This window comes from Natronomonas gomsonensis (assembly GCF_013391635.1).
Lineage (GTDB): Archaea > Halobacteriota > Halobacteria > Halobacteriales > Haloarculaceae > Natronomonas > Natronomonas gomsonensis_A.
The window spans coordinates 995,472-1,050,802 of record NZ_JACAWU010000001.1 but is presented as its reverse complement, the minus strand read 5'-3'; the positions used below and the strand labels follow the sequence as shown (position 1 = coordinate 1,050,802).

Annotated in this window: 56 protein-coding genes and 2 pseudogenes (2 of these 58 cut by a window edge); 37 read left to right on the top strand and 21 right to left on the bottom strand. The window is 64.0% G+C overall.

Annotated elements, in window-relative coordinates; genetic code table 11:
• Together HWX69_RS05470 and HWX69_RS05465 are read left to right on the top strand one after the other, a co-directional pair.
• Positions 1-1,014, top strand: the 3' portion of a protein-coding gene (locus tag HWX69_RS05470; protein ID WP_178916080.1) for a TIGR00341 family protein. It extends 288 nt beyond the left edge of the window; the window shows 1,014 of its 1,302 coding nt (coding positions 289-1,302); its start codon lies off the left edge, out of view; the stop codon is at positions 1,012-1,014.
• Positions 1,015-1,075: 61 nt separating this feature from the next.
• A complete protein-coding gene (locus tag HWX69_RS05465) occupies positions 1,076-1,927 on the top strand; it encodes a universal stress protein (protein ID WP_178916079.1) in 852 nt (283 codons plus the stop codon).
• Between the two features lie 53 nt (positions 1,928-1,980).
• On the opposite strand, the gene HWX69_RS05460 is transcribed toward HWX69_RS05465, so the two are convergent.
• Positions 1,981-3,987 (bottom strand): SLC13 family permease, encoded by a 2,007-nt coding sequence (locus HWX69_RS05460; RefSeq protein ID WP_178916078.1) that lies wholly within the window; start codon positions 3,985-3,987, stop codon positions 1,981-1,983.
• Between the two features lie 192 nt (positions 3,988-4,179).
• Positions 4,180-4,749, bottom strand: a complete 570-nt coding sequence (locus tag HWX69_RS05455; RefSeq protein WP_348642980.1) for a ferredoxin--NADP reductase — start codon at positions 4,747-4,749, stop codon at positions 4,180-4,182.
• 260 nt (positions 4,750-5,009) lie between these two features.
• Here HWX69_RS05455 and HWX69_RS05450 point away from each other — a divergent pair, with 260 nt between their 5' ends.
• The 3 genes and pseudogenes from HWX69_RS05450 (at position 5,010) to HWX69_RS05440 (ending at position 8,091) form a co-directional block, all read left to right on the top strand.
• Positions 5,010-6,338 carry a hemolysin family protein gene (locus HWX69_RS05450; protein ID WP_178916077.1) on the top strand — a complete coding sequence of 443 codons (1,329 nt, stop codon included), beginning with the start codon at positions 5,010-5,012 and terminating at the stop codon, positions 6,336-6,338.
• 131 nt (positions 6,339-6,469) lie between these two features.
• A complete protein-coding gene (gene tnpA, locus HWX69_RS05445; protein WP_178916076.1) occupies positions 6,470-6,859 on the top strand; it encodes an IS200/IS605 family transposase in 390 nt (129 codons plus the stop codon).
• Positions 6,856-8,091 (top strand): annotated as a pseudogene (locus tag HWX69_RS05440) (RNA-guided endonuclease TnpB family protein). Before tnpA ends, HWX69_RS05440 begins: the two are co-directional and overlap by 4 nt.
• Positions 8,092-8,329: 238 nt before the next feature.
• On the opposite strand, the gene HWX69_RS05435 reads toward HWX69_RS05440, so the two are convergent.
• Positions 8,330-9,199 (bottom strand): universal stress protein, encoded by an 870-nt coding sequence (locus tag HWX69_RS05435; protein WP_178916075.1) that lies wholly within the window; start codon positions 9,197-9,199, stop codon positions 8,330-8,332.
• Positions 9,200-9,261: 62 nt separating this feature from the next.
• On the bottom strand, positions 9,262-9,390 hold the full coding sequence (locus HWX69_RS05430) for a universal stress protein (RefSeq protein WP_394353425.1): 129 nt from the start codon (positions 9,388-9,390) through the stop codon (positions 9,262-9,264).
• 439 nt (positions 9,391-9,829) lie between these two features.
• On the opposite strand from HWX69_RS05430, the gene HWX69_RS05425 reads away from it, so the two are divergent.
• The 3 genes from HWX69_RS05425 to HWX69_RS05415 are packed head-to-tail and all read left to right on the top strand — an operon-like array spanning position 9,830 to position 11,840.
• The gene (locus tag HWX69_RS05425) at positions 9,830-10,072 is read left to right on the top strand and encodes a sulfurtransferase TusA family protein (RefSeq protein WP_156708337.1); all 243 of its coding nucleotides are present in this window, start codon (positions 9,830-9,832) and stop codon (positions 10,070-10,072) included.
• Positions 10,069-11,211 carry an NAD(P)/FAD-dependent oxidoreductase gene (locus tag HWX69_RS05420; protein WP_178916074.1) on the top strand — a complete coding sequence of 381 codons (1,143 nt, stop codon included), beginning with the start codon at positions 10,069-10,071 and terminating at the stop codon, positions 11,209-11,211. The genes HWX69_RS05425 and HWX69_RS05420 overlap by 4 nt, the downstream gene beginning before the upstream one ends.
• A gap of 2 nt (positions 11,212-11,213) precedes the next feature.
• Positions 11,214-11,840: a helical membrane plugin domain-containing protein gene (locus HWX69_RS05415; RefSeq protein ID WP_178916073.1), complete on the top strand. Its 627-nt coding sequence runs from the start codon at positions 11,214-11,216 to the stop codon at positions 11,838-11,840.
• Between the two features lie 8 nt (positions 11,841-11,848).
• On the opposite strand, the gene HWX69_RS05410 is transcribed toward HWX69_RS05415, so the two are convergent.
• From HWX69_RS05410 to HWX69_RS05400, 4 genes and pseudogenes are all read right to left on the bottom strand, one after another.
• Positions 11,849-12,292, bottom strand: coding sequence for a pyridoxamine 5'-phosphate oxidase family protein (locus HWX69_RS05410; protein WP_178916072.1), 444 nt, complete (start codon positions 12,290-12,292; stop codon positions 11,849-11,851).
• A 214-nt stretch (positions 12,293-12,506) separates the two neighbouring features.
• Positions 12,507-12,755 (bottom strand): annotated as a pseudogene (locus tag HWX69_RS18130) (transposase family protein); the annotation flags it as partial.
• Between the two features lie 91 nt (positions 12,756-12,846).
• On the bottom strand, positions 12,847-13,134 hold the full coding sequence (locus HWX69_RS05405; protein ID WP_178916071.1) for an amphi-Trp domain-containing protein: 288 nt from the start codon (positions 13,132-13,134) through the stop codon (positions 12,847-12,849).
• A gap of 305 nt (positions 13,135-13,439) precedes the next feature.
• Positions 13,440-13,889: a DUF2267 domain-containing protein gene (locus HWX69_RS05400; RefSeq protein WP_178916070.1), complete on the bottom strand. Its 450-nt coding sequence runs from the start codon at positions 13,887-13,889 to the stop codon at positions 13,440-13,442.
• Between the two features lie 179 nt (positions 13,890-14,068).
• Here HWX69_RS05400 and HWX69_RS05395 point away from each other — a divergent pair, with 179 nt between their 5' ends.
• From HWX69_RS05395 to HWX69_RS05385, 3 genes are all read left to right on the top strand, one after another.
• Positions 14,069-14,533 carry a CBS domain-containing protein gene (locus HWX69_RS05395; protein ID WP_178916069.1) on the top strand — a complete coding sequence of 155 codons (465 nt, stop codon included), beginning with the start codon at positions 14,069-14,071 and terminating at the stop codon, positions 14,531-14,533.
• A gap of 81 nt (positions 14,534-14,614) precedes the next feature.
• Entirely contained in the window at positions 14,615-15,265 is a 651-nt protein-coding gene (locus HWX69_RS05390; protein WP_178916068.1) for a phosphoribosyltransferase, read from the top strand.
• A 152-nt stretch (positions 15,266-15,417) separates the two neighbouring features.
• On the top strand, positions 15,418-16,638 hold the full coding sequence (locus HWX69_RS05385; RefSeq protein WP_178916067.1) for a CBS domain-containing protein: 1,221 nt from the start codon (positions 15,418-15,420) through the stop codon (positions 16,636-16,638).
• 33 nt (positions 16,639-16,671) lie between these two features.
• Here the strand turns inward: HWX69_RS05385 and HWX69_RS05380 are convergent, their stop codons facing one another.
• Positions 16,672-17,640, bottom strand: coding sequence for a calcium/sodium antiporter (locus tag HWX69_RS05380; protein WP_178916066.1), 969 nt, complete (start codon positions 17,638-17,640; stop codon positions 16,672-16,674).
• Positions 17,641-17,898: 258 nt separating this feature from the next.
• Here HWX69_RS05380 and HWX69_RS05375 point away from each other — a divergent pair, with 258 nt between their 5' ends.
• Positions 17,899-18,921 carry a transcription initiation factor IIB gene (locus HWX69_RS05375; protein ID WP_178916065.1) on the top strand — a complete coding sequence of 341 codons (1,023 nt, stop codon included), beginning with the start codon at positions 17,899-17,901 and terminating at the stop codon, positions 18,919-18,921.
• Positions 18,922-19,078: 157 nt separating this feature from the next.
• Here the strand turns inward: HWX69_RS05375 and HWX69_RS05370 are convergent, their stop codons facing one another.
• Positions 19,079-19,831, bottom strand: a complete 753-nt coding sequence (locus HWX69_RS05370; RefSeq protein WP_348642979.1) for a proteasome assembly chaperone family protein — start codon at positions 19,829-19,831, stop codon at positions 19,079-19,081.
• Between the two features lie 155 nt (positions 19,832-19,986).
• Between HWX69_RS05370 and HWX69_RS05365 the strand changes: the two genes are divergently transcribed.
• Positions 19,987-20,526, top strand: a complete 540-nt coding sequence (locus tag HWX69_RS05365; RefSeq protein ID WP_178916063.1) for a DUF1684 domain-containing protein — start codon at positions 19,987-19,989, stop codon at positions 20,524-20,526.
• Positions 20,527-20,712: 186 nt separating this feature from the next.
• On the opposite strand, the gene HWX69_RS05360 is transcribed toward HWX69_RS05365, so the two are convergent.
• The gene (locus tag HWX69_RS05360; protein ID WP_178916062.1) at positions 20,713-21,507 is read right to left on the bottom strand and encodes a YihY/virulence factor BrkB family protein; all 795 of its coding nucleotides are present in this window, start codon (positions 21,505-21,507) and stop codon (positions 20,713-20,715) included.
• Positions 21,508-21,656: 149 nt separating this feature from the next.
• Here HWX69_RS05360 and HWX69_RS05355 point away from each other — a divergent pair, with 149 nt between their 5' ends.
• The 5 genes from HWX69_RS05355 to HWX69_RS05335 all read left to right on the top strand — a co-directional run bounded on the left by HWX69_RS05355 (position 21,657) and on the right by HWX69_RS05335 (position 27,706).
• On the top strand, positions 21,657-24,206 hold the full coding sequence (locus tag HWX69_RS05355) for a calcium-translocating P-type ATPase, PMCA-type (RefSeq protein WP_178916061.1): 2,550 nt from the start codon (positions 21,657-21,659) through the stop codon (positions 24,204-24,206).
• A gap of 67 nt (positions 24,207-24,273) precedes the next feature.
• The gene (locus tag HWX69_RS05350; protein ID WP_178916060.1) at positions 24,274-24,564 is read left to right on the top strand and encodes a DUF211 domain-containing protein; all 291 of its coding nucleotides are present in this window, start codon (positions 24,274-24,276) and stop codon (positions 24,562-24,564) included.
• Entirely contained in the window at positions 24,561-25,151 is a 591-nt protein-coding gene (locus HWX69_RS05345) for a VIT1/CCC1 transporter family protein (protein ID WP_218644738.1), read from the top strand. The genes HWX69_RS05350 and HWX69_RS05345 overlap by 4 nt, the downstream gene beginning before the upstream one ends.
• Before the next feature lie 74 nt (positions 25,152-25,225).
• Positions 25,226-26,548: an amino acid permease gene (locus tag HWX69_RS05340; protein ID WP_178916058.1), complete on the top strand. Its 1,323-nt coding sequence runs from the start codon at positions 25,226-25,228 to the stop codon at positions 26,546-26,548.
• A gap of 54 nt (positions 26,549-26,602) precedes the next feature.
• A complete protein-coding gene (locus HWX69_RS05335) occupies positions 26,603-27,706 on the top strand; it encodes a 3-hydroxyacyl-CoA dehydrogenase (protein ID WP_178916057.1) in 1,104 nt (367 codons plus the stop codon).
• Positions 27,707-27,730: 24 nt separating this feature from the next.
• On the opposite strand, the gene HWX69_RS05330 is transcribed toward HWX69_RS05335, so the two are convergent.
• Positions 27,731-28,243, bottom strand: coding sequence for a TspO/MBR family protein (locus HWX69_RS05330; RefSeq protein WP_178916056.1), 513 nt, complete (start codon positions 28,241-28,243; stop codon positions 27,731-27,733).
• A gap of 162 nt (positions 28,244-28,405) precedes the next feature.
• Between HWX69_RS05330 and HWX69_RS05325 the strand changes: the two genes are divergently transcribed.
• Positions 28,406-29,203 carry a DUF7537 family lipoprotein gene (locus tag HWX69_RS05325; protein ID WP_178916055.1) on the top strand — a complete coding sequence of 266 codons (798 nt, stop codon included), beginning with the start codon at positions 28,406-28,408 and terminating at the stop codon, positions 29,201-29,203.
• 14 nt (positions 29,204-29,217) lie between these two features.
• Here HWX69_RS05325 and HWX69_RS05320 read toward each other — a convergent pair whose 3' ends face one another.
• The 4 genes from HWX69_RS05320 to HWX69_RS05305 all read right to left on the bottom strand — a co-directional run bounded on the left by HWX69_RS05320 (position 29,218) and on the right by HWX69_RS05305 (position 32,890).
• Positions 29,218-30,867 carry a thiamine pyrophosphate-binding protein gene (locus HWX69_RS05320; protein WP_178916054.1) on the bottom strand — a complete coding sequence of 550 codons (1,650 nt, stop codon included), beginning with the start codon at positions 30,865-30,867 and terminating at the stop codon, positions 29,218-29,220.
• 104 nt (positions 30,868-30,971) lie between these two features.
• On the bottom strand, positions 30,972-31,847 hold the full coding sequence (locus HWX69_RS05315; RefSeq protein WP_178916053.1) for an SDR family oxidoreductase: 876 nt from the start codon (positions 31,845-31,847) through the stop codon (positions 30,972-30,974).
• A 214-nt stretch (positions 31,848-32,061) separates the two neighbouring features.
• On the bottom strand, positions 32,062-32,643 hold the full coding sequence (locus HWX69_RS05310; protein ID WP_178916052.1) for a DsrE/DsrF/DrsH-like family protein: 582 nt from the start codon (positions 32,641-32,643) through the stop codon (positions 32,062-32,064).
• Between the two features lies 1 nt (position 32,644).
• The gene (locus HWX69_RS05305) at positions 32,645-32,890 is read right to left on the bottom strand and encodes a sulfurtransferase TusA family protein (protein WP_178916051.1); all 246 of its coding nucleotides are present in this window, start codon (positions 32,888-32,890) and stop codon (positions 32,645-32,647) included.
• Positions 32,891-33,144: 254 nt separating this feature from the next.
• On the opposite strand from HWX69_RS05305, the gene HWX69_RS05300 reads away from it, so the two are divergent.
• The 5 genes from HWX69_RS05300 to HWX69_RS05280 all read left to right on the top strand — a co-directional run bounded on the left by HWX69_RS05300 (position 33,145) and on the right by HWX69_RS05280 (position 37,058).
• Complete coding sequence (locus tag HWX69_RS05300; RefSeq protein ID WP_178916615.1) at positions 33,145-34,338, top strand: MBL fold metallo-hydrolase; 1,194 nt, start codon at positions 33,145-33,147, stop codon at positions 34,336-34,338.
• 8 nt (positions 34,339-34,346) lie between these two features.
• Entirely contained in the window at positions 34,347-34,904 is a 558-nt protein-coding gene (locus HWX69_RS05295; RefSeq protein ID WP_178916050.1) for a YeeE/YedE family protein, read from the top strand.
• Positions 34,904-35,362 (top strand): DUF6691 family protein, encoded by a 459-nt coding sequence (locus HWX69_RS05290; protein WP_178916049.1) that lies wholly within the window; start codon positions 34,904-34,906, stop codon positions 35,360-35,362. The genes HWX69_RS05295 and HWX69_RS05290 overlap by 1 nt, the downstream gene beginning before the upstream one ends.
• Positions 35,363-35,391: 29 nt before the next feature.
• The gene (locus HWX69_RS05285; RefSeq protein WP_178916048.1) at positions 35,392-36,576 is read left to right on the top strand and encodes an inorganic phosphate transporter; all 1,185 of its coding nucleotides are present in this window, start codon (positions 35,392-35,394) and stop codon (positions 36,574-36,576) included.
• A 77-nt stretch (positions 36,577-36,653) separates the two neighbouring features.
• The gene (locus tag HWX69_RS05280; protein WP_178916047.1) at positions 36,654-37,058 is read left to right on the top strand and encodes a helix-turn-helix domain-containing protein; all 405 of its coding nucleotides are present in this window, start codon (positions 36,654-36,656) and stop codon (positions 37,056-37,058) included.
• 50 nt (positions 37,059-37,108) lie between these two features.
• Here the strand turns inward: HWX69_RS05280 and HWX69_RS05275 are convergent, their stop codons facing one another.
• Complete coding sequence (locus HWX69_RS05275; RefSeq protein ID WP_178916046.1) at positions 37,109-37,312, bottom strand: hypothetical protein; 204 nt, start codon at positions 37,310-37,312, stop codon at positions 37,109-37,111.
• 100 nt (positions 37,313-37,412) lie between these two features.
• On the opposite strand from HWX69_RS05275, the gene trxA reads away from it, so the two are divergent.
• On the top strand, positions 37,413-37,769 hold the full coding sequence (trxA, locus tag HWX69_RS05270; RefSeq protein WP_178916045.1) for a thioredoxin: 357 nt from the start codon (positions 37,413-37,415) through the stop codon (positions 37,767-37,769).
• 43 nt (positions 37,770-37,812) lie between these two features.
• A complete protein-coding gene (gene pyk, locus HWX69_RS05265) occupies positions 37,813-39,570 on the top strand; it encodes a pyruvate kinase (protein ID WP_178916044.1) in 1,758 nt (585 codons plus the stop codon).
• A gap of 38 nt (positions 39,571-39,608) precedes the next feature.
• On the opposite strand, the gene HWX69_RS05260 is transcribed toward pyk, so the two are convergent.
• Positions 39,609-40,223 (bottom strand): hypothetical protein, encoded by a 615-nt coding sequence (locus HWX69_RS05260; RefSeq protein WP_178916043.1) that lies wholly within the window; start codon positions 40,221-40,223, stop codon positions 39,609-39,611.
• A 150-nt stretch (positions 40,224-40,373) separates the two neighbouring features.
• Positions 40,374-40,991: a class I SAM-dependent methyltransferase gene (locus HWX69_RS05255; protein WP_178916042.1), complete on the bottom strand. Its 618-nt coding sequence runs from the start codon at positions 40,989-40,991 to the stop codon at positions 40,374-40,376.
• A 101-nt stretch (positions 40,992-41,092) separates the two neighbouring features.
• Between HWX69_RS05255 and HWX69_RS05250 the strand changes: the two genes are divergently transcribed.
• The 10 genes from HWX69_RS05250 (at position 41,093) to HWX69_RS05205 (ending at position 51,038) form a co-directional block, all read left to right on the top strand.
• Positions 41,093-41,803: a helix-turn-helix domain-containing protein gene (locus HWX69_RS05250; protein WP_178916041.1), complete on the top strand. Its 711-nt coding sequence runs from the start codon at positions 41,093-41,095 to the stop codon at positions 41,801-41,803.
• Positions 41,804-41,941: 138 nt separating this feature from the next.
• The gene (locus tag HWX69_RS05245) at positions 41,942-42,898 is read left to right on the top strand and encodes an alpha/beta hydrolase (RefSeq protein WP_178916040.1); all 957 of its coding nucleotides are present in this window, start codon (positions 41,942-41,944) and stop codon (positions 42,896-42,898) included.
• 82 nt (positions 42,899-42,980) lie between these two features.
• Entirely contained in the window at positions 42,981-44,399 is a 1,419-nt protein-coding gene (locus HWX69_RS05240; protein ID WP_178916039.1) for an ABC transporter substrate-binding protein, read from the top strand.
• Between the two features lie 3 nt (positions 44,400-44,402).
• Complete coding sequence (locus HWX69_RS05235) at positions 44,403-45,221, top strand: ABC transporter ATP-binding protein (protein WP_178916038.1); 819 nt, start codon at positions 44,403-44,405, stop codon at positions 45,219-45,221.
• On the top strand, positions 45,218-45,916 hold the full coding sequence (locus HWX69_RS05230; protein ID WP_178916037.1) for an ATP-binding cassette domain-containing protein: 699 nt from the start codon (positions 45,218-45,220) through the stop codon (positions 45,914-45,916). Before HWX69_RS05235 ends, HWX69_RS05230 begins: the two co-directional genes overlap by 4 nt.
• Positions 45,913-46,905 (top strand): branched-chain amino acid ABC transporter permease, encoded by a 993-nt coding sequence (locus HWX69_RS05225; RefSeq protein WP_178916036.1) that lies wholly within the window; start codon positions 45,913-45,915, stop codon positions 46,903-46,905. Before HWX69_RS05230 ends, HWX69_RS05225 begins: the two co-directional genes overlap by 4 nt.
• 121 nt (positions 46,906-47,026) lie before the next feature.
• Positions 47,027-48,226: a branched-chain amino acid ABC transporter permease gene (locus HWX69_RS05220; protein WP_394353424.1), complete on the top strand. Its 1,200-nt coding sequence runs from the start codon at positions 47,027-47,029 to the stop codon at positions 48,224-48,226.
• A 107-nt stretch (positions 48,227-48,333) separates the two neighbouring features.
• The gene (locus tag HWX69_RS05215; protein ID WP_178916035.1) at positions 48,334-49,086 is read left to right on the top strand and encodes a bacteriorhodopsin; all 753 of its coding nucleotides are present in this window, start codon (positions 48,334-48,336) and stop codon (positions 49,084-49,086) included.
• A gap of 138 nt (positions 49,087-49,224) precedes the next feature.
• Complete coding sequence (locus tag HWX69_RS05210) at positions 49,225-50,019, top strand: lycopene cyclase domain-containing protein (RefSeq protein ID WP_178916034.1); 795 nt, start codon at positions 49,225-49,227, stop codon at positions 50,017-50,019.
• A complete protein-coding gene (locus tag HWX69_RS05205; protein WP_178916033.1) occupies positions 50,010-51,038 on the top strand; it encodes a Brp/Blh family beta-carotene 15,15'-dioxygenase in 1,029 nt (342 codons plus the stop codon). Before HWX69_RS05210 ends, HWX69_RS05205 begins: the two co-directional genes overlap by 10 nt.
• Before the next feature lie 2 nt (positions 51,039-51,040).
• Here the strand turns inward: HWX69_RS05205 and HWX69_RS05200 are convergent, their stop codons facing one another.
• Both HWX69_RS05200 and HWX69_RS05195 read right to left on the bottom strand, forming a co-directional pair.
• The gene (locus tag HWX69_RS05200) at positions 51,041-53,044 is read right to left on the bottom strand and encodes a bacterio-opsin activator domain-containing protein (protein WP_178916032.1); all 2,004 of its coding nucleotides are present in this window, start codon (positions 53,042-53,044) and stop codon (positions 51,041-51,043) included.
• A 73-nt stretch (positions 53,045-53,117) separates the two neighbouring features.
• On the bottom strand, positions 53,118-54,698 hold the full coding sequence (locus HWX69_RS05195; protein WP_178916031.1) for an alkaline phosphatase D family protein: 1,581 nt from the start codon (positions 54,696-54,698) through the stop codon (positions 53,118-53,120).
• 159 nt (positions 54,699-54,857) lie between these two features.
• Between HWX69_RS05195 and HWX69_RS05190 the strand changes: the two genes are divergently transcribed.
• Positions 54,858-55,331, top strand: the start of a protein-coding gene (locus tag HWX69_RS05190) for a beta-propeller domain-containing protein (protein WP_178916030.1). The gene runs 1,539 nt beyond the window's last position; 474 of the gene's 2,013 nt are visible here — the first part of the coding sequence; its start codon is at positions 54,858-54,860; its stop codon lies off the right edge, out of view.

Sequence of the window (55,331 nt, the reverse complement as noted above, 5' to 3'; positions counted from 1 at the left end):
CCAGAGCAGATTGCACGCGAAGAACTCCAAAGCGCTGCTGGCGATCTCGTCCCTACGTCCTTGCCGATATACGCTGCCATGACTATCGTGAGTGCGATTATTGCGACGGCAGGGCTGCTTCTGGATTCTGCTGCAGTCGTCGTCGGGTCTATGGTAATCGCACCGCTCATTGGCCCCGCAATGGCCGCAAGCGTCGGTACCGTGTTTCGGGATCGTGAGCTCTTTCGAGAAGGTGTCAAGCTGCAGATCATCGGGGCCACCCTCACGGTCGTGAGTGCGGCGCTGTTTGCGATGCTCATCAGAACTGGGAATCTCGTCCCACCAGGATTGGATATTCTGTCTATCTCGCAAATCCGGGAACGGTTTCGGCCAGATGTCCTGTCACTCGTGGTTGCCCTCGGATCCGGTGCCGCTGGTGTGATTAGCCTTGCTTCGGGGGTTTCATCAGCATTAGTTGGCGTCATGATCGCAGTGGCACTCGTCCCTCCCGCAGCGACAGTCGGTATCGCCATTGCGTGGGGGAATACGGCACTCGCCGTGGGATCCGGCGTGTTACTCCTCGTTAACCTTCTATCGATCAATCTCGCCGCACTCCTTGTGCTCTGGTATATGGGATACCGGCCTGAGAGATGGTTCCGTTTGGAGCAGACCAGAAAGACATTTGTCAAACGCGTTGGCATTCTCTTGATTAGCATTCTGATCCTTTCTGCATTCCTTGGAACTGTTACGTTCTCCTCGTATCAGACTGCCACTTCCGAGCAATCGATTCAAAATGATATCCAATCAATTCTTAATGACCCGGTTTATTCAGAGTTCGTTCTACTCGAGGTCCAGTTCGAATATTCGGAGAATCTCCTCGCCCAGCGTCCCGCCAAGGTAACCATCTTGATCGGTGCTCCTCAAGGAGAAGCCCCGCCAGAACTGGGAGACCGGTTGAACACCCGTGTCGATGAGATTGCAGGTCGCAACGTAGCTGTACAGGTTCGATACCTAACCGTTCAAGAACCGGGGTAGTGCTGAGGGTATGGTAACCGTTTATTTCAACAAAGTCCAATAGCCCAGTTAGATAACAGTCATGTTCCAACGTATTCTACTACCGACTGACGGCAGTGAAGCCTCGTCGATCGCAGCTGAGGCAGCTGTTTCACTCGCCGATCAGTTTGACGCGAAACTACACGTTATCCACGTCCTTGAACACGACCAAATTTCCACTGGTACTGGTGGCGACAATACCACCGCCCGATATGGCGAGGAAGCAGTACAAGCGGCTATCGAATTGGCTGCCTCTTCCGATGTCGAGGCTACGAGGGCGGTCATTGAAAAAACAAAGTCAATTCATCAAGAGATTCTCACCTACACTGATGAACATAGTATCGACTGTATTGTGATCGGAACCCGGGGTACTAGTGGCCTCAGCCGGATTCTCCTCGGGAGCGTTGCCGAACAGACCCTACGTGAGTCTCCCGTACCAGTTATGACGGTTCACGAGGAGACGGTTATCGATCCAGACATCGGCTCAATACTCGTTCCCACCGATGGCAGCGAGAGTGCACAGACTGCTGTTGATCAAGCGGGTAAACTGGCGAGGTCGGTCGACGGGACACTGCACGTCATCTACGTCGTCGAGACGGGGCAAGTAATCAACGGCGATAGAGTCCGAAGACTACAAGAAGCGCTTGAGGAAATCGGTGAGAAGGCGCTAGACCTCGCCCTCGAGCAGGTCCAATCGTCGACGTACTTGCCGACTGAAACTTCGATTCTAAATGGCCTGCCCTATCTTGAGATTGTCAGATATGCGGAGGAGCACGATGTTGATTGTATCGTAATGGGGACTCACGGCCAAAAGGGCATACGTCGGTTCCTCCTCGGTAGTACTACCGATCGTGTTATTCGCCGTGCTGATGTACCTGTTATCTCAGTAAAATAGGTTTGTCAACAAATACTCCCTAGGCCACAGGCATCCGAACGTTCGTTCTAAAGTCACAGGCCCCAGAAAAATTCGATGCCAACAGTCGTCACGACAGTTAGTATCAACTGTAACGGTGCGCCGACGCGTGCGAAATCCGTGAATTTGTAGCCGCCCGGCCCGTAGACCATCAGGTTCGTCTGGTAGCCGACAGGAGTCAGTAACGGTGTGCTGGCCGCGAAGGTTACGGCCATTACGAACGCGAAGGGATTGGCGCCGAGTTGGCCAGCAACTTCGACCCCGATTGGCAGCAGCAACACGACGCTGGCGGAGTTGCTGACCATCTCCGTGATCACCGCGGTCCCCAGGTAGAACAGACCCAGGACCACAATCGCAGGTAGGAGGACGCCTGCGGAGACGACGAGGTCGGCGATGACGTCTGCTGTACCAGAGGCCTCGACCGCGATGCCGAGCGGGATGACGCCCGCCACCATGAAGATCACTTCCCAGTCGATGGCTTCGTATGCGTCCTCGGGCGTGAGAATGCCCGTGAAGAACATCGCCGCGACGCCCGTTAGTGCACTTACCATGAGCGTGAGGACGTCGAGTGCCGCGAGGCCGAGGGAACCGGCGAGGATCCCCAGCGCGATGGGGATCTTCGACCGGTCGAAGTCCTCCCACCTGTCCTCGCCCGCGATGGCGACGTTCTTATCCCTCGCGATGCGATCGAGCACTTGGTCGGGCGCCTGGACTAGGATGACGTCGCCGGCCTGCAACCGTACCTCTCGGAGGCGCTGGCGAATCACTTCGTCGCCGCGCCGGATCGCCAGGACCGTCACGTCGTAGTCCTGCTCGAAGTCCGTGACACCGCTGCGCCGACTCGACCAGGGGCCGGGCAGTAGCACGACTTCGGTGAGTTCGATCTCCTCGTCGGGAGCCTCCTCGGCCGTTTCGTTGCCGTCTTCTTCCGTGTCTTCGCTAGAACCCTCGTCCTCGGCGAGAGAGTCGCTGGGCTCAGCGTCGGGCGGCTCCCAGCCGTGATGCCGTGGTGAGAAGCCGGGCGGGAGGGACGCATCGTCCTCCGTGGCCGCCTCCATAACTTCCGGTAACAGCTGCAGGTGGTCCTGCTCGAGGACCTCTTGGAGGGTTTCTTGGTCGGCTCTGACCGAGAGGACGTCGCCGGCCTGGATCCGTTCCGATCCGAGTCCGCGGGCGAGCGTCCGGTTGCCACGAACGATCTGGAACACGTCGAGGTCTAGATCCTCCTCGCTCAGTTCCCTGACCCGTGAACCAACGAGCGGCGAGTCTTCCATGACAACGACATCGGTGAGGTAGTCGGTCATGCCGAACGCGTCGGTGGGCGATTCCGCCGGCTTGATCCGTTCCGGAGTAAGGTACCGACCGAGGGTGAGCAGGTACACGATCCCCACAAGCAAGACGATGGCGCCCAAGTGTGTAAACTCGAACAGCGCGAACGGTTCCGCATCGGGACCACCGACCTGGACCCACACCTCACTCGCCAAGAGGTTCGTTATCGTCCCGACGACGGTGAGCATGCCACCGAGCATCGAGGCGAACGACAGCGGTATCAGGAGCTTCGAGGGCGACGTCTTCGTTTGCCGAGCGAGGTTCATTATCGCTGGTATCAATACAGCGACGACCGAGACGTTGCTAACGACCCCGCCCGGCGGCCCGGAGAGCGTGACCGTGGCGAGCAATTGCCGGAACTCGCTATCCCCGGCGAACGCGATTAGTTTCCGCGTGAGAATCTGGATGAAGCCGGTCCGTCGGACGCCTTCGCTCAGGACGAACATCGCCAGGACGGTGAGCGTCGCGGGGTTCGAGAACCCCGAGACTGCCTGCTCCGGCGACACACCGGTCCACTCGCCGAGGAGGGCGAGTGCGACGACGAGTGCGACCGCGGTGGCGTCGATCGGAACCGGCTGGGTGACGAAGAGGACGAAGACGACGGCGATGATCGCCAAGACGACGACCACGTCGAACGAGACCGGCAACTGCACGGGGAGTTGCTGTAGCGGCCAACCGGCGCTTAAAGAGAAGAAGAATGAGGTGGGACTCATTTATACGTTGTACCCGAAGATTGCTTGATGATTACATAGAAGTTGGGTTCCTCTCCCGGGTCCAGATGCTCGATTCTACTTTCCAGTCATCCGAACCCCTCGAACTGCGTGTGTTCAGGTGCGACGCCGAGCTGCTCGACTGCCTGTACGAGACTGTACACCATCGCAGTACGAGACTGTACACCATCGCATTTAGTCCACACGCGTAAACCCCCATCTTAGACGGATCGAGACGCGCGTCGATCGAGTACGTGGGTCGTCCATTACGATACTGCTCGAACTCCTCCGGGGGAGTCTGTCCACCGAGTGCGTCATCGTCAAGATACTTCGTGAGCGTGTATTGGACGTAAGCCGCCTCACCGTCCCAGTGTGGGATTCACGGCTCACCGTGGGCACGAAATGAAAGTTATCCCGCCGGTTCGCATACGATTCGAAGACTTCCCGGTACGGAAGCGTATCCCCCCAGGCTGCCCCGAGGAACAGCCAGATATCCCGTGGTCGTCCCTCGTATTGGTCTCGTTCTGTCTCGAAGAGATAGTCGATCATACTTTTGAGCGGAGCAACTCCCGTCCCGGTCGCGAGGAAGACGACATCTCGCGACGAAGGTTCCTCCAAGAGTAGTTCACCGTACGGGCCACGGAGCCTCACCGTTTCGCCGACTTCGAGATCGACCGCCAGTTCAGACGTCATCTGGCCGCCAGGGACACGTCGGACACAGAATTCGAGTTCGTCATGCGTCGGCGAGCTCGCAATCGAATACACCCGCGTTGTATCCTGGTAGCGAACGGAGAGTCTATTCAGCAGGACCCGATTCTAATTTGCCTACTGAATATCGAGGTTCTATATTCGCTGTCAGTTGGCGAAACGAGGCGGACAGTCTATGGCCAGGGGATCTACAGGACCAACTCACTACTGAGTGTAGTCGATCACCCGCAAATCCTGTAGATGGTTTTAGTAAACGGAACGAGATACATAGCTATGGACACACTACAATCGAACAGCAGTACGTTCTGGGGATACCGATGGTAAACGTCGCGCTCTCGGCAGCACAAATCGTTCTAGCGCTGTTTCTCGTGGTTCTCAACGGCTTTTTTGTCGCTGCAGAGTTCGCCTTCGTTCGGATTCGGGGGACATCGGTTGACCAGCTCGTCGAGGAGGGGCGCCCGGGTTCGGGGATACTCCAAGAAGTGATGACGAATCTCGATAACTACCTCGCCACGACGCAACTCGGCATCACCATCGCCTCGCTCGGGTTGGGGTGGGTCGGCGAACCAGCCGTGGCGGCGCTCCTCGAACCTGTACTGGAACCGATTCTCCCGGCGGGTCTCATCCATCTCGTCGCGTTCGCAATCGGCTTCAGTATCATCACGTTCCTCCACGTCGTCTTCGGTGAACTCGCGCCGAAGACGATCGCAATCGCCCAGACTGAGCGACTCTCGCTGTTTCTCGCCCCGCCAATGAAGTTCTTTTATTACATACTTTATCCGGGGATTGTGGTCTTCAACGGGGCAGCTAACGCGTTCACGCGGTCGCTCGGTGTGCCGCCCGCTTCCGAAACGGATGAGACACTCGGTGAACGAGAGCTCCTACGAGTACTAACACGATCGGGCGAAGGCGGGGACATCGACGTTTCGGAAGTGACGATGATCGAACGGGTCTTCGATCTCGACGACATCGTGGTACGGGAGGTCATGGTTCCACGACCGGACGTGGTGAGCGTTCCGGCGGATGCCGCGCTCTCCGACCTTCAGTCGATTATCCTCGAGGCTGGTCATACGCGCTATCCAGTTCTTGATGCCGACGACGGCGACCAGGTAATCGGATTCGTGGACGTCAAGGACGTGTTACGAGCTGAGGTGGAGGGCGGGGACGGTCAATTAGTCGGCGACGTCGCCCGGGAGATCGTCATCGCTCCCGAGACGATGGCACTGAGCGATCTCCTGAGACAGTTCAGGGAAGATCAACAGCAAATGGTCGCAGTTATCGACGAGTGGGGGGCATTTGAGGGGATTGCAACGGTCGAAGACGTTGTCGAGGCGCTCGTTGGAGACCTCCGAGATGAGTTCGATATGGACGAGCGAGAACCCTCGATTCGCCGGCGTGACGATGACGGGTACGACATCGACGGCGGCGTCCCACTGTCGAAAATCAACGATATGATTGAGGGAGAGTTCACTAGTGAAGAGGTCGAAACGATCGGTGGACTGGTACTCGAGCAACTCAACCGTGCGCCAGAACGTGGCGATCGCGTTGAGGTCGCCGGGTACGTCGTTGAGGTGACGAGCGTTGAGGGGACCCGAATTTCGACAGTCAGGGTCCACGAACGCAAAGAGGATGATACAGACCGATAGCGCATACCTCCGTCTTCAGGCGGAGGTCAAGCGGTAGGCATAGTGCGTCAATACACGATTCCCGCCATTACTGTATTTCCCAGGCTACACCGAAGAATTAAGACATCGACGGACCATAGTGTGCAACACGGATGAAGGCCACACGGCACGCGACATACAACCTCAACTACCACATAGTGTGGTTGCCGAAGTACCGCCACTCGGTACTCGAAGGCGAGGTCGCCGACCGTGTGCGAGACATCCTCCACGAAATCGCCGATGACAAGGGCATAGAAATAATCGACTTGACGGTTCAGCCCGATCACGTTCATCTGTTCGTCAGTAGCCCGCCGAAACACGCCCCCTCCCTTCTCGCCAACTGGTTCAAAGGCATCAGTTCGCGGAAATACAACCACCGTCACGCCGACCACGACGGCGAGAAAATCAAGTGGGCACGCGGCTACTACGCAGGAACAGCAGGCCACGTTTCGAGCGAGACTGTCGAGAAGTACATCCAGCGTCACGAGGGGGATGAGCAGTGACCGAACTCACTGAGACGCTGGAACTGAAGCTTGTGGAACCAAACGCCCACAAGCATCGGAAACTCTGTGAGACGAAACAGGCATACCAAGACGCGCTCGAAGCCGCGTTCAACGCCAACTGTACCACACAGTCAGCGGCCAACGACGTAGTAGTCAACTACAATCTGAGCGGGTACGCGAAGAACGCGCTCAAGAAGTATGTCCCGCAACTCTGTGGCGGGAGCTACGACGCAAAAGAGCTTCACGACGACCACCCGGTTCGGTTCACCCACGAAGGTCCGAAGCTCGACCACAAGCCACAGAACGCCATCAAGTGGTACGTCAAAATCCCGCACCACGACGATTACCACCTCTGGTTGCCCGCGTCACCGAATCCCGAACAACGGGAGTGGTTGGAAGCGTTGCACGCGGGGGACGCAAAGATGTGTGAGTGTCGGCTGTTCGACCGTGACGGCGAGTGATACTTCCACATCGTCGCTACGCGAGACGTGAAGGAACGAGAAACCAGTTCGGCGGAGACACCGGTTGGGGTAGACATCGGGGAAGCCTCTTTGGTAACGGTGTGTCACCGTGACGAGCGCGGCTCCCCGACTGCACCCAACCTCTGGAACGACGAAGGCAAAACGATTCGACAACTCCGTGAAACGTATTTCACGGCAACTCGACGCCTTCAGAAACGCGGAAGCGCACGTATCGCTGAATCCTACGGCGACGAGTTGTGGCGACACATCGACCACATCCTCCACAGAGTCACGTCGGAGGTCGTCGCCTACGCCGACCAATTTGAGAATCCCGTACTGGTTTTGGAAGACTTGACGCACATCCGCGAGAGCATGGACTACGGCACGTTCATGAACCGCCGACTCCACGGGTGGGGATTTGCGAAGATGCACGCGCAGATTCGCTACAAGGCGGCTGAGAAGGGGATTCGTGTGGAGACGGTGAATCCAACGTACACCTCGAAGACGTGCCACTGTTGCGGAGAACAGGGCTATCGTCCGAAGCAGGCGACGTTCAAGTGTTCCAACCCGGCGTGTTGGGTTTCGGAGTACCAAGCAGACGTTAACGCCGCGCTCAATATTGCAGACCGCTACCTCAGCGGAGAGAGCCATTCAAGAGAAGACACGGATGGCGATGACTCGGCTGAGGAAGGGGGACGTTTGACCGTCCCACAAGACAACCAAGCCGATGCTGACACCCAGCAAGAGACGCTTGGAACGTATGCGTCTTGAAACCTTAGGGCCGCAATCGGCCTGAAATCCCGTGGTGGGATTCCCGCGACTTTAGGCGCGGGAGGAGGTCAATGCTGGGTGACTTACTCGCAAATACACGGCTGAAGCTACACTCGACCCTGCTGTTTTCCTCGTTCGCAGGCGCGCACTGCGGTGCTCTGTGAGCACGAGGGCTCACGCCTGAAATCAGCTACGTACGCACAGGGATTCGATAGCCGCGAGCCATCTCACAGAACCGCTACTTCCCGCGTCCGACCGTGATGACGGGAACTGGTGCAGAGCGGACGGTCTTCTCGGCGATGCTCCCGAGAAGGATTCGATCGCTCCCGCGCCTCCCAGTCGTTCCCATCACGACGGCGTGGATATCGTTCGAGTCGATGGTCTCGAGTATCACCTCGATAGGGGACCCGTGTTCGACGTGCCGGACCGTGTTCGATACACCGCGTGTCTCTGCCTCGGACACGATGTTGTCCACGGCATCGGTCGCTGCCTGTTCACGTTCCCGTCCCGAAATCGTTGAGCGAACGTCCAGACCCAGGGGGTTATCGTCGACGACAGACAGCACGTGAACAGTCGCATCGAGCGCCGCAGCCAGGGAGAGGCCATGCTCGGCAGCATAGGCCGCACCGGCACTCCCGTCGGTCAGTAGGAGGATGGTCTCGTAGGGAAACACCAGTTGTTCGTCGGGCTGCATCCGTGCTGTGAGGACCGGAACTGACGACAGGCGGACGACCTTCTCCGTGACGCTTCCGATGAGGTATCGTGATACTCCCTCCCGACCGTGGGTCGGCATCACGATTACGTCGTACTCGTATCGCTCAGCGTACTCGACGATTGTCGGCGCTGGGTGCCCCTGTACGACATCAGAATCGTAGTCGACACCGAGTGTATCCAGTGTCTTTTCTGCTTCCTCGACGATGTCCTCGCCCTCCTGGACAAGAGCGTCAACGACCTGGGTTTCGACGACCGTGACACTATCGCGTCTCGTATCCGCGACGAACAGAACGTGGATCGTGGCGTCGGCCCAGTGTGCAATCTCGGCAGCGTGATGCAATGCCTCCGTAGCCCCATCGCTTCCATCGAACGGGAGCAGAATGTCCTCGTACATGTGCACTGCGAGTACCTACGTGCATCCCTCTCAAGTGGTTTGTCACCCAGCAGCAGCGGTGTCTACCCACCACTCGAGTCCGGCTCCCGAACCCACATCACCGGAACTGGCGACGTTCGGACGATTTTCGCACTTACCCCACCCATCATGTATCGGCTGAAATCAGTCTTACCGTGCGTGCCGATAATCAAGAGTTACTCGGCGAGTTCGCGGAGCTACGATGCAATTTCGGACCGCGTTTTCTCGGCTTCAGTTTCGAGTTCTCCCATACGTACAGGTGCGCGAGAAGTCACGATAAACGAGGGGGTACATTCCTTACCCGGAGGAATCGCTCACCGGTGCTAGATCATAGATACCCTGCACGAAACCGGTTGATGAGTCGATTCTGTTTTCTTACCACGTAACAGTCCCGACACGTATGTGTTAAGACGACCAGCCTCAACTGTTGTACTAAAGGACCCGAGATGGCTTAAGCGTATTTCAGAATTGCCTAGGCCGCCTCAGTGCTGTCGAAACCCATGTCCGCAGTATTCGATGTGGAATCGTCCACGCCGACCGGATACTATTCCCATATATTGGGACATCCACACAATATTAATATGAGTTCTCCGCCAACGTTCACCTGTACCCATGACAGAGACAGATATTCAGCCGACGGAGACGGTCGACGCTCGTGGGTCGGCCTGCCCCGGCCCGTTGATGGACCTTATCGGGAAGATTCGAGCGGTCGAACCGGGAGACGTGGTGCTGCTCTTGAGCGATAACGAGCAGTCGCTGACCGACGTCGAAGAGTGGACGAACGAGGCCGGAAACGAGCTGCTGGCGGTCGAGGAGGAAGACGACCACTACGCGTTCTACGTGGAGAAAGCATGACCGACCATATCGTCATCCTCGGTGGCGGGACCGGTGGGGCCGTGTTGGCGAACGACCTCGCCGACCGGTTGGACGCCGAACTCGAAGCCGACGAGGTCAGAGTCACGCTCGTCAACGACGGCCCCGACCACGTCTACAAGCCGGTGTGGCTGTACGTCCCGTTCGGTGAGCGCGAGCCGGCCGACGGCCGTCGGCCGCTGGACGAACTCATCGACGACCGAATCGACCTCCGTATCGACCGCGTCACGGACATCGACACGGACAGCCAGCGGCTCCGAATGCGCGACAACACCTCGCTCAGTTACGATTATCTCGTGCTCGCGACCGGGTCGACGCTCGCACCCGAGGAGATACCCGGCTTGGCCGAAGGCGGCCACAACTACTACAGCGAGTCCGGAGCCGAGACGCTGCGCGAGGAGTTGCTCTCGTTCACCGAGGGCCACCTCGTGTTGAGCGTCATCGGGACGCCGCACATGTGTCCGGCCGCACCGCTGGAGTTCGTGTTCATGGCCGACGACTGGTTCCGAAAGCGTGGCCTCCGGGAGGACGTCGAGATTACCTACACCTACCCGATTCAGCGCGTTCACGGCAATCCCCACATCGCCGAATGGGCGCGACCGATAATGGACGACCGCGACATCAACGTCGAGACGTTCTTCAACGCCGAGACGGTCGACCCCGAGGCGAACCGGATTACCTCGATGGAGGGGACCGACATCGACTACGACCTGTTGGTCGGCATCCCGCCGCACCGCGGTGTCGACCTCATCGAGGACGCGGGCCTCGGCGACGGCGGCTGGGTCGACGTCGACAAACACACCCTCGAAGCCGAAAACGCCGAGAACGTCTACGCCATCGGGGACACTGCCGAGACGGGCGTCCCGAACGCCGGCAGCGTGGCTCACTATCAGGCCGGCGTCGTCGGCCGCCGACTCGCCAGCGACATCCGCGACCGTCCGGCGACGGCGACCTACGAGGGAAAGACGCTGTGTTTCGTCGAGACAGGCATGGATTCGGCGTCGTTCGTGGAGTTCGACTACGAGAACCCGCCGTCGCCGGTGCCGCCCTCTGAGAAAATCCACTGGGCGAAGTTGGCGTACAACGAGTCCTACTGGCTCACCGCACGGGGGTTACTCTGAGAATGTCCGGTGAAGCAACCGAGGTGCCGTCGGAGTTGGAAGCGGCTATCGAGGAGAACCCGGAAGCGGTCGCGGAGTTCGTCCGCCGACTGGACGCCGTCAACGAACTGCTGGACGTGGTCGCACTCGGCGAAAGCGCGCTCACCGACGAGATGGCTCGCGACCTCGCCGACACGACCTCGACGCTCGCGGAGTCCGCCGACGGTCTCGCGACCGATGAGACGGTCGGCCTGGCCGAAAGCGTCGGCCAGAACGGCGCGGAACTCCAGGAAACGCTCGAAACCCTCGTCACCCTCCAGGAGACGGGCGCCTTAGACGAGTTAGTCGAACTGGCGAGCGTGGTGTCGCTGCTGACGGCGGCGCTCGACGACGACATGGTTCGGTCGCTGGCCGCGACCGGCTCTTCGCTCGGAGAACTCGCCCAGACGGCCGCCGACGAAGAGACCCACGACGGGCTGGAGACGGTCCTTCGGAGCGTCGGCGACGCCGAACAGCAACCCGACGAGCGCGTCGGCGCGCTCGGCCTGGTGAAAGCGGCACGGGACCCCGACGTCCAGTACGGCCTCGGCTACGTGCTCGCGATTGCGCGGGCCATCGGACAGAACAGACGCCCAGCGGACGACACCTGACTCGGAACTCAGGTCTCGGTCGGATTTTTTATCGGGTCGTCGAACACCCGCCCCGAGAGGGAGTCGACGACGAGTCGATAGAACGCCATCGAGAGGTCATCGACCGGCGTGTCGGGAATCACGTTCATCGTCGGGACGGTCGCGTTCTCGGCAATCGCGGCGGCCGCAGTGGCGTGTTCTGCCTCCGGAACGACTTCGATTCGCCCGCGCGCTTGGACGCTTTCGGCGGGGTCGGTGGTGAACACGGTGAACGTCGCAACATCGGTCGTCTCGAGGAAGGCCATCTTCCGACTATCGTCCTCGTGGGCGAACTGGAAGTACAGATGCGTCCCGTCGTACCCGAAAGATTCCGGGATTGCGTAGGTCTCGGCACCATCGGTCAGCGAGAGTACCCCGGCGCCCTCCGCTCTGAGCAGCTCGTCGATAGCCGACCGACTCATCTTTGTCGTCATTCAATTCCATTTTATGTGTATCGCGTTTATACTTCCCGAAGTCACCCGTGACTGTTGTCCCGAGTGTGGCGAACACTTCGACGCGTCGGTGGGCGTCAGCCCCTGACTCGTCGAGGAGGTCCCTGATCCGCAGCCCCCAGGATTGACCTCCTCCCGCGCCTGAAGACGCGGGAATCCCGCCACGGGATTTCAGGCCGGGCGTGGCCCTCTGGTTTCAAGACGCGTACGTTCCAAGCGTCTCTTGCTGAACTTCAGCATCGGCTTGGCTGTCTTGTGGGGCGGTCAAACGCCCCCCATCCTCAGCCGAGTCATCGCCATCCGTGTGTTCTCTTGAATGGCTCTCTCCACTGAGGTAGCGGTCTGCGATGTTTATCGCGCCGTTCACGTCCGCTTGGTACTCGCCAATCCAGCAAGCGTCGTTCGTACACGTGAACGTCGCCTGTCACGGGCGGTATCCTGTTTGTGTAGTAGCTATCCTACGACGACCGATTTGGCTTCGCGAATCGTTGCAGTGGAGATTGGCTGAATTAGCCCTCAGTAGGTGTGCCTATTGATTACTCGATTTCTAACTGGCTGTTCCCACCATCTCCCTCATTGCCGTTCTCGTTCCATTCGAGTTCGAACTCGATACTTAATTCACCGGGGCCGTCCGTTGGCCCCTCGCGTTCGGCTTTGACCTCAAACGTCGGGCGCGCTGGCGGTTCCATTGTCACGGATTCGGAACCGGATTTGAGTGTGACCGCATCTCCTTGGTCGAGCTTATCAGCGACGCTGCGGAGATACGATGCGATTTCTTCTCGGGTCTGAGTACTCTCTGATTTGAACAGGACTTCTTCAGGCATACTGAACGATACGCTCCCTGCACCGATAAATGAATCCCCTGTATTAGCAGATTGGCGGTGTCGAGGATAACAACTGTTCGGTGTTGCAACGGACCACTCGAGAAGCTACCGAGCCGCGTCGCCGCCCCGAATGTTTGTTATCGTCAGCGCCCACATGGCCTCACATTCCGCACATTTGAGTGACGTTGCCTTCGCGATATCCCCGTCTGCGACTCCGGAAACCCGGTTGCCACAGCCACATTCGAGGTTAACCTGCATGGTCGGTAATTAGCCAGACGACCCAAATACCTCGTCTCTAGACACTACTAGTCGCCGTTGCCGTCGGTCTGTGCGCCCCCGGTTTCCTGCCAGCCGCCCGAATCGACGATTTCGAAGAGCTTGCGCCAGTTCTCGTCGTCCTGGGCTTCGGGCAGCGCGTCCCGCAGTTGTCGGAAGTCGGATTCCGGAACCTGCGAGTGGACGAGGTCGATGACGACGCGGGCGTGATGGGCGGCATCCGCCCGGTCGGTCTTCTCGATGTCGCTGACGCGGTCCAGAAACTCCGACCAGCCGAAGCGCTGGCCGTGGTCCTGCACCGCGCCGGTCATGTACCACTTGACTTCCATCGGAAGCGATGCCGCGAGGTCGGCGGCGTTGCCCTCGGGGAGCCGCTGGCCCAGCGTCATCAGCGTCGCCCGAGTCGCCCGAACCGCCTCGCCGGTGCCGGGAAGTTCGAGTCGGTGCTGTATCTCGCCGGTGAATTCGTCGAAGTTCATACGTTTGGATATCATCACGCGACCATATCAAACTGGGTAACACATCCCATGAGATGAGAACGGACCTGCTGTTCGGCGCTTCGAGCGGGCCGGTCGACCGGTCGTCCCCCTCCATCGGTCTTCCGAGTGCCCTCACACTGGTCGGTGGGTTAATCGTGGTTCTCTACGACAATGCACGTATGGACATCACCGAGCTCATCCAAGAGGACATCGTGACGGTCAATCTCGACGATAGTCTCATCGACGTCGCCGAGGTGTTTCTCGAAGAGCGAGTCGGGAGTGCCGTCGTCGTGGATGCGAGCGACGAAGTCATCGGCATCGTCACCGACCGAGACCTGGTCATCTACGGACAGAATTTCATCGAAGCGCTCGACCGGACGGCAGTAAACGAGGTTCTGGCGATGTCGGTGTTTTCGGTCGAACCCACGGTGAGCGTGCTGGAGTTGACCGAACGGATGCGCGAGGCGGGCGTCCGGCGAGTGCCGGTCATGGAAGACGGCGAGCTACTGGGCATCGTGACTCTCGACGACATCATCGTCCACCTCGCAGACGAGTTGGAGAGCCCGGAACTGGAAAACCTCGCTGCAGTCATCGAGTCGGAGTCGCCCACACGCGACGCCGACGGCGCCTCAAGCGCCGACTGACACCACCCCGGAATCGGCGCTGTTCCTAATCGGTGGGAATCACCACAGAAGGGAGGTCGATACGGCACCTACGGAACGACGATGCCAGACCGTCGCCGATTCAAAAACCGCACCGAGGCCGGCGAACAACTCGGGGCCGCGCTCCGAGAGCGCGACATCGACGTGGAGTTGGTTCTCGCCATCCCGCGAGGTGGCCTGCCGCTCGGCCGCGCGGTCGCCGATACGCTCGGCGTCCCGCTCGACATCGCCGTCGCATCGAAAATCGGTGCGCCCGGCAATCCCGAGTACGCCATCGGCGCCGTCGCGAGCGACGGGACAGTCTGGCGCAACGAAACAGCCATCAGCAACACCCGCGCCGAGGAGACGTACTTCGAGCAGGAGCGCGAACGTGAGGCCGCAACCGCCCGCGAGAAGGCCGACCGCTACCGACGTGGTCGGCCCGCACACGACCCGGCCGGCAAGACCGTCGCCGTCGTCGACGACGGTTTGGCGACGGGAGCGACCGTCAGAGCCACTCTCGCGATGCTCCGGGAGGCCGGCGTCGAGCGTATCGTGTTGGCGGTGCCGGTCGGCCCGCCGGACACCGTTCGCGAGTTGTCCGAGATAGCCGACGAAGTCGTCTGTCTGGAGACGCCCAGTCAGTTCGGCGGCGTCGGCCAGTTCTACGAGCGGTTCGACCAAGTCACCGACGAGGAGGCGATGGCGTACCTCTCCGAGGGCGACGACACATAAAAAACCCCGATGGCGAGTGCCAGAGTTCGAGAACCGTCGGCGGTTACTTCTGCTTCGGCAGCGAAGTACGAAGTGCCGACAGTGCAGTTGCGACTGCAGTTCCGGCCAGCGGTACAGCGCGACAGAACGGAAGCGGACGGACACCGACACCCATGGATATCACTACTATCGTATCGGAAGAGTACGTGCAGTTCCCCCCGGAGACACCCGTCTCGAAGCTCGCGGGGGCGTTCGAGGACCCCTCGGTCACGGGGGTCGTCGTCTACGGCGACGCCTTCGAGGGCGTGGTGACGCGACGCCAACTCGCGGGGTCACACCACCAGCCAAACGAGAAACTCGCCTCGCTGGTCTGGCACGTCCCGCGGCTCACCCCCGACGAGGACGTCCGGAAAGTCGCGCAACTCATGATAGACGCCGACTCGCAGTTCCTCCCCGTCTTCGAGGGCGAGGAGTTGGTCGGCGTCGTCACCGCCGACGACGTACTCGAAGCGGTCCTGCCGTACCTCGATGCGGCGACCGTCGCCGAAGCGGCGAGTACCGACCTCGTCACCGTCGACCCGGCGGCGAGTTTCGGCGAAGCGCTCCACGTCTTCCGGGAGCACCGCATCGCCCACCTCCCGGTCGTCGAGGACGACACCGCGGTCGGTATCCTGAGCCTCTACGACGTGACCGACTTCACGGTCCGGTCCGGAGACCAGAGCCAGGGCGGCGACGGCGGCGGCACCGACTCCTTCGGTGGCGACATCTCCGCCAGTTCCGGCCGCACCCACGGCGGCTTCGGCGCCCGAGAGGGGGAACTCGAGCGGGTGTTGGACCTGCCGGTCCGCGACATGATGGTGTCGCCGGTGCGGACGATTTCCCCCGAAGAGACCCTCGACGTGGCCGTCGAGCGGATGTTCGACATGGGTGGGTCGTCGCTCGTCGTCACCGACGACGGCTCCCCACACGGCATCGTCACGAAGACCGACGTGCTCGATTCACTCACGTGGGAGGCCGGCGGCAACCGCGCGGTGCAAGTGTACGGCGTCGACTTGGTCGACGACACGAGCTACGACGACATCGTCGCGATGGTCGAGAACTTCGACGACAAGGACGGCGGGATGAGCGTGTTGGACGCGAAGGTCCACCTCCACGAACACGACGAGAAACTCCGGGGGACGCCGCTGCTGTTGGCCCGGATTCGCCTGCACACCGACAGGGGCCTCTACATCGCCTCCGGCGAGGGCTACGGTGCGAGCCACGCGCTCAACGAAGCGCGTGACGCCCTCGAGCGACAGATTCGCGACCGGAAGACGAAGGGCAAAAGCAAGAAACACCGAGGCGAGGAGTTCTGGGAGAAGCGCTTCGGCTGGATGCTCGAAGCCGAACCCTGAGCGACGGGGCGGCCGTGAACCTCGAAGCCTGCCTCACAGGAAGGTCCCGAGGTTCACGACGAACAGCACGTAGAGGAGCAGCAGTATCGTTCCCTCCGACCGCGTGATTTCTCGGTCCTGCGTGATGAAGAAGTACAGCACGGTCACCAGAACCATTACGGGGAGGCCGTACCCGCGGATGCTGTCCGGAACCGCGAGGTCGCCGATGAGACTCGGCACCCCCGTGACGAGAAAGCTGTTGAACAGGTTCGAGCCGAGGACGTTTCCGACGGCCAATCCCGGTAACCCCCTTCTGACGGCCATGACGCTGACGACGACTTCGGGAAGGGAGGTCCCCAGGGCGACGGCGGATATCGCTATCAGTTCGGTACCGATTCCAAGCGACCCCGAGATGTCGACTATCGACTCGACAAGAACGTACGCCGCCCCGAAGACGACGACCATGCTCACCACCAGGAGAGCGTAGGTTTTGGCGCCCGCATCGGGGGGATTCTCGGCATCGGCCTCGTCCTCGACGAGTTCCTCGACGAGCATGCCGACGTAGCGGTCCTTCTCCGAGATGGTGAAGTGGACGTAGACGGCCAGTGCGGCTAACGCGAGGATACCCTCGTACCACGAGAACGGCGAGTTCCACACCGCGAGAATCAGGAATACGGCCGAGGCGACGAGCAACGGCAAGTCGACCTCGACGAGGTCACGGATGATGCGGATGTCGCCGCCCACCACCGCGGCGATGCCGAGAACGAGCAGCATGTTCGAGACGTTCGAGCCGACGACGCTCCCCATGACGATTTCGGAGGCCCCCTGACTCACGGCCAGCATCGAGGACACCAGTTCGGGGAGCGACGTGCCCCCGGCGACGATGGTCACCCCGATGACGAACGGCGAGATACCGAACGAGAGGCCGATTCGTTCGGCCGCGGAGGTGAACCCGTCGGATGCCACAAGCAGAACGGCGAGGCTCACGACGAACAGCGCCGCCGAGACAACGACATCGACCATCTGTTTGAACGTAGACCCAGAGATGGGTTAGTAATACCGACCGTCCGGCCGTGCCAGAAGCCGCCCGAAAGCCTCCGCTAGTGGTTCGCCGTCAGCGCACCGTATGGTTTATAAACGTAGCGATTTTGCAGCCACTATTTATATAGCTTGCGAAACTTTTATAAGAAAAGAGAGATTACTTAGAGTGAAGGCAGTTCGGAAGGGGCGTTTCAGCCCTCGACCCTCCACCGGCGAACAGCCGGGTATCATCCCTCCAGCATGACTCAGAAACCCACACTTTCGACGTACGACAGTACCGAAGACGAGACCGAAGCCCCCGTCGAAACGGAGGGGGCCGAACAGAGTACCGAACACCGACAGGACGAGCTGACCTGTCCGGAGTGTAACGGCCGGCTCGAAAGCGGCGGCGCAGAGACCGTCTGTGCCGACTGTGGGCTCGTCGTCGACGACGAGCAGATCGACCGCGGTCCCGAATGGCGTGCCTTCGACGCCAGCGAGCGGGACGAAAAGAGCCGCGTCGGTGCACCGACGACGAAGATGATGCACGACGACGGCCTCTCGACGAACATCGGCTGGCAGAACAAAGACGCCTACGGCAACTCGCTGTCGGGCAGCCAGCGCAAGAAGGTCCAGCGGATGCGCACCTGGAACGAACGGTTCCGCACCCGTGACAGCAAAGAGCGCAACCTCAAGCAGGCACTCGGCGAAATCGAACGGATGTCGTCGGCGCTCGGACTTCCCCAGAGCGTCCGGGAGACGGCGTCGATGATCTACCGACAAGCGTTGAAAAACGACATGCTGCCCGGACGCTCGATCGAGGGCATGGCGACGGCATCGCTGCACGCCGCCGCCCGGATGGAACAGTTGCCCCGGTCGATCGACGAGCTCACCGCCGTCAGTCGCGTCGACGAAGTGGAGTTCAAACGCGCCTACCGCTATCTGAACCGCGAACTCCAATTGGAAGTCCAACCCCCCGACCCCAACGAGTACCTCCCGCGGTTCGCGAGCGAACTCGACGTCGGTGAGGACACCGAGCGCCGCGCCCGCGAGTTGCTCGATGCGGGAAAGCAGGCCAACCTCCACTCGGGGAAATCGCCGGTCGGCCTCGCTGCCGCCGCACTCTATGCGGCCGCCCAGTCCACCCCCGAGAACCTCACCCAAAGTGACGTCTCGAAGGTGACCGACATCTCGGAGGTCACCATCCGGAACCGCTACCAGGAGTTGCTCGAAGTCGACGGCGCCGCGCGTGCCGACAACGGCGAATCACCGGTCGCGGTCTAACGACCGGAGCCGACCGGCCCGACGACGCCCGTAAGCCTCGGGACGCGAAGCGGCCGCTTACGATTCGTCGGCCCGTCCGTCTTCGACCCACTCCCAGGCGTCTTCGATAGCCGCTCGCCGAAGCCCGGACGGCGCCAGTCAGCTGCCCCGTCGGCTGTTACTGGTACATCCCCGCCGTCCGTGGATCCGGCTCCTGTTGTTGCTGATACTGTTGGAGCTGTTCGGCGATCTGTTGTTTCTGCTGTTGGATTTCCTCGGCCTGTTCGAGCAGTTCCTGCGTGTCGATATCGAAATCGACGAGCGGTTCCAGTGCGTCTTCGATGACCGCACGGGCCGCCCCAGGGTCGGGAATGTAGGGGTTCGAGCGGACGAGGAGCACCGCCGCCGGAACGTCATTGCGATAACAGTCGTTCAGTAGCGCACCGGTAACGCCTCCGACGACACCCGACCCATCGGCCAGGGTGATTCCCGCATCGGTCAGCGAGGCCTCTAACTGGTCGGTCGTGGCGACGCCGGTGACCTCGCCGATTTCTTCTTCGGACTCCGCGGGGGCCCCTGCGAGAAAGACGGCGCGTTCGAACTCGTCGGCCACATCGCTCAGAACGCAGCGACTCAGCGACTCGACTGCCGTTGGGGGAATCGGGACATCGCTTTGCAGGGTCATCACGGCCGGGTCCTCACCAGCATAGACGCGCACCGCGTCGCGAACCCGACCCTCCTCGAACGCCGCGACCGAAGGGAAATCGTCGGAGACGATACTACCGTGCTGTTCTAACCCGAGTTGCTCCGTGATTTGGTCGACCGCGATGGAGGCAACCAACCCCAAGCCGGGAAGCCCCTCGATGAGCGTCAGCGAGTCGGCCGTAAGTTCTGTCGTCTTCTCGAAACGGGTCGATGAATCAGGAGACACTACAGGACACCAACCCATCAATCGGTCCGTGAGACTTAATTCGTGTTGCCCGTTCCCGTGGCGTGGGAACCATTCCGTATCCCCGGAAACTCTCGTCGCTTCCGACGGTCTGGAACTGCCGAACATATAGAAGCACGCGGGGCCGATACAATGGTATGGGCACAGACTGGAAAACCGCCATTCGAGAGGACCGCGAGGCGAAAGACGAGTATTTTGGGACGAACCCGCATTCGCCGATTCCGCCGGAAGAGCGAGACGCCTTCGAGGGGCTTTCCTACTACGGACTCGATGACTCCTATCGGTTCGAACTCCCCCTCCACGAACACGACGACAAGGAGACGGTGACCGTCGCAACGAGCACCGATGGCGAGCGGGAGTATCTCCGGTGGGGAGAGTTCCGGTTCGAGGTCGACGGCGAGGCCGTCATACTGCAGGCCTACAAGAGCGACCCCGACGACGACCGACTCTGGGTACCGTTCCGTGACACGACGAGCGGCGAGGACACCTACGGCGCCGGTCGGTATCTCGACCTCGAACCCGAAACCCACCGGACCGACGACGGGACGTGGATTCTCGATTTCAACGAGGCGTACAACCCGACCTGTGCGTACTCCGACCAGTACGAGTGTCCGCTCCCACCGACCGAGAACTGGCTCGAAGTACCGATCGAAGCCGGCGAAAAGGCGTATCACTAGGGGAAAGAATACGTGAGCGTTGAAACACTCTGTCAGATTTGTGAGGCGGCACCTGCCGAGCACCAGTGTTCACGGTGTGGGGCGCTCGTCTGTACGGCCCATTACGACGTTGAAACGGGGCTGTGTACCGACTGCGCTGCGGAATATCGGGGCACGGCGTCGGGCGAGTGAGTTAGCACTCCGCGACTACTCGGCGCGGGCACCGATTTGGGCTCCGTCGGCAGACCGACAGTTGACGGCGACCCCGAGCATGAGTAGCAGCGCACCGATGTAGAGGCTGGTCAACAACAGGAGAACACCACTGAGCGTGCCGTAAATCGCATACTGAGACGCCTGTCGGACGTACACCTGAACGATGACGTGGAGGACGGTCCACCCCGACGCGGCGAAGACGGCACCCGGGAGCGCCGACCGCGGTCCAGACACCACATTCGAAGGGACGTAGTACATCGGCAGGAACACCACCGTGAGCGCGCCGAGCAGCACGCCAGCGGCGACGCTGTCGAAGAGGACACTATCAGCGAGCGCAAGCGAAACGGCGCTCGTCGTCACGAGGACGAGTCCCGAGGAGACGAACGAACCGATGACGACCACGCCATCGCGGAGTTGGGTTAGTCGGCGTCCGTCGGTCGAGGCCGGACCCTCGATTCGACCCAGCACCGTCAGGAACGCCACCGCGGCGTTCGCGCCCGTCCAGGCGAGAACGGCGACGGAAAGCAGCGAGGCACCGGTCCGCCCCGACACCGACGCCAGCGCATCGATGAAGAGCTCCCGCGCCGCGGGCGTCAGATACAGCGTCATCGACTCCTCGACGCCCGCGGTGAACCGGGGACCGAACGCCACAAGCCCCAACAGCAACAGCGGGACGAGCGAGACGAACGTGTAGTACGCCAGTGCGGCAGCCGGATACTTGACGTCGTGGTCGTTCGCCACCCTGAGGAGTGCAACGACGTCGCGAACGCCCCGAGACGAGAGCTCCATATGGAGTATCCAACGTTCGGACCCAAAACTCGTTGCCCTCGATTGGCCGCCGAACTCGGCCGACCGCCGCGCAGTGACCGCGCTCGGTCGTCCGTGGACCCCCGCAAAGAGGCACAGTACCATTACCCATAGGGCCGAATCGTACACTCGTGTCCGATAGCCCTCACAGCCAGCCGGCCGAGGAGGTCCTCTCCACCCACGACACCAGCGTCGAGGGACTCTCGGAGGCGGCGGCGGCGGAGCGACTCGAAACGCACGGCCCAAACGACGTCGTCAAGGCGAGTTCGCGCACGTGGCCGAAAATCCTCCTCGCGCAGTTCGACAGCGTGCTCATCTGGGTACTCCTGGCCGCCGCCGCGCTGTCTATCGTCGCCGGTCACGCCGTCGACGCCGTCCTCATCGCCGTCATCGTCGTGGCCAACGGACTCTTCGGGTTCGTCCAGGACTACCGCGCCGAACAGAGCCTCGAATCGCTCCGTGAATTGACCGCGCCGACGGCGAACGTCCGACGGGGCGGCGAAACCGTCGAGGTCACCGCGACGGAACTCGTCCCCGGTGACGTCGTGGAGTTGTCCAGCGGCGACGTAGTGCCGGCGGACGGACGGCTCCTCGAGGAGACGGACCTCGAAATCGACGAGGCGGCGCTGACGGGCGAGAGCGCACCCGTCTCGAAGGACCCCGACCGCGTCGCGGCCGACGCGTCGCTGGCCGACCGGACCGGGATGGTGTACAAGGGCACGAACGTCACCCGCGGCAGCGGCGTCGCGGTGCTCACCGGGACCGGGATGGACACCGAGATGGGAGCCATCGCCCGCGAGTTGGCGGCGACCGAAGAGACCGAAACGCCCCTCCAGCAGGAACTCGACGAACTGGGGCGGTATCTCGGAATCGGCGTCATCGTGTTGGCCCTGCTGGTCGTTCCGCTGTTGTTGTTCCGAGGAACCGAGCCCATACAAGCCGGGCTGACGGCGATTTCGCTGGCCGTCGCCGCCGTCCCCGAGGGGCTACCGGCCGTCGTCACCCTGACGCTCGCTCTCGGCGTTCGGAAGATGGCCGACGAGAACGCGCTGGTTCGGAGCCTCCCGGCGGTCGAAGCCCTCGGTTCCGTCGACGTCATCTGTACCGACAAAACCGGAACGCTCACCGAGGGGCGAATGACCGCGAGCCGGGTGTGGACGAACGACGCGGTCGTCGAACTCGACGAGGAGACGGGGCGGGACACCTCGTCTGAACAGGTCGAACTGCTGTTGCGGGCCGGCGCGCTCTGTAACGACGCCACCACTGAGGACGGCGACCCCACCGAGAAGGCGCTGGTCGTCGCCGCCGAGGAGTACGGCTTCGACGTCGAGACGCTCAGAGAAGAGAATCCACGAACCGACGAGATTCCGTTCTCCTCCGAACGGAAGTGGATGGGGACCGTCCACGGCGACCGCGGCTACGTGAAAGGCGCCCCGGAGGTCGTCCTCTCGAAGTCGACCCGCATCCACACGGCCGACCTCACCGAGTCGGCCGCCGAGGGCGTCCGCGAGCAGGTGAAAACGTTCGCCGACGACGCCCTCCGGGTGCTGGCGGTCGCCTACGCCGACGACCCCGACGACATCGACTCGGAGTTGGTGTTCGTCGGTTTGGTCGGCCTCATCGACCCGCCGCGCGAGGAGGTCGCCGAGGCGATTGCGGCGACCGAACGCGCCGGCATCGGCGTGAAGATGATAACCGGCGACAACGTCCGGACGGCCGCCGCCATCGCGGAATCCCTCGGGATGGGTCGGACGGTCACCGAGGGTAAGGAAATCGAGACGATGAGCGACGACGAACTCCGCGAGCGCGTCGAGACCGCCGACGTGTTCGCCCGTACCTCGCCGGAACACAAGGTCCGCATCCTGCGTGCGCTCAAGGACAACGGCCACGTCGTCGCGATGACGGGCGACGGCGTCAACGACGCCCCGGCGCTGAAAAGCGCCGACATCGGCATCGCGATGGGGATTCGCGGCACCGACGTGGCCAAACACGCCAGCGACGTGGTGTTGCTCGACGACAACTACGCGACCATCGAGCGGGCCGTCGAGCGCGGCCGCGCCATCTTCGACAACGTCTGGAAGTTCGTCGCCTACCTGCTCAGTGCGAACGTCGCCGAAGTCGCGCTCGTCTTTCTCGCCTCGCTGTTCGGCTATCTCGTCTTGCCTGCGGTGCAGTTGCTGTGGATCAACCTCCTCACCGACGGGTTGCCGGCGCTGGCGCTCGGCGCCGACCCCCAGAGCGGCGACGTGATGGAGCGCCCGCCCCGGGAGTCCGACCGCGGCATCATCGACCGCCGGATGCTCGGCCTGATAGTCGGTACCGGCACAGTGTCGACCGTGCTCATGCTTGGATTGCTGTTTTACACCCTCGGCGGGGCTGCCGCCATCACGCCGTATGCGATGACGATGGTGTTCACGGGGTTCGTCGCCCTCGAATTCGAGAAACTGTACGTCATCCGGTGGCTGCGGGAGACGCCGACGTTCTCGAACCCGTGGCTCGCGCTCGCCGTCGTCTCGTCGCTGGTGCTCCAGTTGGCGGTGCTGTACACGCCGCTGAACAACTACTTCGGAACCGTTCCGCTCGGCGTCGGCGACTGGGCCGTCATCGGCGTCGTCCTCGCGGTCGCGCTGCCCGCCTACCTCGCGGTCGTCGCGCTGCTCAAGCGGACGACGCCGGCCTGAAGGCAGCGCAGACACCAAAACAACTGCTCCGGGATACCCTTTTGGACGGCGAGGTTGTCCACAACGTATGTCCACAGTTCGCCGGCTCGTCATCGACGTGTTGAAACCCCACGAACCATCGCTTCTGGAGTTCACGACGCAACTCTCCGGCATCGAGAGCGTCGAGGGCGTCACGTCGTCGCTCATCGAACTCGACCAGGAGGTCCAGAACGTCAAACTGACCTTCGAGGGCGAGGACGTGTCCTTCGACACGATCAAGGAGCGAATCGAGAGCCTCGGTGCGACGGTCCACTCCATCGACCAGGTCGCCTGCGGGGAGTACATCGTCACGGACCGCCGGACGTTACAGGACGGCTGAGAGCCGTGGTCTCGCTTCGACGACGCCTGCGGCGACTCCTCGGACGGGAGGACGTTCTCCCCATCGCCCGGCGGTACTTCATCTCAAACGGGTTCGACGGGACGCTCACCAGCATCGGCGTCATCGTCGGCGCCGTCCTCTCGGGCGTCCCCAGCGGCGCGACGGTCATCAAAATCGGGCTGGGGGCCGCGGTCGGCCTCGGAACGTCGGCGGTCTGGAGCGTCTGGGAAATCGAGCGCGCCGAAACCAAGGCCGAACTCAGACGCATCGAGCGGGCGATGCTCGTCGACCTCGACGACACCCAAATCGAACGCGAACAGCGTGGTGCCCGCCTGTTTCACGCGACGATGAGCGGCCTCGGACCGCTCATCGGCATCCTCATCCCCCTCATCCCGTTTCTCTTCGAGGGAACGCTTTTGACGATGGTCGAAGCCGCGCTCATCGCGGTCGCACTCGGTATCGGGGTGCTGGGTGTCTTCGGGGCGTACATGGGCTCTATGTCCGGCCAACGCTGGTACGTCGCCGCGGCACGGATGGCACTCGCCGGGCTGGTCGTCGCGATAATCAACCTCTTTTTGCCCGGTTGAACGGCCGCCCACCGCCGACCGACCCGAACGCCTCGCCGGTCAAGTTTTATTGTCACTGGTTCGGAACGAGGGTCGTGGCAGCAAGCAACACCCCGAAGTCGGACGCCGATATCGGCCTGTTGGACGCCGTCGCCATCGAGGTCGGCCTCATCATCGGCGGCGCGCTGTTCGCGCTGGTCGGCGTCGGCGTCGACATCGCCGGGACGGGCGTCGTGGTGTCCTTCGGCGTCGCGATAACCATCGCCGTTCTCGGACTCGTCCCGACGGCGATGCTCGGAGCAACGTTTCCGACGACGTGCGGACACTACCGGTATCCCGCCCGGTTCGTCTCCCCGGCGCTGGCGTTTCTGGCGGCGTGGGGACTCGGCATCAGCATGTTCGCCGGCGGGTTGCCGCTGTACGCGCTGACCGCCGGCGAGTACCTGACGGCGCTGGGTCCGTTCTCGGCAACCGCGAGCGGTATCGCCCTGCTGACGCTGTTTTTCGTGTTGAACCTCTTCGGGATTCGCCTCGCAGCGAAAGTCCAACTGCTGATGTTCGTGGGGTTGGTCGTCGCGTTGGGTGCGTTCGTCGCCTTCGGCGCCCCGACCGTCGAGGCGGCGAACCTCACCTCGCCGTTCGCCAGTGGGCCGGTCGGGATTCTCGCCGCCGCGGGCGTGCTGTACTTCACCTGTCTGGGCGCGAACTTCGTCATCGACATCGGCGGCGACCTCCGGGATGCGACGGTGACGATTCCGCGATCGTTCCTCCTCTCGATTCCCCTCGTCTTCCTGTTGTACGTCTCCGTCGCCGCCGTCGCCGTCGGGTCGCTGGGCGTCGAGGGGATGGCCGGACAGACCCTCGAAGTCGCCGCCGAGCGGTTCCTCTCGCCAGCGTTCCAGACCGTCTTCATCATTTGTGGGGCGCTGTTCGCCGTCGCGACCAGCCTCAACGCGACGTTCATCCTGATTCCGAAGTACGCCGAAGCCCTCGCCGACGACGGCGTGTTCCCGGCCGCACTCGGCGCCACCAACGACCGATTCGGGACGGCCCACTGGACGCTGCTCGGAACGTATCTCCTCAGTGCGGCCATCCTGCTGGCACCGCTTCCATTCGAACAGCTGGGGACGATGCTGGCCTTCGGCGGCGCACTCGTCGTGACGGTCGTCATGCTGGCGGCCATCAGCGTCCTCCGGGACCCGCCTTCGGAGTTCGACCGCGAGGCGTTCCCCGTCTCGACTCGGGTCGTCTACGCGATGGCGGTACTTGCGGTGCCGCTGAACCTGCTTCTCATCGCACTGCTGGCGACCCAATCGACGACGCTGTTTCTCGCGTGGGCGGGACTGGTCGCGCTGGGGGTGCTGTTCTATCACCTCCGAGTCGACGGCGTCGGGTCGAATGCCGAGGCCGTCGAGTGACCACGACACCTATTAGGGAATGGCTGACACATCACCGACGGAGCAACACAGACAATGACAATCGAGCGAACGGGCGTCGTCGGTGCAGGACTGATGGGTCGCGATATCGCCGGACTGCTGGCGAACGCCGGCTACGCGGTCACGCTAATCGACGTCGACGCCGACGTGTTGGCCGAGGCGCGAGCGTATCACGAGGAGACGCTGGAAGCCGAACTCCGCGCCGGCGGCCTCGAGGTATCGGACCGCCCTGCCGAGCGAATCGCCTACGACACTGACATCGAGGCGCTGTCGGACGCCGAGTTCGTCGTCGAGGCCGTCCCCGAACGGCTCGGCCTCAAACGCGGCATCGTCGCAGACCTCGAAGGGGTCCTCGCCTCCGATGCGGTTATCGGAACGAACACCTCCTCGTTGACGCCCGGCGACATCGCCGCCGAGATGGACCACCCCGAACGGGTCGTTTTGTTTCACTTCGCGAACCCCGCGCTTCGCCGCGACATCGTCGAGATATCCGGCGACGAGGCGAGCGACCGCGCACTCGACATCGCCCACGAGGCCGCCGAAGCAATCGACCGCGAGCCGATTCGACTCCGCCGGGAGTACCGCGCTAACGGCCTCTCGCGGCTGTCGGCGAGCATCAAGTGCGCCGCGACGTGGGAACTGCTGGAGGCCGACCCCGCGGCCATCGACACCGCCGCGAGAAACGTCGGCTTCGACCGCGGGCCGCTGGAACTCATCGACCTCATCGGCTTAGACGTCCACCTCGCGACCGTCGACAACCTCTCGGAGGTCTACGGCGACCGCTACGCCCCGCCGCCGGACGTCCGCGACCGGATGGAAGAGTTGGTCGCCGCAGAGCGCCTCGGCAAGAAATCCGGCGCGGGCTTCTTCGAGTGGGATGGCGAGGAGTGTCTGATGGACGACCCCGAGGAGCCACACGACATCCAGCCGATTCTGGCGGCGCTGGTCAACGAGGGCCACCGCCTCGTCGAGGACGGCATCGCCGACGAAGCGACGGTCGACGAGATTCTCAAACGCGGCGGCGACAGCGAAATCGGCCCCTTCGACCTCGAGGAGATGTTCGGTACCGATGCGCTTCGAGAGACGCTCGAACAACGCCACGAGGAGACGGGCGCGGCCGTCTACGACCCCGTTTTCTGAGGGACCATCGGGGCGTCTTGGCGGTTAGTTCAGCGTCCAGAAGCCGTAGTTGAGATACGTCGCAAACGAGACCCACGTGAGGTACGGAACCAACAGTAGGGCCGCCCTGCGGTCGACCCGAGCGAAGGCCCACATCGTCGCCACGATGAGCACCCAGAGCGCGAGGATGACCGCGAGTCCCAGGCCGATTTCTCGCGCGCCGAAGAAGACGGCCGACCACCCGAGGTTGAACGCGAAGTGGACGACGAAGACGCCGACGGCGAGTCGGACCGCCTCGGGGTCGGCATCTGCCTGCCGCCACACCAGCCACAGGGCGACGCCGATGAGCGCGAACAGGGCGGTCCAGACGGGGCCGAACACCCAGTTCGGCGGCGCCAGCGCCGGCTGTTGGAGCGAGTCGTACCACGCGCCGAGGCCCTGTGCGGTGAAGACGGCGCCCGAGGCGCCGACCACCTCGACGGCGAGGACAGCGACGACGAGGGCGACGAGCGGGCGTTCGACGGCCAGTTCTCGGAGGTCCGACCGGAGAGAAGCCATACAGAGTGATTCGACCGAACGGACAAATACGTACGCTCGAACGAGCGTCGACACGCTGGACATCCTCGGAGCAGCCACGGTTTGGTAGAGCGAACCCGCCGAATCAGCCACACACAAACCGCCAGCGCACTCATTTATCGTCTCTGCTGACGTACCAGAGCCATGTATTCGAGCCGCACGCTCTCGCTGTTCGTCGTCATCATGGTGGTCCTCGCCGGCTGTGCCGGCGGTGGCGATGTCGCCCCGAACGGCGATGCGGAGACTCCCTCGGATGAGACTGTCGATGGAGACCCCGACGACGCCGAGGCGTTTTCGCTCGGCGACCCCGAGCAGACTCTGCGTGAGGCTGGCAGTTTCACCGTGACGTGGCAGTACGCCGGTGTCGACCGAAACGGCATCGAGACCGATGTCACTCGTGAGTTCTACGCCGACCTGGGCGCGGAGCGCTCGCATACGGTGATCGCCACGGGTGAAGGCGGCGAGGACAGCGTCACCTCCGAGCAGTTCGTCGCCGACGGCGTCACCTACGCACGTACCGGGTCGGGCGATTCGGCCTCCTACGCCGTCTACGAGGGTACGACGGATGTGGTCGGTACGGCCATCGCGCTCTCACAAGCCCGAGCGTACGGCGCGGACGACGACCTGACGTACCGCGGAAGCGAGACGTTCGACGGCGTCGCCGTCGACCGCTACGAACTCTCCGCGGCCAGTTCGGCGCTCATCCGGGCCGGTGGCGTGGCCGCCGGGTCGGCCGACGAGTTCGAACTCACCGACTTCGAGTACACCGTCCTCGTCGACGAGGACGGCCTCTCGCGCTACGAAGCGTGGTCCTTCGCCGGGCGAACGCCAGACGGCGAGACGGTGAGCGGGGAGTGGACGTACTCGCTGACCGGCGTCGGGTCGACCACCGTTCCGGACCCCGAGTGGCTGGCCGAAGCGCAGGCCCAAGCCGCGACCTGACGCGTTTCAGCCCGTCAGAACACTATCGGCGGGACCGCGAAGGGGTCGACCTGCACGTCGAGCAACGTCGGTTCGTCGCTCTCGATGGCGTTGGGGAGCGCCTCGGTGAGTTCGTCGGGCGTCTCGACGGTTTCGCCGCGACAGCCGAAGCCGCGGGCGATGGCGGCGTAGTCGACGCCCTCGTGGAAGTCCGTCGAGAGTTGGAAGTTGTCGGTGCCGATTTGGCTGGCCTTCGAGGAGCCGAGCCCGTCGTTGTTCAAGACGACAACGGTCAGCGGCAGGTCCTCGCGAGCGGCCGTCTCGAGGTCGGCGATGTGATAGCCGATGCCGCCGTCGCCGGAGAGGGCAACGACGGGCGTGTCGGGACGGGCGAGTTGGACGCCGATGGCCTGCGGGAGACAGACGTTGATGCCGTCGCTGCCGCGGGCCTGTAGGTAGCCAAGACCGGGTTCTTCGACCTCGTAGAAAGCTCCCGAAAAGAACCCCGAGTAGCTGGTGGCGCTGACGAGAATCCCGTCGGCCGGGATGGTCTCGTTCAGTTCGTCGACGACGCGGGCGGGTGCGACCGGTTCGGCGTCGCTCCGCAAATCGCCATCGTGGGAGACCCGCCACTCGGTGCGGTCGGCGTCGAGCGACTCGATGCGGTCGGCGCGGTCGGCGTAGTCGTCGGCGTCGATACAGTCGTTGAGCGCCCGAAGCGTCGCCCGAACGTCGGCCTGTATCGCCGCGTCGGTGGCGTAGTTCTTCCCCAGCCACGCCCGGTCCAAATCGACGTGGACGATTTCGGCGTCGTCGGGAATCAGCGACCACCCGACGGTGGTGAGGTCGCTGAATCGCGTTCCCAATCCGACGACGAGGTCGGCGGCTTCGAGGGCGTCGTTGGCCGTCTCACAGAACCCCCACCGCCCCGCGACGCCGAGCGCGTACGGTTCGGTCTCGGCGACGGCACCCTTGCCGTTTATCGACGTGACGACGGGCGTGTTCGTCCGTTCGGCAAACTCGGTCAGTGCCTCGCTGGCGTCGGCGCGAACCACGCCCTCTCCGGCGAGGACGACCGGCGCCTCGGCGGCTTCGAGACGGTCCAGCGTCGCCGCGACGCGTTCGGGGTTGGGCGCGGGACGGTCGGTGGGATACGACGCGTCGACTGTGGCCGGCGAGTAGTTGACATCCTCCTCGAACACGTCGCCGGGGAGGTTGACGTGGGCGGGTTTCGGCACGCCGGTCGTCATCTGTCGGAGCGCCGCTTCGACGGCTTCGACGGCGCGGTCGCCGGATTCGGCGTCGAAGGTCACCTCGGCGTGTGGGCCGAGTATCGCCTCGTTGTCGCCGTCCTGTATCACCTCCCGTCCGCGGATGTCGCGTTCGTTGTCGCCGGTGAGCGCGAGGACCGGACTGGAGGCGCCGTCGGCTTCACACAGGCCCGCGCTCATGTAGGCGGCGCCGGGGCCGCCGACGCCGTCGACGACGCCGACCGTCCGGTTGGCCCGGGCGTACCCGTCGGCCATCAGCGCCGCACTCGCTTCGCTACGGCCCAAGACGTGTCGCAGCGAGGAGTCCGCGAGGCTCGAGTAGTAGGGGTCCATCTGCTCGCAGGGGAAGCCGAACACCGTGTCGACGCCGCCCGCTTCGAACAATTCCACGATTTCGTCTGTTGTACCTGTCATCGTCCTCTCGACCCGAAAGAGTCGGACAGACCGTTACGTCCGGCGGTAAAAAGTGTACTCCCGTCAATCGACGGTCAACGAGGGAGTCGGCCGACTCCGCGACTTCACTCGTAGGTCGTCGTGTAGCCGCCGTCGAACAGCAGGTCGCCGCCGTTGAGGTGTCTGGCGTGTGAGGAGAAGCCGAACACGAAGAGGTTCGCCACCTCGATGGGCATCATCAACTCCTTCGTCCGGGCCTGCCCGAGCATCACGTCCTCGATGACCGCCTCCTCGGAGATGCCCCGTTCCTCGGCAGTGTCGGCTATTTGGTTGGCCATCAGCGGCGTCAGTACGTAACCGACGCTGACTGAAAAGCCGCGCAGCGTGCCCTCGCCCTCGGCGGCGATAGAGCGTGTGAGCCCGTTGAGGCCGTGTTTTGCGGTGATGTAGGTCGCCTTGTCACGTGTCGCGTACTGGCCGTGGACCGACGACATGTTCGCGATTGCGCCGACCCCGTCGTCCGTCTCTCGGATGTGCGGCATGACGTGTTTCGACAGCAGGAACGGCGCCCGCAACATCACGTCCATCATGCGGTCGTACTCCTCGGTCGGGAACTCGGGGATGGAGGCGATGTGTTGCATCCCGGCGATGTTGGCGAGGTAGCGAATCGACCCCTCCTCGCTCGCGGCGTCGACGGCGGCCTCGATATCGTCGCCGTCGGTCAAATCGCACGGTGTGGCGACCATCCGCCCGTCGGCATCGAGGGAATCGACCGTCTCGACAGTCCCGTCGAGGCCGTCCTCGTCGACGTCGAGTCCGACGACGGTCAGGCCGTTGACCGCGAGCGCGATGGCGGTCGCCCGTCCGATGCCCGAGGCGGCGCCGGTCACGACGGCGACGGTGTCACTCGAGAAGCGGTCGTCCTCGAGTCGGAGAACACGGTCTTCGGTAATCGGCGGCGGCGAGAGCGAGTCGTCGTCCGGAGACGGTTGTGAAGCCATACCACGACATCGACGACGGGACGGTATGGATTCCAAGGTTTACATTCGAACCGTCGTAGTTCGGGGGTCCCGCATCAACTTCGAAACGTCAGGGACCGAAAGCGGGCTACGTACGGGTGTGGGGGTCAATTTCCACGTTCAGCAGCCCCACCTCTATCCGGGACTACGGAACACGACAGAGCCAAAGGAACGCCACGGCGCGGCGCGGAAAAATTCAGACGAGCAGTTGGATGTCGGACTCCGCCATGTGCTGGAGCGCGGTGGCGGCGCCGACGCCGACGGTCACGTCGTCGTAGAAGTCGTCTTCGTCGTACTCCATCAGCTCGATGGTCATCTGACAGGCCTGCAGCTCGACACCCTGGTCCAAGGAGAGCTCGATGAGCTCTTCGATGGTGGCGGTGCCGTTCTCGGAGATACGCTTTTCCATCATCTTCGTCGCCATGCTGTCCATCCCCGGGAGCGCCGCGAGGGCGTTCGGCATCGGCATACTCGGGTTGCCGACGGCGGAGAGTTTCAGGTCCTTGGACTTCTCCTCGTGGAGGATGTCCAGTCCCCAGAACGTGTGGAAGACGACGACGTCCCAGCCGAAGGCGGCGGCCGTCGACGCGAGGATGAGCGGCGGGTACGCCATGTCGAAGGTCCCCTGCGTGGCGACGATGGTCATCTTCTTCGTGTCGTCTGCGGTGTCGGTTTCCAGCGTGGCGACTTTGTCCTCCAGTTCCTCGATGCGAGCCTGGAGCTCCGCTTCGGTCAGTGGCTCGCTGTCGGCCGACGCCGCGGGCGTGTCAGTACTCATTTTACGCGGTCTTCTCGACGTAGTGTTTGTACACGTCGCCGTCCTCGACCTGCTCGAGGAGCTCGACGCCGTCGGTTCCTGTTGCCCAGCCGTCGATGTCGCTCATGCTGCCGGCGTCGGTCGCCAGCACTTCCAGCACCTCGCCCTCGGCGAGGTCGTCGATAGCTTGCTTCGTCTTCACGACCGGCATGGGACACGATGCACCTTTCACGTCGAGCGTCTGTGAGATGTCGAATTCTGCACTCATTGTTATTTCTTCACTCCGTGTTCTGTATTGGAGCTATCGCACAATATAGGAGCCAGGGATAAAAGAATATCGGTTCTTGCACTATCCTCAAACAACCGTCTACGGAATGTATAACTAACTTGTGATCGCGTATGCGTGTGTTCGACCCTGTAGGACGTGTTTCTCCGAAGACCCCACACCCACTGTATTGTACTATAGATGAACTACTATGCAAACTCTTTAGTACATCGACCCAGTAAGGGAGCATGTACGACATGAACGCCGAAGACTTCCCGACTCCGGACGAACCGGTCGACTCGATCACGCCCGAAACGCTGAAGGGCCGAATCGACTCCGGCGAGGACATCACCATCCTCGACGCGCGCATGGAAGCCGACTACGACGAATGGCACATCGACGACGACAACGTCACCACCATCAACGTCCCCTACTTCGAGTTCCTCGACGAGGAAATCGACGAGGACGTCCTCGAAGCGATTCCCGATGACCGCGAAGTGACCGTCCTCTGTGCGAAGGGCGGCGCAAGCGAGTTCGTCGCCGGGACGCTCGCCGAGCGCGGCTACGAGGTCAACCACCTCGAAGACGGCATGAACGGCTGGGCCCGCATCTACGAGGCCGTCGAAGTCACCGACTACGACGGCGCCGGCACGCTCCTGCAGTACCAGCGGCCCTCCTCGGGCTGTCTCGGGTACTTCCTCTACGACGACGGCGAAGCCGCCGTCATCGACCCGCTGCGTGCCTTCACCGACCGCTACCTCGATGACGCCGACGAACTGGGTGTCGACCTGCAGTACGCGTTCGACACCCACATCCACGCCGACCACATCTCCGGGCTGCGCAACCTCGACGCCGAGGGTGTCGAGGGCGTCATTCCGGAGGCCGCGGTCGCACGTGGTGTCACCTACGCCGACGACCTGACGACGGCCGAAGACGGCGACACTTTCGAAGTCGGCGACGCCACCATCGAGACGGTGTACACGCCCGGCCACACGACGGGCATGACCTCGTATCTCGTCGACGACTCGCTTCTGGCCACCGGCGACGGCCTCTTCATCGAGAGCGTCGCCCGCCCCGACCTCGAAGAGGGCGACGACGGCGCCCCCGAAGCCGCACGCATGCTGTACGAGTCGCTCCAAGAGCGCGTCCTCTCGCTGCCCGACGACACGCTCATCGGTGGCGCTCACTTCAGCGACGCCGCCGAACCGGCCGACGACGGCACCTACACCGCCCCGGTCGGCGACCTCGTCGAGGAGATGGACGCGCTGACGATGGAGGAAGACGACTTCGTCGAACTCATCCTCTCGGACATGCCGCCGCGTCCGGCCAACTACGAGGACATCATCGCGACGAACCTCGGACAGAACGCCGTCGACGACGAGGAAGCGTTCACCCTCGAACTCGGGCCGAACAACTGTGCCGCGAGCCAGGAATCCCTCGCGGGTGACTAACACCGCCGATGGTGACTGACCTACTCGTACTTCAAGCGGCCGCCGAGCTGTTCCCCAACGGGGTCAGTCGCTACGCCGTCGGTGGACTGCTGGTCGGCCTCGGAGCCGTCGTGATTTACCTGGGAACGGGCATTCCCGCCGGCGCGAGCACGTTCCTCGAGTCGACGCTCTCGTACGTCTCGGACCAATCGCGGTTCCAGCAGTACGTCGCCTCCCGGGATTGGCGCGTCGTGTTCACGGTCGGCATCATCCTCGGTGCGGCGCTGTTCGCGGCGACGGTCCAGTCCGGCGTCATCACGACATCGCTGTACGAGCCCGGCACCACCGGCCAGCTGTATGAGGTCGCCGGCGTGACGCTGTGGTTGACCGACGTACAGCCGTGGCGGCTGTTCCTCGGCGGCATCCTGGTCGGCATCGGCACCCGAGTCGGCAAGGGGTGTACGTCCGGCCACGGCGTCTGTGGCGTCGGTTCGGCGTCGAAGACGTCCATCGTCGGCGTGGTGACGTTCATCCTGGTCGCTATCGGAACGGCACAACTCGTCGCGGCACTGGGGGTGAGCCCGTAATGGCTGACCGTCATCCGCTGTTCATGCCGCTGATACTCGTCGGCGGCCTGATATTCGGGTTCGGGCTCGGGTTCAGCCACATGGCGCGACCGGAGGTCGTGTTGAACTTCCTCCTGTTCGAGGACTTCGGACTGGTGTTCGTCATGTTCGGCGCGGCCATCGTCACCGGCATCGCCTTCGCGGTGATGCCCCGAATCCGAGACACCGCGCCGCTGACCGGCGACCGCTACGAGCGGCGCCTGAAGTCCTTCGACAAGAACGTCCTCATCGGCGGCGGCATCTTCGGCGTCGGCTGGGGACTGTCGGGCATCTGTCCCGGCGCGGCGTACGCCAGCCTCGGCGTCGGCAACGTCACCATCCTGTGGGCGCTGGCCGGCATGTTCGTCGGCGCGTACGCACAGGGCGTCTGGCGGAGTCGAACGGCCGACACCGCCGCGGCGGCCCCGGCTGACGACTGACACTTCTTTCGAGTTCGTTTCTACACTACATGGAACCCTCCATCATCGTCCTCTTCGTCGTCGCAGGACTCGCGAGTCTGTTCATGGCGTGGGTCATCGGCGCCGGCTCCAGCGGTGCGACCCCCTTCGCTCCGGCGGTCGGCGCGAACGTCATCTCGACGATGCGTGCGGCGTTCGTCGTCGGAATTTTCGGCTTCGCCGGCGCCGTGACACAGGGTGCGAACGTCTCCGAGGCCGTCGGTCGCGGCCTCGTCGGCGGCATCACCCTGCCCGCGACAGCCGTCATCGTCGTGTTGTTCATCGGCGCCGGACTGATGGCCATCGGCATCAAGACCGGCTACCCCATCGCGACGGCCTTTACCGTCACGGGGGCGGTCATCGGCGTCGGTTTCGCCCTGGGCGGGTCGCCGGTGTGGCCGAAATACCAGCAAATCGGCGCCGTCTGGCTGCTGACGCCGTTCGTCGGCGGCGGGATGGCCTACGGTATCGCGAGCGTGCTTCCCCGGTCGGACGTGCCCGAACGATTCAGCGTCTCGCTTCTGGCGGGCGGCGTCGGGTTGGTGCTGGCCAACGTCGCGTTCACGGGACTGGGCCCGGACGGAACGCCCGGGTCCGTGGTCGGCGCTGGAGGTCGACTCCTCGGAGTCGACCACTGGGCCGTCCCGGTCGTGTTGTCGGCAGCCGTCGCAGTCGCCGTCGCGACGCTCGTCTACGCCGACATCCGGCGGGACGAGGCGGGCGGACTCAAGCGAGTATTGTTGGCGTTCGGGTCGCTGGTGGCCTTCTCGGCGGGCGGTAGTCAGGTCGGCCTCGCGGTCGGTCCCCTGTTACCGCTGCTCGACGACGTGGGGATGATTTCGCCGCTCGTCGTGTTGGTCGGCGGCGGCGCCGGCATCCTCGTCGGCTCGTGGACCGGCGCGCCGCGGATGATCAAATCGCTCGCCCAGGACTACTCCTCGCTGGGGCCGCGACGCTCCATCGCCGCGCTCGTCCCGTCGTTTCTCATCGCCCAACTCGCCGTGCTGTTGGGCGTTCCCGTCTCGTTCAACGAAATCGTCGTGAGCGCGATAATCGGCAGCGGCGCGGCGGTCGGCGGCTGGGACAGCGTCAGCGCGCGCAAAATCCTCCTGACGGTCGGCGCGTGGATTGCTTCCTTCGGCCTCGCATTCGTCGTAGGCTACGCCTCCATGGCGTCGCTCGTGTTCCTCGGGTGAGCCGGCGGAGACGGCAGGATTGTGTATTTTCTACACAAGTCTTTTAACCGCGTGGTGCCTAGCGGGGAACGATACTAATGCCAGATTCGATGTCCGAACAACTCCAGCAGGACATGGAGTGTGAAGGACTCCTCGAGTGTTTCCACGGCCTCAAACAGCTCGACCGAGAGTGCTTTCAGGCGCTCGTTGACGCCGCGGAACCGCTCACAGTGGACGAGATTGCCGAAGCGGTCGACCGCGAGCGCTCGACGGCCTACCGCTCGGTCCAGCGACTGCTCCAGACCGGCTTCATCCAGAAAGAGCAGGTCAACTACGACCAGGGCGGCTACTACCACGTCTACTTCCCGACGGACTCCGAGAAGATTACCGACGACATGCAGCGAATGTTGAACGACTGGTACGCGAAGATGGGCCAGCTCATCCAGGAGTTCGAGAACAAATACGAGGAAGGCGAGATGGCCGCGCCGTCGGCCGAAAGCTAACGGCGAAGGCGTCGTCGGAGCCGTGGAAGGTGGGGGCGGAGGGACTCACCCTACTCCGCATACAGCAGTGTCCGTCCACACTCCGGGCAGACGTACGGGACGGGCGTCAGAATTTCGTCGGCGCGAAACCCTCCGAGGAAGCCATCGTCTGACCCCTCCGAGACGATAGAGAGTTCGCCGAGAGCGTCCGTTCCCTGTAGTTCCATCTCCTCGAGCGGTTCCGCACAGTCCGGACAGCGCTTTTCCGTCGACATCTACCCGGGGCCACGCACGGAGGGAAAATGAGTCTCGTGGAAACAGTATTGTCTGCTTTGTCCAAAACTCTTAATTACTGCCGACTCATACGGGGGAGTGATGACAACCGAAACGACGTCCGACGCCGGGTCGGCCGCGCCGACGGACCCCGTCCACATCGGAAACACGAACGAACTGAACGACCTCGTGGCCGAGCAGGACGTGGTCCTGACGGACTTCTACGCCGACTGGTGTGGCCCCTGTCAGATGATTGCGCCCATCGTCGACCGACTGGCCGCCGAGACCGACGCCGCGGTCGCGAAAGTCGACGTGGACGCGAACCAGCAGTTGGCGGCCGCCTACGGCGTCCGCGGCGTCCCCACGCTCGTCCTCTTCGCCAACGGCGAACAGGTCGAGGAAATCGTCGGCGTTCAGGGCGAAGACCAACTCCGGTCGCTCATCGAATCGTACACGTAAACCGGCGCCCCACTTTTTCTCCCCTCGAACCGACGAGTGAGCCATGCGGAACGCCAAAATCGTCTGTACGCTCGGCCCGGCGTCGAGCGACCGGGCGACGATTACGAACCTCGCCGACGCCGGAATGTCGGTCGCGCGGTTGAACGCCAGCCACGGCACGACCGCCGAGCGCGCCACGCGAATCGAGCAGGTGCAATCGGTCGACGCCGAGCGCGAGGACCCGCTGGCGACGATGCTCGACCTCCGCGGCCCGGAAGTCAGGACCGCCGACATCGACGACCCCATCGAGATAGCGACGGGGTCGGAACTCCGTTTCGTCGAGGGGACGACGGCCACGACGGAGACCGTCGGTCTCAACCACTCCATCGCCGCCATCGGTTTGGGTGATACGGTCCTCCTCGACGACGGCCGCATCGAGGCGACGGTGACCGAAATCGACGGCGAGACCGTCGTCGCGACCGTCGATTCGGGCGGTCGACTCGGCGCGAACAAGAGCGTCATCGCGCCGGGCGTCGACTTCGGACTCGACATCGTCCGGGAAGCCGACCGCAGGGAAATCGAGGTGGCAGCCGAACACGAGGTCGACTTCATCGCCGCCTCCTTCGTCCGCGACGCCGACGACGTCTACACCGTCGTCGACGCCGTAGACGACGCGGGCGGCGGTGACATCGACGTCGTCGCGAAAATCGAACGGGCGGTCACCGTCGAGAACGTCGACGAAGTCGTCGACGCCGCCGACGGCGTGATGGTCGCCCGTGGCGACCTCGGCGTGGAGTGTCGACTCGAAGCCGTCCCCCTCATCCAGAAGCGCATCGTCCGCCGGTGTATGGAGGCGGGCGTTCCGGTCATCACCGCGACCGAGATGCTCGATTCGATGGTCCACGCCTCGCGGCCGACGCGCGCGGAGGCTTCCGACGTCGCCAACGCCGTGTTGGACGGCACCGACGCCGTGATGCTGTCGGCGGAGACCGCAATCGGTGACCATCCCGTCGAGGTCGTTGAGACGATGGGACGCATCGTCCGGGAAATCGAGGCCAGCGAGGAGTACGACGAGAGCCGCGAACAGCGGGTCCCGGCGGCCAGAGCCGGCTCTCGAACCGAGGCGCTGGCACGGTCGGCGCGGTTTCTCGCCAGCGACGTCGACGCTTCGGCTATCGTCGCCGTCTCCGAATCCGGCTACACTGTCCGCCGCATCGCTAAGTTCCGACCCGGCGTCCCCATCATCGCAACGACGCCCAGCGAGCGCGTCCGCCGACAGCTCGTGGTCTCCTGTGGCGTCGACCCACACTCGGCCCCGCCCGCTTCCGACATCGACGAGGTGCTCGAACGCGCCGTCGACACCGCCCTCGACTCCGGTCTCGCCGAGAGCGGCGACACCATCGTCGTCCTCTCGGGGATGATGTCGGAAATGCGCGGGACGAACGCGACGAACACCCTGAAGGTCCACACCGTCACCGAGACGGTGGCGACGGGGAAACCCATCGCTGGCGGCCGGGCGGCCGGCCCCGTCGTCCGACTCTCCGACGGCGACCTCTCGGGGATTCCCGCCGACGGCGTCCTCGTCTTACCAGCTGGCTTCGACGCCGAGTTCACCGGCGACCTCGACAGCGTCGCCGCCATCGTCGCCACCGACCCCGAGATGACCGGCTATCCAGCCATCGTCGCGCGCGAACTCGGCGTCCCGATGGTGGCAATCGAGTCGGCAGCGGAGCGACTGAACGGAGGTCGAACCGTCACCGTCGACGGCGAACGCGGCGTCGTCTACGACGGCGACGTGACGGGGGACGCGGAGACGCAGTGACTCGACGGCTTCATCGCTGCCACCCCTCTTCGGCGGTCTTACTCCGACGAATCGGCCGTGTCAGCGGTTCGAGTTCCCGTATCGGTTTCAGCGGTGAACTCGAATTCCAGTTCACCGTCGAGGACGTGCGTGTTCTCGAACGTCCCCGTCTCGACGAGTTCGACGGTGCTCTCGACGACGAGTCTGCGGGCCGACTCGGGCCACCGGGTGACGGCGAGGGGGATGAACACGGTCTCGTCGGCGAGGTCGCCGAATTCCTCGACAGCTACGACCGCGGCCGTCCCGTCTTGGGACAGTGAGACTGGCGGGTGCGGGACGTCGTTACTCTCGGAGGAGTCCTGAACCGAGAGTTGCGGGGGGGTCCCGTCACCGTCCGGTGCCACGACCCGTTGTGTGAGCGACCGCAGTTCGGTGTCCTCTCGGTGGGAAATCGATACGAAGAGGTTCTTCGGCAGGGGGGCAAAATTCGGGTCGACACCCACGGTGGTGAGTTCCGAGCCGTCCCCGTGAAACTTGAGATACTTCGCATCATCGTGGTCGTCGTGTTCTACCGTCGGGTCGGTGTGTTCGGTTCGCGACCCGACAGAGCCGCATCCCGCGATGATGGTGGAGGTGACGGTCAGGGCGGAGGCGAGGAACGGACGGCGGCGCATAGGAGTGGCTTCTTCGGTAGTCTGAAAAATTTTCATGATTCGGCACTGCGAACGACGAATACCGTCTGCCAGTGGGCTGATGATTTACGCCGCATCTGCCACGCCGCTACTGCCAACGGTTGTGTCCCTCAACAACGCCAACGATTGCTCTCAGACGACCCGGAACACCCGAACCGTATCTCGTTTGCCGCCCTCGCGCAGTAACTGTGCGAGGCCTAACTCCGAGAACACCGCCTTCCAGTCGCGGTGATACAGCGGGAAGTCGTCGTTGACGTAACTCACCGTCGAATCGTCCCGGCCGCGTTTCGGACTGTTCCCCTCGTTTTCGGCCGTGATGAGTAGGTCGTCGGTGACCCGCACGAGTTCCTCGAACACCCACTCGTCGTCCGGGTGGACGTGCTGGAGCGTCTCGACCGAGTAGACGACGTCGAAGGCGCCGTCGGCCATCTCGGGGACGATGTCCTCGATTGCCCCGGTGTGGAAGGTGCCGGTCTCGGCGAGGTCCGGGTAGTGCTCGGCCATAATCTCGAACGATTCGTCGTTGAGGTCGATGCCGGTGAGGTTCTCGTAGCCGGCCTTCCGGAGGTGTTCGAGGTGGCGGCCGGAACTGCAGCCGAGTTCGAGAACGGCGGCGTCCTCGGAAACGTAGTGGTCGAACACCTCACGGAGCGTTTCGCTGACCTCGTTGGGTCCGATCTGTGCGTAGTACTCGGGTGAGAACTCCCCGGAGCGCTCCGCCCAGTTTCGGTGGTTGTCGTCCGGGTCCATAGCGGCCCGAGGAGTCCCACGGCTAAAGCCCCCGTGACACGCGGTCGAGAGTCAAGAACCGTGACAAACAGTTATGCCACTGGAGGAGAAACTCCGGGCCGATGATAGACGTCACCATGGAGATGGAGCAGTACGACTGTCCCTTCATCGACACGACCGCGGACCACGAGGTGGCGTTCTCGACGATGCACTGGCAACTCGACGCGGCCCAAGAGGAGTTAGAGACCCGGCTGCTCGTCGACGGGGCCGACCGCGGTGCACTCGACAACGGTCTGTCGGCGCTGCGGGAGCACGACAACATGAACGAGTACCAGCTGTTCACCCGGAAGGGCGACAGCGCCGTCATCCGGACGGTCATCGAACAGACCGACGCGATGTCGGTCATCCACGACCGCGGCGGCTACATCACGGGGCCGTTCCGCATCCGCGACGGACAGGAACTGTGGCAGGTCGGCTTCGACGACGGCGGCACCGCCGACGAGACGCTGTACGCACTCGACGCCAACAACGACTTCCAGGTCGAACAGCGCCGGGACCTCGAACTCGACCGGCTGTTCGACGTGCTGGGCAACATCGAACCCGCCGGCGAACTGCTCGACGCCTGCCGGTCGCTGTCCGATGTCGAGGCCGAGACCATCCAGCGAGCCGCCGAATCCGGCTACTTCGAGACGCCGAGAGACGCCACGCTGTCGACGCTGGCCGAGGAGTTCGACGTCTCGACGACCGCGGTCTCGAAGAACATGCGCCGCGGCGAGAAGAAACTCGTCCGCAGCCTCGTCGAGGCGATGGAACACATCGACGAGAAGCCTTGAGCGAACGGCAGTTCACATGCCAACCCCCCGTTTTTGATACTCCCGTCTCCTATGGGTGGGTATGTCACAGCTGCAGGACACGCTGACACGTTCCTCGCCCGCCCGCTACGACGGTAGCCCGGTTACGGGGGTATCGCGATGACCGACCGAGCGGCGGAGTTGGACCCACAGGTCGACCAACTACTCGCCGGGTTCAAGGCGGGCGTCTCGCCGCCGACGGAGACGCTGTCTGTGGCGACCGGGCGGGCGTTGCTGGACGAACTGTTCACCGTCGAGGAGCCCGAACCGGTCGACGCCGTCACCGACCTCGAACTCCGAGGGCCCGAGGAGCCGGTTCCGGTCCGCATCTACGAACCGAAAACCAACACCTCGGAAGCGAGGCCGGTGTTGGTGTTCTTCCACGGCGGCGGCTGGAGTCGCGGGTCGCTGGACGCCTACGACGGCCTGTGCCGGCTGTTCGCCAACCGCGCTGACTGTATCGTCGTTTCAGTCGACTACCGCCGGGCGCCGGAACACCCCTTCCCAGCGGGGTTCGAGGACTGTTATGCCGCCACGGAGTGGGCTGCAGAACACGCCGAATCCCTCGGTGGCGACCCCGACCGGGTGGCCGTCGGCGGCGACAGCGCCGGCGGCAACCTCACTGCGGCGGTGACGCTGGCCGCCCGGGACCGCGACGGCCCCGACCTCACCCACCAACTGCTCGTCTACCCCGCCGTCAACCCCCCGTCGGTCCGCTGGTTCGACTCCTACGACGAGAACGCGTCGGGATACTTCCTCGAAATGAGCGGCGTCGAGGCGTATCTCGAACAGTACCTCACCCGCGAGGCGGCTGTCGGCAACGACTACGCCTTCCCGCTCCGTGCGCGTGACCTCTCGGGGCTGCCGCCGGCGACGGTCGTCACCGCCGGATTCGACGTCCTACGCGACGAGGGGACCGCCTACGCCACCCGACTGGAAACCGCCGACGTCCCTGTCGAACACCACCACTACCCCGCCCAGATTCACGGCTTCCTCAGCCTGTACGAACACATCGACGAGGGACGGCAGGCCATCGACGACGTGACGGCGGCGCTCGAAACCGCTTTCGAGGGCTGAGAGCCCCGAGTCCACTCAGCGGGGCGACGGTTGACATGTTAACCTCCCACCTTTTGCCGGTATATACCTGTACATTGCTACTATGGCACGTGACCAGACACGGCGGGAATGGCTCAAGAGCGCTGCGGCCGCCGGAACGCTCGGAGTGGCCGGATTGGCCGGCTGTACCGGCAACGGCGACGGGAACGGGAACGGAAATGGAAACGGGGACGGAAACGGCAACGGCAATGGGAGCGGAAACGGAAACGGCAACGCCGGCGGCGGCGGAACCGTCAAAATCGGCGTCATGCAGCCGCTGACGGGAGACCTGCAATATTACGGCCAGCAGTCGCTGTGGGGGTTCCTTTCGGGGCTGGCGTACAAGTACGACCAGGATCCCCTCGACGTGTCCTCGTCGGGGACCCAGACGATCGACGCCGGTGACGTGACCTACGAGTTGATTATCGAGAACTCGGAGTTCAGCCCCGACCAGGCCCAGACGGTCGCGACCGACCTCGTCCAGGACGAGGAAGTCGACATCCTGTTCGGGACGGCCTCCTCCGACGCCGCCCGGCGCGTCATCGAAACCGTCGTCCTGCAGGCGAACGTTCCATTCGTCGCCGGACCCGCGGCCGCGGCCGACGTGACGAGCGACAGCGAACTGTGTAACGAACTCGTGTTCCGCGCCAACGAGAACACCGCGATGGACGCCCTCTCCGGCGGCCGCTACGTCGCCCAGGAGACCGACGTCGAGCGGGTGTTCATCATGGCCGCCGACTACTCCTTCGGCCGTGCGGTCGCACGGAACTACGCGAACGTCCTCGAAGCCGAGGGCGTCGAAGTCGTCGACCAGCGGTTCGTCCCCCGCGGCCACGACGAGTTCGCCGGCCTCTATCAGAACGCCGTCGACGCCGACGCCGACGCCGTCGTCGGCGGATTCACCGTCGTCACGCTACCGAACTTCCTCGACGAGGGACTCTCGGGCGACTACGGTCTCCGGATGTTCGGCGGCTTCGCGACCCAAATTTCGACCAACGCCATCGGCGGCGTCGCCCAGCGCGTCCTCGGCGAACCGCTGACCGAAGAGAAGATACGGGACGCCCAACTCGGGCCGTTCACCACGCGTTACCACTGGAACCAGTACGACAACCCAATCAACGACGCCTTCGTCGACAGCTACACCTCGACGTACGGCGTCGTCCCGGACCTGTTCACCTCCGGGACGTTCACCGCGGCCTCCTCTATCGCTCAGGCCGTCGAGGAGAGCGGTTCGACGGACGGCGCCGACATCGCCTCGGCGATGCGCGGGATGACCGTCACCGACACGCCGAAAGGCGAGGGGGGCTACACTTACCAGGAGTACAACAACCAGGCCCGCTCGGAGATGACCGTCGCCTACCCGGTGCCGAACACCGAGGACAACTGGGACGCGCCCATCATGCCCGGCGAACCGCTGGCGCGCATCCCGGCCTCCGAGACGACGCTGAAGCCCGACGACCCCGACATGGGGTGCTCGCTGTAATCGATGGTGCTGCGAACGACCGACCTCACCAAGCGCTTCGGCGGCGTCACCGCCGTCGACGGCGTCGAGTTCGAACTCGGCGAGGAGTGCTGTTCGCTCATCGGCCCCAACGGCGCCGGGAAGACGACGTTCTTCAACCTCCTGACCGGTGCATTGGAACCGACGGAAGGGACCGTCGAGTACCGCGGGTCGGACGGCGACGGGTGGATCGACATCACCGACCACGCGCCACACGAGACGGCGCTGTCGGGCATCCACCGCTCCTACCAGATAACGAATATTTTCGCCACCTCGACGGTGCTGGAGAACGTCCGCATCGCCGCCCAGGCGGCCGGCGGCGCCGACTCCTTCCGGGCGTGGCGCAACGTCGACGCCTTCCCCGAATACGAACGGGAAGCAGAGGACATCCTCGAACGCGTCGGTCTCGCTGACGAACGCGAGACGGTCGCCGGAACGCTGAGCCACGGCGAGAAACGCAACCTCGAACTCGCCATCGCCCTGGCGGGGGACCCCGACGTGTTGCTGCTCGACGAGCCGACAGCGGGCGTCTCCAGCGACGGCATCGACGAACTCACCGACCTCATCGACGACATCGCGGCCGACCACGCGGTGTTGCTCGTCGAACACAACATGGACGTGGTGATGGAGGTCTCCGACCGCATCGCCGTGCTCAATCAGGGGTCGCTCATCGCCGACGACGACCCCGAGGCCATCCGGAACAGCCAGCGCGTTCAGGACGCCTACCTCGGCGGCTACGAACCGGATTCCGCGGCCGCATCCGACGAGTCCGGCGACGACGCCACGGGAGGTGGCCTCGCGTGAGCCTGCTCGAAGTCGACGACATCCACAGTTACTACGGCGAGAGCCACATCCTACAGGGCATCTCGCTGGAGGTCGAACCCGGTGAGTGTGTGGCGTTAATCGGCCGTAACGGCGTCGGCAAGACGACGACGCTGCGGTCGATTCTGCAGTTAACGCCGCCCCGGGAGGGGGCGGTCCGCTATCGCGGCGAGGACGTGACCGGTCGGCCAACCCACGAGGTCGCCCGCATGGGCGTCGGGTGGGTCCCCGAGGAGCGCCGGATGTTCTCGCATCTGACCGTCGACGAGAACATCCGCATCGCGACGCCGCCCGGCAACTCCGTCGAGGCGGCCTTCGAACGAGCCTACTCCGCGTTTCCGGAACTCGAATCGCATCGCGGACGGGAGGCGGGTGACCTCTCGGGCGGCCAACAGCAGATGGTCGCCATCGCCCGCGGACTGGTCGGCGACAACGACCTGCTGTTGGTCGACGAACCGAGCGAGGGACTCGCCCCGCAGATCGTCGCGGCGGTCGCCGAGGCGCTGAAGGCCGTCGCCGAGGAGTCGACTGTGCTGCTCGTCGAGCAGAACTTCCCGCTGGCGATGGACGTCGCAGACCGGTTCTACCTCATCGACCACGGGACGGTCGTCGAGTCGGGGTCGACCGAGAACGTCACGCGCGACGACGAGATGATACGGAGGTATCTCTCGGCATGAGCGGTCTCGCAGTTGCCGTGGAGACGCTTCCGCTGTTCGCACCCGTCGAGATCACTCTCGACGCGCTGTCGAAAGCCGCCCTCTACATCGTCATCGCCAGCGGCCTCAGCCTCATCTTCGGGCTGATGGGCGTGCTCAACTTCGCCCACGGGTCGCTGACGATGCTGGGGGCGTATCTCGGCGGTGCCGTGATGGTCGCCCTGGTATCCAGTGCGACAGGACAGGGGATGCGCCTCCTGTTGTTCTTCGTCGCGGTCGCGGTCGTCTTCGCGGCGCTTACGGCCTTCGGCGCCGGCGTCGAGCGCGTGCTCATCCGGCCCATCTACGACCGCGAACCGCTGTTCCAGATTCTGTTGACGTTCGGGTTGGTGTTGGTCCTCGACGAGGCGGCCACCATCGTCGTTCAGTTGGCCGGATTACAGCCCCAGACCGAGTGGCAGGACGCCATCGGGACCGCCCCCGACTTCCTCGCAAATCGCTACGACGTCCTCGGGGCGAGCACCCGCGGGCTGTACCTCTTCGAGGTACTCGTCGGCCTGCTCGTCGTCGTCGCGATATTCCTGTTTCTCACCCGGACGCGCTACGGGCTGTACATCCGCGCCGGCAGCGAGGACGCCGAGATGACACAGGCACTCGGCATCGACATCAGACAGGCGTTCACCGTCGTCTTCGGCGTCGGGTCGGGACTGGCCGGATTGGCCGGCGTGATGCTCATGTGGGACCCCCGCTTCGGTGCGAGCGTTCCCCTCGGCGTCGAGACGCTGCTCGTCGGCTTCATCGTCGTCATCATCGGCGGCCTCGGCTCGTTCAAAGGCACCGTCGTCGCCGGCGTCCTCGTCGGCTTCGTCGACGCGGTGATGTCGTGGCTGTTCATCAACTACATCGACTTCCCCGGACTACCGGAGTTGGTGATGTTCCTCGTGTTGGTGACCGTGTTGGTCGCCCGTCCACAGGGACTGTTCGGCGTCTCGGAGGTGGGGGGCCATTAGCGACCCCGCCCCTGCCGACGGCGGCGGCGACCCCGTCGAGAGCGCCGACACGGAGGCCGGCGTCGGCGAGACGCTGCGGCAGTACCTCGCGACCCACACCGCCCACGTCGCCGTCGTCGGCGTGTTGGTGCTGTACCCGTTCATCTACGGCTTCCTGACGGGCATCTCGCTGTCGCTTCTCGGCGTGTCGCTGGGCGAGTTGTTCACCGTCTTCCTGCCGCGCGTCCGGACGATGGTCGTCGTCCTCTACATCGGTCTCTTCGCGATGAGCTTCGACTTCGTCAGCGGCTACACCGGCTATCTCTCCTTCGGCCACGCGATGTTCTACGGCATCGGCGCGTACTTCGTCGTCCTCGTCGGGACGGGGAAGGTACCCGGACTGCCGGCAGAGACGCCCTTTATGCTCATCATCGTCCTCGCGGGCGTGTTGGCGTTCCTGGCGGCGCTCGCCGTCGGCGCGGTGTCGTTCCGACTCACCGGCGTCTACTTCGCGATGGTGACGCTGGGCTTCGCCGAGGTCGCCCACGTGTTCATCCGCAACTGGAGTTACGTCGGCTCGAATCCCCGTGACGGCGTCGGCGTCGTCGGCCGCGACGGCTTCGCGGTCGGGATTCCCGGCATCGACGCACTCCAGTTCCGTCTCGGCCGCCTCGCCGGCGATAGCTTCGAGAACGTCCTCGGGACCGGTATCGACCTCGGAGCCGCCGAGGTCTCCTTCTACGCCGTCGGCGCGGTCGTTCTCGTCTGTTACTTCGCGATGCAGCGAATCATCCACTCGCCGTTCGGCCGGGTGATGGTCGCTATCCGCGAGAACGAAGAGCGCGCCGAGGCCGTCGGCTACAACACCTTCTGGTACAAACTCGGTGCCTTCGGAATCAGCGGCTTCTTCGCCGCCATCGGCGGCGCGCTGTTCGCCGGCTACCGGCGCTCGGTCGCCCCCGAGAACACCTTCGACCTCTTCGTCACCGCCGACGCCCTGCTGGCGGCCATCATCGGCGGCTTCGGCACCCTCGCAGGGGCGCTGTACGGCCACCTGTTCCACGAGTTCCTGCAGGGCATCTTCACGACGGAGTCGAGCGGACTGGCGCGATTCCTCCGGGATACGCTCTCGGAGGGCATCCTGTCGGCCGGCGTCGGTGAGTTCACCGTTCTGGAGTTCATCAACGTCTTCATCGACGGCCGCGCGGAGCTGTATCTCGGCATCATCTTCGTCGCGTTCGTCCTGTTCGTTCCCCGTGGCATCCTCGGCTCGCTACGTGACCGCCTCGGCGGCCCGCTCGCGGAGACGGTTCCCGAACGGCTCCGGCGCTATCTTCGGTAGGCGCCTACCGGGGCGCCGGTCCGACTTCTCTGGAAATAGTTGCCATATTGACCAAACTGGTTTGGTATACTTTTCAACAGTCATCGGTGTGTAGGTTATGGCGTACCATGGCAGACCCAGGCAGCGAAGCACTATGGCTGTGGATAGGCACGGCAGGAATGTTCCTCGGCATGCTGTACTTCATCGCCCGCGGCTGGGGCGAGGAGAACAGACGCCGACAAGAGTTCTACATCGTGACGATATTCATCACCGCCATCGCCTTCGTCAACTACCTGATGATGGCGCTGGGCTTCGGTTTGACGACGGTGACCGTCGCCGGCGAGGAGTTGCCCATCTACTGGGCGCGATACACTGACTGGCTGTTCACGACGCCGTTGCTCCTCATCGACCTCGGGTTGTTGGCCGGAGCGAACCGCAACCAGATTGCCACGCTCGTCGGCCTCGACGCGCTGATGATAGGCACCGGCGCGGTGGCAACGCTGTCGACGACCGGCGTGTTGCTCAGCCCGGTCGGTGACCGCCTCATCTGGTGGGGCGTCTCCACCGGCTTCCTGCTGGTGTTGCTGTACTTCCTGTTCGGGACGCTGACCGAGGAGGCCAACCGCCTCTCGGATGACGCCCAATCGACGTTCCGCACCCTCCGGAACCTCATCGTCGTCGTCTGGCTGGTGTATCCGGTGTGGTGGATACTCGGCACCGAAGGCCTCGGCACCATCGGCCTCTACAGCGAGACGGCCGGCTTCATGGTGTTGGACCTCGTCGCGAAGGTCGGCTTCGGTATCATCCTGCTGTCGAGTCGTGAGGTGCTCGACGCCGCGGGCGACCTCGCCGGTTCGACGGCCCAACCCGCCGACGACTGACGGCCCCGGAGCCGTCGGACCTGCCGACGACGACCGAACGATTCCTCGGGGCCGACTCGGCCCCGAAACCCCTTCGACAATGCACACGGACCCCCTGACCGAGACGAGGAACGCAAAGCCACACCCAGCGGTGGAACCATGAGCGCCCCGACCTACGCGCAGTTCCACTTCGCGTTCCTCCTTCCGGTCGTGGCTGTGCTTTTGGCCGCGGCGACGGTGACCCGCACCCGGACGACCCGGCCGACAGTGTGGTCGGTCGGTCGACCGGTCTACTGGAGCGGCGTCGCCGTCGTCACCCTCGTCGCCGTCATCTACACGACGCCGTGGGACAACTACCTCATCGCCCGCGGCGTCTGGGGATACGGCGAGGGCCAGACGTTCGCCCACCTCGGCCTCGCACCGGTCGGCGAGTACGCCTTCTTCGTCCTCCAGCCGATTCTCACCGCACTGTGGCTCGGCCAGTTGACGCTCCGTCGCGGCTGGCCCGAAACAGACGCTATCGGACGTGAAGACGGGGAGCGGTGGCTTACTCTCGGCCGTTTCAGACGTGCACCGCGACTCCTCGGTGCCGTCGTTGCCGTCGCCATCGGCATCGTGGGAGCCGCGTTGCTCACGGCCGACGCGACGTTTTATCTCGGCGCGATTCTCGCGTGGGCGGCGCCCGTCCTGTTCATCCAGTGGGTCGTCGGCCTCCCGCAGTTGCTGTATCAGCGCCGGACGGTCGCCCTCGGCGTCGCCGTCCCGACGGTGTATCTCTGGATAATCGACCGCATCGCGCTGGCGACCGGCATCTGGCACATCTCGCCGACCTATACGACCGGCGTCGCGCTGTTCGGCCTGCCAATCGAGGAGGCGCTGTTCTTCCTCGTCACGAACCTCTTCGTCGTCCAAGGGCTGGTCCTGTTCCGGTGGGTGGTCGACCGATGGGCGTGACCGTCGACCGGCCGACGCCAGCGTTTCGCGCGATGTACGACCGCCTCGCCACCCGCCCGGCGTGGACGATTTGTGCCCTGTTCGTCGTCGGAGCGACGGTCGGACGGCTGCTCGGCGTCACGGTCAGCCCCACGCTCAGATACCTCCCGCTGGCGGCGAGCGTCGTCCTTTTCGGCCTCCCCCACGGTGCGGTCGACTACCTCGTTCCGGCGCGAATCGACGACGACCGGTCGCGTACGTCCTCGATGGTCGTCGTCGGTATTCTCTACGCCGCCGTCGGGGGCGCCTACGCCGCGCTGTGGCTCCTCGCGCCGCTTGCCGCCGCAGGACTCTTCATCGCGATAACGTGGTTCCACTGGGGACAGGGCGACGTTCACGCTCTCGTCGTCTTCGTCGACGCCGACCACCTCGACTCGACGCGACTGCGGGCGGCGACCGGGTTCGTCCGCGGCGGCCTCCCGATGTTCGTTCCGCTGCTGGCGTTCCCCGACAGATACCGAACCGTCGTCGAGGCGTGGGTCGGACTGTTCGGCGCCGACCTCTCGGTGGCGTGGCTGTTCGCCGAGACGACTCGCCTCGTGGGCGGGAGCGTCTTCCTCGCGGCCACCGTCGTGACTCTGGCAGTCGGCTATCGTCGCGAGGGCGGCCGCGGCTGGCGTGTCGATGCGGGTGAAACCGCGCTGCTGTGGCTGTTCTTCCTGACGGTGCCGCCGCTGGTCGCCATCGGCGTCTACTTCTGTATCTGGCACGCCCTCCGGCACGTCATCAGAGTCGTCGCCGTCGACGGTGACTCGGCTGTCGACACCCGAAAACTCCTCGGGCGGTTCGCCCGGGAGGCCGCCCCGCTGACCGCGCTGGCACTCGTCTTCCTCGTCGGCTTCGCGGTATTCGTCCCCGTCACGCCCACCTCGCCGGCGTCGGTCGCGGCGGTGTATCTCGTCTTCATCGCCGTCCTCACGCTCCCTCACGTCGCCGTCGTGACGTGGATGGACCGCCGGGAAGGCGTCTGGTGGACGTAGAACTACCGTTCGAAGAACGCCTCGATGAGTTTTCGCTCGGCCGCCCGGAGGTGCTGGTGGTACGTCGCCCGGCCGATGCCCATCGATTCGGCGAGCGTATCGCCCGTGACCGGACGGTCCCACTCGTAGAAGCCGCTGACGTGGGCCTTCTGCAGCGCCGTCAACTGCCGTTCGGTCAAGCGGTCCTCCACCTCTGCGACGAAGGCCTGTCGCGTCGACGGCGGACGCTCCCGTTCGCGCTGGGCGACGACATCGGTCTCCGGATACCGGTCCGAGAGGAGGTCGGCGACGGCCCGAACGTCGCCCTCGCTCGGCAGTTCGAGTTCGATGGTCGCGACGCCGTCGACGACGCCGATTTCGCAGATCCGCACGCCGCGTTCGGCCAGCGTCGCCGGCAGGGAGTCGTCGGTAACGGCGAACTCGAACAGCGTCTCCCCGCCGTGTTCGTGTATCACCTCCGCCGACGCGATGTGTGGATACTGTTCGACGGTATCGAGGATGGCCTCCGTGTCGCCGTCCGACCGGAAGAACATCAGCACCGAACCGTCCTCGCGGTACACCGACCCGTTGTAGGTGAGCGAACGGCCGGTTCGAGCCGAGAGGTCGACGAAGAACAGCCCGTCGTCGGTGGTTTCCACGTCGAGTTGTCGGACGCTGTCGGTCGCGAGCATGCGGCCGCGCTCTAAGGCGTTCAGCGCCGTCGCCGCCGCCCGGCCGATGGCCTCGAGGACGACCCGTTCGTGTTCGTTCAGCGCCGCCTCCTCCGTCGTGTATAGCGAGAGAACGCCGTATGTCGTCTCGCCGTAGACGAGCGGGACGGCGGCGATGCCACGGACCCCCTCCGAATCCATCCACGGTGACCGCTCGGCGATGGCCGCCAGTTCCGCCCGGTCGGTGACGACCTGTAACTCGCCGGTGTCGTAGGCGACGGCGGCCGGAAGGGGGTCCGCCGCCGCGAGGTCGACGCCGAGGTCGTCGGATCGGACCGCCCACTCGCCGGCCGACGCCGTCGCCGTGAGCGTGTCGCTGGAGCGGTCGGGGACGCCGACCCACGCGAACTCGTAGGTGTCGACGGCCGCGACGCTGTCACAGACGCCCTGTTCGACCTCGGCGCGTCGCTCCGACCCGACGAGTTCCCGCGTCACGTCCTTGAGGAGGCCGTTGATGCGGGCCAGCAGGTGTTCGAGGTTCCGCCGTTCGCGTTTCAACTCCATCTCGGCCTCCTTGCGCTCTGTGATGTCGGTCTGGAAACCGACGAAGTGCGACACCTCGCCGTCGGCACCGTGGACCGGTGCGATGTCGACGCGGTTCCAGAACGGCTCGCCGCCCTTCCGGTAGTTCAGCAACTCGACGGACACCGAAGAGCCCGAATCGACCGCCTCCCGCATCGCGGCGATCGCCTCGGGGTCGGAGTCCTCACCCTGCAGGAACCGACAGTTGCGACCGACGACGCGCTCTTTGGAGTAGCCCGTCAGCCGCTCGAAGGCGTCGTTGATGTACACCATCGGCTCGTCTGGGCGGTCAGCGTCGGCGATGGTGACGCCGACCGGCGCCTCGTCGATGGCCCGCTCCTTCAGCCGGAGTTCCTCGCGGACGCCGAGGTTCTCGATGGGCATTCGGGCGGCGCCGTCGGTCCGGAGCGGGGGCGTCCCCTCGAGTGCCGCACGGAGTCGGTCGAGTAGTCTGCTCTCGGCGCCCGGCGTCGTCTTCGGCACGAACTCGTCGACGCCGGCGGCGACCGCTCGGCTGGCGACCGTCTCGTCGTCCGCCACGACGACGACTGGCACCTCGGTGTCGCGTTCTCGAATCGCCTCCAGTACCCCGACCGCATCGAGTTTCGGACCGTCGACCACCACCACACAGTCGGCCTCCTCGAGTCGAGTCAGTGCCCCGGCCGCATCCGTCGCCGTGAGCACGGCGAACGACCCCTCACCTTCGATGGCGGCCGTCGGACCGTCGGCCGACTCCGACACGGTGAGCACCCTCGCCCCCTGTGTTCCGGTCATGGATACCTCACTGGTTTGGGTAGGGCCGCCGGCAGTATAAACGTGGATGCCGTCTCGAAACGTCGAGGGCCCGCTACGCTCGGAACGACAGTTCGTCGCTTCCGGTCGCCCCATCGGAGTCGGTGACTACGACGGAGACGGTGTACGTCTCGCCGTCACCTTTCTTGACTTCGGTGTACTCGCTGCCGCTTGCCTCACCACCGCTGACACGCCTCGGGTTGCTGTAGACGCTCCGTCCGTCGGAGTTGCGGATAGTCACGTCGACGGACGCGAGGTTTCCGTCGGCGTCGGCAACCGTCCACTCGGCGTTGAGTTCTGCGTGCGGATTCGGCGGCGAGGAGTCGTATGCTGACAGCGACTCGACGGTCGGCGCCTCGTTACCGACCGGCGTCGTGAACGTCGCCGTCCCACCCGCGTCGGCGTCGCCGTCGCTGGCGGTCGCCGTTGCACGGTACTCGTAGTCTGTGTCGTCGTCGAGGCCGTCGACGCGCCGGCGAACCGTCCCGGTCGAGGAAACCGTCTCGACGCCGCCGTCGACCCAGGCGTCGGCCCCGACACGGCGATACTCGAAGGTCACGTCCACCGAGTCGGCGCCACCGAGGTCGGTGAGGTCGGCGGTGAGCGTTGCCGCCGTCGGCTCGATATCGGTCGCACCGGCCGTCTCGACGCCGAGCAACGAGTCGGTCGTGAACCGAAGCGCGTCGCCGCGGGCACTGTCGCCGTCGCTGCCGGTCGCGGTGGCGCGGAACTCGTAGTTCGTCTCGGAGTCGAGGTCGGAGACCCGAGCCTCGAAGGAGCCACTCGCGGTCAGTTCCCCGGCGTCGACGCGGTAGCCCGTGGAGGTGTCGAGGTCGTAGTACGTGAATCCGACCGAGACGCTGTCTGCACCTCCGGTGTCGGTCAGCGTCCCTTCGAGCGTCGCGGCGTTCTCATCGAGCGCAGTTACGGCATCGGTCGTGACGCCGAGCAGTGTATCGGTCGTGAACGTTCGACCGCCGCCGTAGCCGTAGGTTCCGTCGTCACCCTCCGCTCGCGCCCGGTACTCGTATTCGGTGTCGGCGCTCAGACCGGTGAGGTCGGCGGCGAACTCGCCGGGCGAGGAGAGCGTCTGTCGGTCGGTCTCCTGCCACGACCCGCCGCTGACGCGGTAGCTGAACCACACCGCACAACTGTCGGCGCTCCCGAGGTCATCGAGTGTCGCGGTGACGGTCGCTCGGTCCTCCTCGAGTGCCGTCACGTCGCCGGTCGTCAGCGTTGGCGAGACGTACACGTAGAACGTGTCCGTCGAACCGGTAACGCGGCCGCTGCTCGTCTCGGCGACCGCACGATACTCGTAGGTCACACCCGGCTCGACCGTGCCGGTGGTGGCGGTGTACGAGTCCGGTTGGGAGAGCGTCGTCCCCTCGATTACCGTCCACGCATCGTCGCCTTCCGGACGGAATTCGAAGTCGCAGTAGGCCTCGCTCGCGTCGCCGAGGGCGTCGAGCGTGCCGCCGAGTATCCACTCGGTGTCGCCGTACTTATCGGCCCAATCGGTCGTCACCGAGAGCGACGACCCGGCGGCGGTTCCGGCCACAGCGAGCGTCGTAAACCCGACGCCAAGCGTCTTCAGGGCGGTTCGTCTGGTCGTGGTGGGCGTGTCAGCAGGGTCCATCGGACAATTTTCGTTCCTCGACGACACATCCTAAGTATTACTCTCGTTTTCGTCGTTGTAACCTGCCGTGGCCCTACCGAGGACATCGCCAGCACATAGGTAAAACCGCTCTTTGTTCTACGGTAACACATTATCCGTTCGACGGGAAACAGGGGTGGTATGACGCGAATCGGTTCGCTATCGATGGCGCAACTGGCCGTCGTCGTCGGGATCCTGCTCGTCGGCGGAACCGTCGGCGGGGTCGTACTCGACACCGTCCCCGACGATTCGAGTGAACCACCCGAAGACGACGCCGTCTCGACGTTCGACTCAGCGGAGGAGTTCCGGTCGTATCTCCGAGAAGCCGAGGCCACGTCGGGAGCCATCGGCCTCGGCGACCAGGTGCAAGCGTCGAGCGCACGGACCACCTCGGCGGACGCGCCCGCCGCCGAACCGCAGGCGGGAGCCGACGATGGGGAGGGGGGCGGCGAAGCGGGCGTCGGCGAACAGCGCCGTGTCTCCGAGACGAACGTTCAGATAGAGGGCATCGACGAACCCGACCGGCTGAAGACGACGAGCGACACGCTGTACTACGCGACGCGAGAGCGTCACGTCCGCCCCGCGCCGGTGCCGGAACCCACTCCCGAAGACCGA

What these genes read in the sequence shown, in the direction of transcription:
- HWX69_RS05465 (WP_178916079.1), top strand. Translation starts at nt 1,076, where the DNA reads ATGTTCCAACGTATTCTACTACCGACTGACGGCAGTGAAGCCTCGTCG.
- HWX69_RS05460 (WP_178916078.1), bottom strand. Translation starts at nt 3,987, where the DNA reads ATGAGTCCCACCTCATTCTTCTTCTCTTTAAGCGCCGGTTGGCCGCTA.
- HWX69_RS05450 (WP_178916077.1), top strand. Translation starts at nt 5,010, where the DNA reads ATGGTAAACGTCGCGCTCTCGGCAGCACAAATCGTTCTAGCGCTGTTT.
- tnpA (WP_178916076.1), top strand. Translation starts at nt 6,470, where the DNA reads ATGAAGGCCACACGGCACGCGACATACAACCTCAACTACCACATAGTG.
- HWX69_RS05435 (WP_178916075.1), bottom strand. Translation starts at nt 9,199, where the DNA reads ATGTACGAGGACATTCTGCTCCCGTTCGATGGAAGCGATGGGGCTACG.
- HWX69_RS05425 (WP_156708337.1), top strand. Translation starts at nt 9,830, where the DNA reads ATGACAGAGACAGATATTCAGCCGACGGAGACGGTCGACGCTCGTGGG.
- HWX69_RS05420 (WP_178916074.1), top strand. Translation starts at nt 10,069, where the DNA reads ATGACCGACCATATCGTCATCCTCGGTGGCGGGACCGGTGGGGCCGTG.
- HWX69_RS05415 (WP_178916073.1), top strand. Translation starts at nt 11,214, where the DNA reads ATGTCCGGTGAAGCAACCGAGGTGCCGTCGGAGTTGGAAGCGGCTATC.
- HWX69_RS05410 (WP_178916072.1), bottom strand. Translation starts at nt 12,292, where the DNA reads ATGACGACAAAGATGAGTCGGTCGGCTATCGACGAGCTGCTCAGAGCG.
- HWX69_RS05405 (WP_178916071.1), bottom strand. Translation starts at nt 13,134, where the DNA reads ATGCCTGAAGAAGTCCTGTTCAAATCAGAGAGTACTCAGACCCGAGAA.
- HWX69_RS05400 (WP_178916070.1), bottom strand. Translation starts at nt 13,889, where the DNA reads ATGAACTTCGACGAATTCACCGGCGAGATACAGCACCGACTCGAACTT.
- HWX69_RS05395 (WP_178916069.1), top strand. Translation starts at nt 14,069, where the DNA reads ATGGACATCACCGAGCTCATCCAAGAGGACATCGTGACGGTCAATCTC.
- HWX69_RS05390 (WP_178916068.1), top strand. Translation starts at nt 14,615, where the DNA reads ATGCCAGACCGTCGCCGATTCAAAAACCGCACCGAGGCCGGCGAACAA.
- HWX69_RS05385 (WP_178916067.1), top strand. Translation starts at nt 15,418, where the DNA reads ATGGATATCACTACTATCGTATCGGAAGAGTACGTGCAGTTCCCCCCG.
- HWX69_RS05380 (WP_178916066.1), bottom strand. Translation starts at nt 17,640, where the DNA reads ATGGTCGATGTCGTTGTCTCGGCGGCGCTGTTCGTCGTGAGCCTCGCC.
- HWX69_RS05375 (WP_178916065.1), top strand. Translation starts at nt 17,899, where the DNA reads ATGACTCAGAAACCCACACTTTCGACGTACGACAGTACCGAAGACGAG.
- HWX69_RS05365 (WP_178916063.1), top strand. Translation starts at nt 19,987, where the DNA reads ATGGGCACAGACTGGAAAACCGCCATTCGAGAGGACCGCGAGGCGAAA.
- HWX69_RS05360 (WP_178916062.1), bottom strand. Translation starts at nt 21,507, where the DNA reads ATGGAGCTCTCGTCTCGGGGCGTTCGCGACGTCGTTGCACTCCTCAGG.
- HWX69_RS05350 (WP_178916060.1), top strand. Translation starts at nt 24,274, where the DNA reads ATGTCCACAGTTCGCCGGCTCGTCATCGACGTGTTGAAACCCCACGAA.
- HWX69_RS05335 (WP_178916057.1), top strand. Translation starts at nt 26,603, where the DNA reads ATGACAATCGAGCGAACGGGCGTCGTCGGTGCAGGACTGATGGGTCGC.
- HWX69_RS05330 (WP_178916056.1), bottom strand. Translation starts at nt 28,243, where the DNA reads ATGGCTTCTCTCCGGTCGGACCTCCGAGAACTGGCCGTCGAACGCCCG.
- HWX69_RS05325 (WP_178916055.1), top strand. Translation starts at nt 28,406, where the DNA reads ATGTATTCGAGCCGCACGCTCTCGCTGTTCGTCGTCATCATGGTGGTC.
- HWX69_RS05320 (WP_178916054.1), bottom strand. Translation starts at nt 30,867, where the DNA reads ATGACAGGTACAACAGACGAAATCGTGGAATTGTTCGAAGCGGGCGGC.
- HWX69_RS05315 (WP_178916053.1), bottom strand. Translation starts at nt 31,847, where the DNA reads ATGGCTTCACAACCGTCTCCGGACGACGACTCGCTCTCGCCGCCGCCG.
- HWX69_RS05310 (WP_178916052.1), bottom strand. Translation starts at nt 32,643, where the DNA reads ATGAGTACTGACACGCCCGCGGCGTCGGCCGACAGCGAGCCACTGACC.
- HWX69_RS05305 (WP_178916051.1), bottom strand. Translation starts at nt 32,890, where the DNA reads ATGAGTGCAGAATTCGACATCTCACAGACGCTCGACGTGAAAGGTGCA.
- HWX69_RS05300 (WP_178916615.1), top strand. Translation starts at nt 33,145, where the DNA reads ATGAACGCCGAAGACTTCCCGACTCCGGACGAACCGGTCGACTCGATC.
- HWX69_RS05295 (WP_178916050.1), top strand. Translation starts at nt 34,347, where the DNA reads ATGGTGACTGACCTACTCGTACTTCAAGCGGCCGCCGAGCTGTTCCCC.
- HWX69_RS05290 (WP_178916049.1), top strand. Translation starts at nt 34,904, where the DNA reads ATGGCTGACCGTCATCCGCTGTTCATGCCGCTGATACTCGTCGGCGGC.
- HWX69_RS05285 (WP_178916048.1), top strand. Translation starts at nt 35,392, where the DNA reads ATGGAACCCTCCATCATCGTCCTCTTCGTCGTCGCAGGACTCGCGAGT.
- HWX69_RS05280 (WP_178916047.1), top strand. Translation starts at nt 36,654, where the DNA reads ATGCCAGATTCGATGTCCGAACAACTCCAGCAGGACATGGAGTGTGAA.
- HWX69_RS05275 (WP_178916046.1), bottom strand. Translation starts at nt 37,312, where the DNA reads ATGTCGACGGAAAAGCGCTGTCCGGACTGTGCGGAACCGCTCGAGGAG.
- trxA (WP_178916045.1), top strand. Translation starts at nt 37,413, where the DNA reads ATGACAACCGAAACGACGTCCGACGCCGGGTCGGCCGCGCCGACGGAC.
- pyk (WP_178916044.1), top strand. Translation starts at nt 37,813, where the DNA reads ATGCGGAACGCCAAAATCGTCTGTACGCTCGGCCCGGCGTCGAGCGAC.
- HWX69_RS05260 (WP_178916043.1), bottom strand. Translation starts at nt 40,223, where the DNA reads ATGCGCCGCCGTCCGTTCCTCGCCTCCGCCCTGACCGTCACCTCCACC.
- HWX69_RS05255 (WP_178916042.1), bottom strand. Translation starts at nt 40,991, where the DNA reads ATGGACCCGGACGACAACCACCGAAACTGGGCGGAGCGCTCCGGGGAG.
- HWX69_RS05250 (WP_178916041.1), top strand. Translation starts at nt 41,093, where the DNA reads ATGATAGACGTCACCATGGAGATGGAGCAGTACGACTGTCCCTTCATC.
- HWX69_RS05245 (WP_178916040.1), top strand. Translation starts at nt 41,942, where the DNA reads ATGACCGACCGAGCGGCGGAGTTGGACCCACAGGTCGACCAACTACTC.
- HWX69_RS05240 (WP_178916039.1), top strand. Translation starts at nt 42,981, where the DNA reads ATGGCACGTGACCAGACACGGCGGGAATGGCTCAAGAGCGCTGCGGCC.
- HWX69_RS05235 (WP_178916038.1), top strand. Translation starts at nt 44,403, where the DNA reads ATGGTGCTGCGAACGACCGACCTCACCAAGCGCTTCGGCGGCGTCACC.
- HWX69_RS05225 (WP_178916036.1), top strand. Translation starts at nt 45,913, where the DNA reads ATGAGCGGTCTCGCAGTTGCCGTGGAGACGCTTCCGCTGTTCGCACCC.
- HWX69_RS05215 (WP_178916035.1), top strand. Translation starts at nt 48,334, where the DNA reads ATGGCAGACCCAGGCAGCGAAGCACTATGGCTGTGGATAGGCACGGCA.
- HWX69_RS05210 (WP_178916034.1), top strand. Translation starts at nt 49,225, where the DNA reads ATGAGCGCCCCGACCTACGCGCAGTTCCACTTCGCGTTCCTCCTTCCG.
- HWX69_RS05205 (WP_178916033.1), top strand. Translation starts at nt 50,010, where the DNA reads ATGGGCGTGACCGTCGACCGGCCGACGCCAGCGTTTCGCGCGATGTAC.
- HWX69_RS05200 (WP_178916032.1), bottom strand. Translation starts at nt 53,044, where the DNA reads ATGACCGGAACACAGGGGGCGAGGGTGCTCACCGTGTCGGAGTCGGCC.
- HWX69_RS05195 (WP_178916031.1), bottom strand. Translation starts at nt 54,698, where the DNA reads ATGGACCCTGCTGACACGCCCACCACGACCAGACGAACCGCCCTGAAG.